Origin of the sequence: Synechococcus sp. CCY 0621 (assembly GCF_019038465.1) — a bacterium.
In the GTDB taxonomy this organism is placed as follows: domain Bacteria; phylum Cyanobacteriota; class Cyanobacteriia; order PCC-6307; family Cyanobiaceae; genus Cyanobium.
Genome location: NZ_JAFKRH010000016.1, coordinates 1 through 54,487 on the forward strand (window position 1 = coordinate 1; position 54,487 = coordinate 54,487).

Consider the following 54,487-nt stretch of genomic DNA (forward strand, 5'->3'; position numbering starts at 1 on the left):
AAGAGGAAGTCAAAGACCTGCTCTGCCGCGCCCGCCAGCCGGTGAGCCTCGAAACAAAGGTGGGCGATGGCGAAGACACCGAGCTGCTGGATCTGCTGGCCGGTGACGACCTGCTGCCGTCTGAGCTGGTGGACGGCGAGTGTCTCAAGGGCGACCTGCGGGCCCTGCTCGAGCAACTGCCGGACCTGCAGGGCCGCGTGTTGAAGATGCGCTTCGGCATCGACGGCGAGGAGCCGATGAGCCTCACCGGCATCGGCCGCATCCTCGGCATCAGCCGCGACCGGGTGCGCAACCTGGAGCGCGACGGCCTGGCCGGCCTGCGCCGCCTCAGCGACGCCGTCGAGGCCTACGTGGCGATCTGAATCCGCCGTTTGCGAGGCTTGAGGCCAGCACGCACCTTCACTTCCATGGTCGGCACGCCCCCGGAAGAGCCCACGATGGAGGTGGTCAGTCTCTTTCCCCGCTATCTGCTGCAGGGCCAGTTACCCCCGGCCCAGCTGGCCGATCTGCTGGCCATGGCCCGGGCGGTGCTGGCCCAGCCCGAACGCAGTCCGGATGCGTCGGTGAAGCTGGCCGGCCAGCTGTCCCAGCAGCGGGAGCTGGGGCCCGACCATCCCGCCGCCGCCGAGCTTTGCCGCTCGGTGATCCTGCCGGCCTGTGAGCGTTGGATCCGCCATGTGATCGACCAGCAGCCGCCCCAGGGCCGGGGTCCCTGGACGCCGGGCCGCTACGGCCTGCAGATGATCGACCTGTGGCTCAATGCCCAGCGCGCCGGCGATTACAACCCCACCCACACCCACGGCGGCAGCTTCTCCGGCGTGCTGTTCCTGCAGGTGCCCCCCCAGATCAATGCGGAGCGCTTCGACGGCCAGCTCTGCTTCCATGGCCCGGAGGAATGGCACATCCAGAGCTTCCGCACCGGCATGGCCCACTACGTGCTGCCGGTGCCGGGGGACTTCTATGTGTTTCCGGCCTGGCAACCCCACTCGGTGCCCCCGTTCCGCGGTGAAGGGGAGCGCTGGTCGATCGCCTTCAACGTGGTCGCCGTGCCCCAGCCGCCGCCCCGGCCTGCCGCTTCGCCCGTGGCGGTCCAGGGGGCCATCCAGGGCAATGTGTCCCTCTCCAGCACCCGGCCACGGCCGGGGGGATTTGTGTAAGCCGGAAGGTGGTGGAACCGGGCCCGGTCGAGCCCCTGCGGGACTCCCTGCTGGATTGGTGGGAGTCCAACGGCCGCCACCACATCCCCTGGAAGCTCCGCCCCGACGGATTTCGCCCCGGGCGCGGTGAGCCCCTCGATCCCTTCGGCGTCTGGGTCGCCGAGGTGATGCTGCAGCAGACCCAGCTGGCGGTGGTGCTGCCCTACTGGCACCTCTGGATGGCGGCGTTCCCCGACCTCAGAACCCTTGCCGCCGCCAGTGAGCACGACGTGCTGATGCTGTGGCAGGGCCTGGGTTACTACGCCCGCGCCCGCCGCCTGCACGCCGGGGCGCGGCAGCTCGTCGCCGCTGAGCACCTGGCCCCAGCCGCTGGCGGTGACCCCTGGCCGCGCACCCTGGAAGGCTGGATGGCCCTGCCGGGCATCGGCCGCAGCACCGCCGCCAGCATCCTCTCCTCCGCCTTTGATCTGGCCCACCCGATCCTTGATGGCAACGTCCAGCGGGTGCTGGCCAGGCTGGTCGCCCATCCGGGGCCACCGAAGCGGCAGCTGCCCCTCTTCTGGCGGCTGAGCGAAACCGTTCTCGACCCCCAACGCCCCCGCGCCTTCAACCAGGCCCTGATGGACCTGGGCGCCGGCGTCTGCACCCCCCGCCAGCCCTGCTGCGGCGCCTGTCCCTGGCACGGGCGCTGTGCTGCCTACGCTGCCGGCGATCCCGGCCGTTTCCCCGTGAAGGACACCACCACCCCCATCCCCTTCCAGGTGATCGGGGTGGGCGTGGTGCGGGACGGCCAGGGGAGGGTGCTGATCGACCAGCGGCTCCAGGAGGGCCTGTTGGGAGGTCTGTGGGAGTTTCCGGGTGGCAAGCAGGAGCCGGGTGAAGCGATCGAAGTGACGATCGAGCGGGAGCTGCGTGAGGAGCTGGCCATCGAGGTGACGGTGGAGGAGGAGCTGATCACCCTCGAGCACGCCTACAGCCACAAGCGGCTGCGCTTTGTGGTGCATCTCTGCCAATGGCTGGCGGGGGAGCCGCAGCCCCTGGCGTCCCAGCAGGTGCGCTGGGTGGCACCGGAGGAGCTCGCCAGCTACCCCTTTCCGGCCGCCAACGCCCGCATCATCGCGGCGCTGCAGGCAAGGATCGTGGCGGGGTGATGCGGGCCAATCGGCCCTCGCCATCGTCGTTGTGGCTCAAGTCCACTTCCCAGGCACCCTCCGGCCGGAAGCTGAGCCGCTCGGGCCACTCCACCGCCATCACGGCGCCGATGCGGCGGGCTTCCTCTTCCTCCTGGGCGAACAGTTCATCGGCCGCGGCGCTCTGCTCCAGCCGGTAGAGGTCCAGGTGCACGAGGGCAGAGGCGCCCGCGTCGGGTCCGGCGTCGGTGTCGTAGTGCTGGGCCAGGGCGAAGGTGGGGCTGCTGATCGGTTCGGCGATGCCCAGGGCGGCGGCCAGTCCCTGCACCAGCGACGTCTTGCCCGTGCCCAGTTCCCCCCGCAGCAGCAGCAGGGCGCCGTCACTGGCACCCGCGGTGATCAGCTGTGACGCCAGCCGCCGCCCCAGGGCGTCGGTGGCGGAGGGGTCGGCCAGATGGCACACCTCAATCGCGTCATTCGTTTCCACCCTTGTAGATTGCCTCCCAGCGAGCCCGAAGCCTCGGCGTCTCTGCAGATATTTCCATTGTTTCGTCCTCCCGTCCGGGAGCTTTTCCTTCATGGTGGCAACACCTTCCAGCCCTGAGGCTGCGTTTGCTGGCGTTCAGGCCACCAGTTCCTATGTGATCGCCGATCTCGGCCTGGCCGACTGGGGCCGCAAGGAACTGGCGATCGCCGAAACCGAGATGCCCGGCCTGATGGCCCTGCGCCAGACCTACGGCGCCGCGCAGCCCCTCAAGGGGGCCCGCATCGCCGGCAGTCTCCACATGACGATCCAGACCGCCGTTCTGATCGAGACCCTGGTGGCCCTCGGCGCCGAAGTGCGCTGGGCCTCCTGCAACATCTTCTCCACCCAGGACCACGCCGCCGCCGCCATCGCCGCCGCCGGCATCCCGGTGTTTGCCTACAAGGGCGAAACGCTTGATGAGTACTGGGCCTTCACCCACCGCATCCTCGAGTGGAGCGACGGTGGAACCCCCAACATGATCCTCGACGACGGCGGCGATGCCACCGGCCTGGTGGTGCTCGGCACCAAGGCCGAGAAGGATCTGTCGGTGCTCGACAACCCCTCCAGCGAGGAGGAAGTGGCCCTGTTCAACTCCATCCGCCAGCGGCTGGCGGTGCAGCCCGGCTTCTACTCCCGCATCTACGCCAACATCCAGGGCGTCACTGAAGAGACCACCACCGGCGTGGCCCGTCTGTACCAGATGCAGAAGAGCGGCGAACTGCCGTTCCCGGCCATCAACGTCAACGACTCGGTCACCAAGAGCAAGTTCGACAACCTCTACGGCTGCCGCGAATCTCTCGTCGACAGCGTCAAGCGCGCCACCGATGTGATGGTGGCTGGCAAGGTGGCCCTGGTGCTGGGCTACGGCGATGTGGGCAAGGGTTCGGCCCAGTCCCTGCGTGGGCTCGGCGCCACCGTGATGATCGCCGAGATCGATCCGATCTGCGCCCTGCAGGCCGCCATGGAGGGCTACCGCGTTGTGCGGCTTGAGGACGTGGTGGCCGATGTGGACATCTTCGTGACGGCGACTGGGAACTACCACGTGATCCGCCATGAGCACCTGCTCGCCATGAAGAATCAGGCGATCGTGTGCAACATCGGCCACTTCGACAACGAGATCGATGTGGCGTCCCTCAAGCAGTACACCTGGGACAACATCAAGCCCCAGGTGGATCACGTGATCCTGCCCAGCGGCAACCGGATCATCCTGCTGGCCGAAGGTCGGCTGGTGAATCTGGGCTGCGGCACCGGCCACCCCAGCTTCGTGATGAGCAACTCCTTCACCAACCAGGTGCTGGCCCAGATCGAGCTGTTCACCAAGGGCGACGCCTACGGCAAGGAGGTCTATGTGCTGCCCAAGCACCTCGATGAGATGGTGGCCCGCCTGCACCTCGAGCGGATCGGCGCCCGGCTCACCGAGCTCACCGCCGAGCAGGCGGCCTACATCGCCGTTCCCGTCGAAGGCCCCTACAAGCTCGACCACTACCGCTACTGAGCGGCAACGGCCCGGCGCTGCTGGCAGCGTCCGGGCCGTCGTGGAAGACTGGCGCCTCTGATCCGGCTGGCCCGATGGCGATCGAACTGGTCCAGAAGCTGCCCGAGATGATCGGGGCGGCCGTGGAGGCCAACCCGGCAGCGGGCTATGGCGCGATCTTCGCGGCCATGTTTCTGGAGAACCTGTTCCCCCCGATTCCCTCCGAGCTGATCATGCCGCTCGGGGGTTTTTTTGTGCATCAGGGCAAGCTCTCCCTGATTCCGGTGGTGCTGGCCGGACTGCTGGGCACGGTTCTCGGCGCCCTTCCCTGGTACGGCATCGGCCGGCTGGTGAACGAGGAGCGCATCGAGCACTGGCTGGAGCGCCACGGACGCTGGATCGGCATCAGCCCCCAGGAGCTGCGCCGTAGCCGCCGCTGGTTCAGCCGCCACGGCACGGCCCTGGTGTTCTGGGGCCGGCTGGTTCCTGGCATCCGCACTCTGATTTCCGTCCCCGCCGGCATCGAGATGATGCCGCTGACGCCCTTTCTGCTCTGGACCACCGCGGGCAGCCTGATCTGGACCCTGCTGCTGACCCTGGCGGGCCTGGCGCTGGGGGAGAGCTACACCAAGGTCGAGCTCTGGATCGAGCCCGCCGCCAGGGTGGTGAAGGTGCTGCTGGTGCTGGCCGTGCTGGCCGGGGCCGTGTGGCTGGGGCTGCGCATCTGGAGGCAGAGCCGCAACAGCCCCTGACAGTAAAAAAGGCGCCCCGAGGGGCGCCTTCTCTGGCTTCGGACGCTTGATAACCCGGCTGGGTCACTGGCACAAGCCCCCGCAGCGCCAGCTGGGTAGAAAGGCTCAGAAGGGCACTTCTTCCTCACTGGGCTCACCGCCACCGAAGCCGCCGGCGAAGCTGCCGCCGCCACCGCCGCCTTCGGCGTCCCGTTTGCTGCCGAGCAGCTCCAGCCGGTCGACCCGGATCACGGGCTTGCTGCGCTCTTCCCCACTGCCCCGGTCCGTCCAGCGGTCGAGCTTGAACGAGCCGATGATGCCGATCAGGGCCCCTTTGCGGACGTAGTCGGCGGCCACCTGGGCCTGCTTGCCCCAGATCTCCAGGTTGAACCAGTCCGGTTCGTCGTCGCGGCTGCGGCGGTTCACCGCAAGGGTGAGGTTGGCAACCATGCTGCCGGATTCGAAGTAACGGACCTCCGGGTCGCGGCCGGCCCGGCCGACGAGGGTGATGGAATTGACGCCCATGGCGTGCTCCTGGAACGAGTGGATCAATGATGGGGCACCCCGATCGGGGGCCTCTCCCTTTCCGTTCCACCCTTCGTCCCGGTTGTCACACCCACGGCGGGTTGGCCGGTCGACAGGGATCGCCCCACCTATGATTCACCGCTGCCAGAGGCCTTGCCCGTGTTTTTCCGCCGTTTCCAGTTCTCCCGCGATATCGGCATCGATCTGGGGACGGCCAACACACTGATGTACGTCTCGGGCAAGGGGATCGTGCTGCAGGAACCGTCCGTGGTGGCGATCGACCTGGAGCGGGGCACCCCCCTGGCGGTGGGGGAGGAGGCCAAGCTGATGCTGGGACGCACCCCCGGCAACATCCGGGCGATCCGGCCCCTGCGCGACGGGGTGATCGCCGACTTTGATGCCGCCGAGCAGATGATCAAGAGCTTCATCCAGAAGGGCAACGAGGGCCGGGGCGTGATCGCCCCCCGTCTGGTGATCGGCATCCCCAGCGGCGTCACCGGCGTCGAGCGCCGCGCCGTGCACCAGGCCGGCCTGGCCGGAGCCCGGCAGGTGCACCTGATCGATGAGCCGGTGGCGGCCGCCATCGGCGCCGGCCTGCCCGTGACCGATCCGGTGGGCACGATGATCGTCGACATCGGCGGCGGCACCACCGAGGTGGCCGTGCTGAGCCTGGGCGGCACGGTGCTGAGCGAGTCGGTGCGGGTGGCGGGCGATGAGCTCAGCGACGCCATCAGCGTTTACCTCAAGAAGGTGCACAACCTGGTGGTGGGCGAACGCACCGCCGAGGACATCAAGATCCGCATCGGCTCGGCGTTCCCCGACGACGCCCACGACGAGACCTCCATGGACGTGCGGGGTCTGCACCTGCTCTCCGGCCTGCCGCGCACGATCAACATCCGCGCCGGAGACATCCGTGAAGCCATGGCCGAGCCGCTCAACGTGATCGTCGAGGCGGTCAAGCGCACCCTGGAGCGCACTCCTCCCGAGCTCGCGGCCGACATCGTCGACCGGGGCATCATGCTGGCCGGCGGCGGCGCCCTGGTGCGTGGCATCTGCGACCTGATCAGCCACGAGACCGGCATCCTCACCCACGTGGCCGAAGACCCCCTGCTCTGCGTGGTCAACGGCTGCGGCATGGTGCTGGAGGATTACAGCCGGCTGGAGCGGGTGCTTGACACCCCCGAATTTCTCCGTCAGACGGCCTGATCCCCATGCCGGCATGGCGCTGGCTGCGTTTCGTCCAAGGCTCGTCCCTGCGACGGATCACCCCCTGGCTGCTGGTGCTGCTGGCCCTTGTGGCCGTGCGCCTGAGCAAGGGGGCGCTGGTCGCCGATACCTATGCCTTCCTGAGCCGACCCTTCTGGCCCGGCACGGCCCAGGCCGAATGGCTGCGGTCAGCCCGTCGGGTGGAGGACGGGGCCCGGCTGGCCCAGCTGGAGCAGGACAATCAACGCCTGCGGACCCTGCTGGAGCTGCAGAAGCAGAACCCCAACCGGGTGACGGCCCCGGTAATCTCCCGGGATGGCTCCGGTTGGTGGCGGCAACTGCTGCTCGGCCAGGGGGCCCTCAGCGGCATCCGCGCCGGCCAGGCGGTGCTCGGTCCGGGCGGCCTGGTCGGCCTGGTGGGCAGCGTCACCCCCAGCACCGCCAGCGTCACCCTGCTCACCGATCCCCGCAGCCGGGTGGGGGTGTGGGTGGGGCGCACCCAGCACCACGGCCTGCTGACCGGCATCGGCACCGGCCGTCCCCTGCTGCGCTTCCTGGAGAAAGACCCCCAGGCCCGACCCGGTGATGTGGTGGTGACATCGCCCGCCAGCACCCTGGTGCCGCCGAACCTGCCGGTGGGGGTGATCCAGACCATGGATGCCAATGCCGACCCGGCCCCGGAGGCGGTGGTGCAGCTGATCGCGCCGGTTTCGGCCCTCGACTGGGTGCAGGTGCAGGTGCGCTGATGGACCTGCTCACCCGGCAGCCCCTGCTTGCCGCCTCCGCCCTGCTGGTGCCGTTGCTCGTCCTGGCCTCGCCGGGTTGGCTCAGCCTCGACGGCGTCGGCCCCTGCTGGGCGGTGCTGTGGCTGCTGCCCTGGGCGCTGAGCGACGGTCCGTTCTCGGGGGCCTGCGCCGGCCTTGCCCTGGGGCTGCTGCTGGATGCGGTGTACCCCGGCGGCGTCACCCAGGCGCCTGCCCTGCTGCTGCTGGGCTGGTGGTGGGGGCGGATGGGACGGCGGGCTCCGCCGATCCAGCGCAGTTTCAGCCTCGGTCTGCTGGCCCTGCTGGGCACGGCCCTGCTTGGCCTCACGCTCATGCTGCAGTGGGGCGTCCACGACTGGGTGAGCACCCGGGAGGCGATCCGGCTGGCGGGACCGGAGCTGGGCCGCCGCCTGGAGGGTCAGGGGGTGAATCCTGCCCTGCTGGCCCTGCCGGGGTGGCGCTGGGATGATCTGGCAGGACCCGGCCTGCGGGTCCTGCTCTCCCAGACCCTGATCACGGCCCTGCTCGCCCCGATGCTCTGTTCCCTGCAGCTGCTGCTCTGGCGCCAGCTGGGCTCCGGCTGGCGGCGCTGAGTGATGCCCAGATCCCTGCCACGACGCCAGGCCCTGCGGCTGCTGGCCGCCCCCGTCGCCCTCGCCCTGGGCGCCGGCGCCTGCGCGCGGGGGCCCCGGCCTGAAGCGGGCAAGGTGCTGAACGTCTGGACCCTGGATCTGGCGCCCCGCTTCAACACCTACATGCGGCGGGTGATCGCGGCGTGGGAGCAGGGCCATCCCGGCGTGACGGTGCGCTGGACCGATGTGCCCTGGGGTTCGGTGGAACGCAAGCTGCTGGCGGCGGTGTTCGCCCGCACCGCCCCTGACCTGGTCAATCTCAACCCCAACTTCGCCGCCAACCTGGCCAGCAAGGGGGGATTGCGGGATCTCAACCCCCTGCTCCCCCCTGACGCCGCCGATCGCTACCTGGCCGGCATCTGGACCTCCGGCCAGCAGCAGGGCGAGCAGTTCGGCATCCCCTGGTACCTGACGGCCCGGGTGACGATCGCCAACCGCCGGCTGCTGCAGCGGGCCGGCCTCTCTGCCCCGCCCCGCCGCTGGGAGGAGGTGCCGGCCTACGCCGAAGCCGTCAGGCGCCGTACCGGCCGCTACGCCCTGTTCGTCACCGTCGTCCCCGACGACTCCGGTGAACTGATGGAGGCGCTGGTGCAGATGGGGGTGCAACTGCTCGATACCCGCCAGCGTGCGGCCTTCAACAGTCCGGCCGGTCGCCGGGCCTTCGCCTTCTGGAGCGATCTCTACCGCCGCGGGCTGCTGCCGCGGGAGGTGGTGAGCCAGGGCTACCGGCGGGCCATTGAGCTGTTCCAGGCCGGCGATCTGGCCCAGGTGGCCAGCGGCCCCGATTTCCTGCGCAACCTCCAGACCAACGCCCCCGGCATCGCCGCCACCTCCGCCCCCTTCCCGCCCCTGACCGGGGCCAGCGGTGAGGCCAATGTGGCGGTGATGAACCTGGTGGTGCCGCGCCAGAGCGCCATGGCCAAGGAGGCGGTGAGCTTCGCCCTGTTCCTGAGCGATGCGGCCAACCAGCTGGCCTTCGCCGAGGAGGCCCGGGTGCTGCCCTCCTCCCGGGGAGCGCTGGCGAGCCTGGAGCGCAGGTTGCGGGGGGCGGTCCCCAGCGATGGCCAGGAACGTCTGGTGCACAACGCCCGGCTGCTTTCGATCGAAACCCTGGCCCAGGCCCGGGTGCTGGTGCCGGCCACCCCCGGGGTGAAGCGGCTGCAGGCGATCCTCTACACCCAGCTGCAGCGGGCCATGTTGGGGCAGTTGGATAGCGACGCGGCCCTGGCCGAAGCCGCGTTGCAGTGGAACCGCTACGCCGAGGCCCGCTGGCCCTGAGGGGAGCGGCTGGTGGGTCAGGGATTCCGAAGAAATGTTGCCTTACGCCCAGAACCCCGCTGCTGGAGCCGTTTACGTGCTCACGGCTCCCAACGGCGTCGCGTTATGGTTGCGATTCTTCACCCGAGTGGACCGGAGCGATGCCCATGCCCACGGTTGCCTCCTCCTTCACCGATGGTGCTGATCTGGAGGCTTCCGCGGGAGGTGGTTCCCCCTCCCAGCCGATCGCCACCCTGCTGGTCGTCGACGACGAAGCGGCGGTGCGACGTGTCCTGCTGATGCGTCTTCAGTTGGCGGGCTACCGGGTGCTCTGTGCCGAGGACGGCGAGGAGGCCCTGGCCCTGTTCCACCAGGAGCAGCCCGACCTGGTCGTGCTCGACGTGATGCTGCCCAAGCTGGACGGCTTCGCTGTCTGCCGGCGCCTGCGGGCCGAATCCTGCGTGCCGATCATCTTCCTCTCCGCCCTGGATGCCATCGCCGAGCGGGTGGCCGGATTGGATCTCGGGGCCGACGATTACCTGCCCAAGCCCTTCAGCCCCAAGGAACTCGAAGCCCGCATCTCGACGATCCTGCGGCGCATGGGCCGCGGGGCGGCCACCAGCGAACCGCGCGAGCTGCCCACCGGCTCCGGTGTGCTGCGGGTGGGGGATCTGGTGGTCGACACCAACCGCCGTCAGGTGACCCGCGAGGGCCAGCGCATCGCCCTCACCTACACCGAATTCAGTCTGCTGGAGCTGCTGTTTCGGGAGCCGGGCCGGGTGGTGCCGCGGGCCGAGATCCTTGAGCAGCTCTGGGGCTATCCCCCCCGCCGCGCCGCCGACCTGCGCGTGGTGGACGTGTATGTGGCCCGGTTGCGCGGCAAGCTCGAACCCGATCCCCGCAACCCCGAGCTGATCCTCACGGTGCGGGGTACGGGCTACGCCTCCCAGCGGATGGGTGAAGCCACCCTGGCCGCCGCCGGCTGAGCCCACCACCTGAAGCCGACGTCGGCCGGTCCTGCAGGATGGGCTGCGACCCTTCTCCATCGCCCTGCCTGCCTTGTCGGATCTGCGTGAGACCCGTCTGGAGAAAGCCCGCACCCTGGAGTCCCTCGGTAGGGCTCCCTATGCAATCGGCTTCGCCCCCAGCCACCGCACCGCCGAGCTGCAGCAGGCCCATGCCGACCTGCCCAACGGCGAAGAGCGGGCGGTGGTGGTGGCCGTTGCCGGCCGGGTGATGACCCGCCGGGTGATGGGCAAGCTGGCCTTCTTCACCATCGCCGACGAATCCGGTCCGATCCAGCTGTTCATTGAGAAGGCCAGCCTGCTGGCGGCCCACCCGGAGGAGCCCGAAGGCTTCGCCCAGATCACTTCCCTGGTGGATGGCGGCGACTGGATCGGCGTGCACGGCAGCCTGCGCCGCACCGACCGGGGCGAGCTTTCGGTCAAGGTGACCGAGTGGGTGATGCTCACCAAGGCGCTCCAGCCGCTGCCCGACAAGTGGCACGGCCTGGCGGACGTGGAGAAGCGCTACCGCCAGCGCTACCTCGATCTGATCGTCTCGCCCCACACCCGGGAGACCTTCCGGCGCCGGGCGCGGCTGGTGAGCGCCATGCGCCGCTGGCTCGACGAGCGCGGCTTCCTCGAGATCGAGACGCCCGTCCTGCAGACCGAAGCCGGCGGTGCCGACGCCCGCCCCTTCGCCACCCACCACAACGCCCTCGACCTGCCCCTCACCCTGCGCATCGCCACCGAACTGCACCTCAAGCGGCTGGTGGTGGGGGGCTTCGAGCGGGTCTATGAGCTCGGCCGCATCTTCCGCAACGAGGGGATCAGCACCCGGCATAACCCCGAATTCACCTCGGTGGAGATCTACCAGGCCTTCGCCGATTACCACACGATGATGGACCTCACTGAGCAGCTGCTGGCCGCGGCCTGTCTGGAGGTCTGTGGGGACACCCGGATCACCTACCAGGGGGCAGAGATCGATCTCACCCCGCCCTGGCGGCGGGTCACCATGCATGAGCTGGTGGAGCAGGCGACCGGCCTGGATTTCAACACCTTCGGCGATCGTGCCCAGGCGGCAGCGGCGATGGAGGCCGCCGGCCTGGTGGCGCCCGAGGCGGCCGACAGCGTGGGCCGGCTGCTGGTGGAGGCCTTCGAGCAGGCGGTGGAGACCACGCTCGAGCAGCCCACCTTCGTGATGGATTACCCGGTGGAGAATTCGCCCCTGGCCCGGGCCCATCGCGGCAAGCCGGGGCTGGTGGAGCGCTTCGAGCTGTTCATCGTCGGTCGGGAGACGGCCAACGCCTTCAGTGAGCTGATCGACCCCCTCGATCAGCGGGCCAGGCTCGAGCAGCAGCAGTTGCGCCGCCAGGCGGGTGACCCCGAAGCCCAGACGGTGGATGAGGACTTCCTGCACGCCCTGGAGGTGGGCATGCCCCCCACCGGCGGCCTCGGCATCGGCATCGACCGCCTCGCCATGCTGCTTACCGACAGCCCCTCGATCCGTGACGTGATCGCCTTCCCCCTGCTGCGCCCGGAGGCCCGGGAAAGGGCCGGAACCGACGCAGTGGGATAATGGTCTCCAGTAGGCCTTCTCCCCCTCGGGGCTCTGGTATGAGTGGTGAGCGCGTCGGTTTTCGCTTTCAACACGCCGATGCGGTGGTGAAGCGCAATCCCCAGGGACGGTCTCGCCGTGGCTGGGTCATGGAACCGGTGGAACAGACCACCAGCCGTGGCACCAAGATGCCCGCGTATCGCATCCGCTGGCGGGACAGTGAACGCCCGGAGATCGTGCTGCAGCACATGCTGATCGCCGATCCCGATCCCACCCCACCGCCTGAAGGGGTGAGCCTGGTGCCCCCGGTCCCCAAGAAGTAGAGCGCCAACGGGCCGCCAGGGGCGACTCAGATCCAGCCCCGCCAGCGGTAGGCCAGCAGGCCCAGATGCTCCCGCATGGCGGTGGTGGTCAGCACCAGGGCCTCGGCGCTGGGCAGCAGCCCCATCACGGTGCCGGCCACGGTGGGCGTGCCGAACGATCGCCGCTCGGGCAACTGGAAGTCGCAGGCCACCGGGATGATGCGGACGTCCGGCGCCGCCCGGCGCAGGGTGGCGAGCGAGCGGGGCAGATGGGTGGCGCTGGTGACCAGCAGCAGGGAGGTCCAGCCCCGCTGCCGCGCCAGCCGCACCAGGGCGGCGCTCTCCTCTGCCGTGTTGCGCCCCTCTTCGCTGGTGACGATCCGATCGGCCGCCACCCCCAGGCTCGTGGCCAGGGCCTTGGCCAGCCGGGCTTCACCGGCGGCCGGATCGTTGGCCATGAAGGTGACCCTGCCGCCGGTCACCAGCAGCCAGGGGGCCTTGCCCTCCCGCATCAGGGCCACGGCGCGCAGCAGCCGGTCGCCGGCCTCGTTCACTTCCACCCCCTGGCGGGGCGGCAGGGCCGGCCGCAACCCTCCCCCCAGCACCAGCACCGCATCGGCCCGGGGGATCGGGGCGGGCGTCAGCCGGGCGGCCCGCTCCTCCAGCCCCCATACCAGCTGGCGGCTGAGCAGGGGCGTGGCAGCCAGCCAGAGCAGCACAATCCCCACACTGGAGAGGACAGGACCGAAGCGGCGCTGGCGGTTGAGCAGGCCCGCGATCTGGAGCAGCAGGGCCAGGCCAAGGGGGTAGAGGCCGAGCGGCAGCAGTTTCGAGAGCAGAAAACCCATGGCGTGGGGCAGCTCAGCGCTGCTGGCGCCGCTTCAGCTCCTGCAGCTCCTGCTGGGCCTCGAACCGGGCCCAGTCGGCCTCCAGATCGGGGGTGGCGGCTGGGCCGGTGCTGCGTTGGCTGGTGAGTTCGGCCAGCTCCTGCTCGACACTGGCGAAGCGCTGGCCCAGGTCGCTGAGGGCCTGCCAGCGTTGGCGCCCCTGGTCCATCAGGCCCACCACATGGGCTTCGGCGCGGCCGGCCAGCTCCCCGGCCCCGGCGGTTCGGGCCCGGCCGATCCGCCCCTGCCACTGGCGAATCTCCTCGGCCAGCTTCAGCAGCTGCTTTCGCTGCTCCTCAGCCTGCTGCCGCAGGCGCAGCCGTTCAGCCAGCAACTGTCGCTGCCGGTCGCGGGCGGCCTGGCCCCGCAGCAGCTCCTCCTGCTGGGGATTGGTGCGCAGGAAGCCTTCCAGCTGCTGATCCAGCCGCGCCTCCAGTTCCTCCAGCCAGCTGCTCATGGCAGGGGTTCGCCGGGGGCGCGGGTGATCAGGGGGGCTTCGATCTCCTCCTGCAGGGGGGTGATGGCGGCCTCGCGGGAGCGCAGCAGCAACTGGGTGAGTCGGGCGATGGCCCCTTCGCCCAGGTCCTGCTCGCCGATGCGGTCGAAGGCCTTGCGGTACAGGTCCTCAAGTTCCTCGATCAGCCCTTCGCGCACCTCGCGCATGGACTGGCGCTGCTCCTCCCTGCTCATCGATCGCTCCGCTGCTGTTCCGAGTCTGCCTGCACCAGCAGATGCAGGGCGAAATCGCCGTCAGGGTCACTCCAGCGGCCTGCCCCCCGCCAGCCAGCGCTGGCGGCCAGGGCGAGGAAGGCCTCGGGGCCGTACTTGTAGCTGTACTCCGTGATCAGCGGCTCTTCGGCCGCGAACGGCCAGCAGCGGCCCGCCAGGCGCACCTCCAGCGCCCGCTGGCTCACCAGGGCCATGGCGATGCGGCCCTGATCGGCGTCCCACCAGGCCCGGTACGCGAAGTCCGTCGCCTGGAAGTCACCGTCCAGATCGCGGTTGAGGCGGGTGAGCAGGTTGCGGGCGAAGGCCTCCGACCAGCCGGCCGCGTCGTTGTAGGCCGCCTCGAGCCGCTGCACCGCCTTGGGCTGGTCGATGCCGATCAGCAGTCGGCTTTCGGCCCCCAGCAGCCGGCGGAACTGGCGCAGCAGTGCCTGGGCGCCGGCGGGATCGAAGTTGCCGATCGAACTGCCTGGGTAGAAGCCCAGCAGCCCGTGACCCTCCAGGGCGGGGTGATCCGGCAGCTGCTCCAGGAGGCTGTAGTCGCAGCAGATGCCCAGCACCGGCAGGTCGGGGTGGCGTTGCTGCAGCGCCTGGCAGGCGGGGGCCAGGTGGTCGGCGCTGATGTCGAGGGCCACGTAGGCCGCCGGCTGCAGGGCGCTGAGCAGGGGGCTCACCTTGCGGGCGCTGCCGGCCCCGAACTCCACCACCACCCCGGGCCCGAGGGCGGCGGCCAGCTCGGCCGCCCGCGCCTCCAGCAGGGCCGTCTCGGTGCGGGTGAGGCCGTATTCCGGTTGCTCGCAGATGGCCTCGAACAGCCGCGACCCCTCGGCGTCGTACAGCAACCAGGCCGGCAGCTGCTTCGGCTGGCGGCCCATGCCCTCGATCACCAGCCGGGCCATGTCGGCCGGCTCGGGATGGAGGTCGATCAGCATGGCTCGGCAGCACCGTCACGGGCCAGGCGCAGGCCGGCGGCCATCCAGCGGCAGTGGGGCGCAAAGAAGTTGCGGTAGGTGGGGCGGGCATGGCCAGCTGGGGTGAGGAAGCTGCTGCCCCGGAGCACGAACTGGGAGGTCATGAACTTGCCGTTGTATTCCCCCACCGCACCGGTGGCGGGTTGGAAGCCGGGGTAGGGCCGGTAGGGGGTGGCGGTCCACTGCCAGAGGGCCCCGAAGGCCTGGGGCAGGGGACGGCCGCCCGGTTGGGCGGCTTCCGTCACCAGCAGCTCCCATTCGGCTTCGCTGGGCAGCCGGCCGCCGCTCCAGCGGGCGAAGGCATCGGCCTCGAACCAGCTCAGGTTCCGCACCGGCGCCTGGGGGTGGCGTGGCCGGCGGCCCGCCAGGCTGAATTCCCAGTCGCCGCGCCAGTAACGCGGGGCGCACCAGCCACGCTCCTGCACCACCGCCCAGCCCTCGCTCATCCACAGCTCCGGCCGCCGGTAGCCGTCATCGGCGATGAAGGCGGCGTAGGCCTCGTTGGTCACGAGGGTTTCGGCGAGGCTGAAGGGCTCCAGCCACTGGCGGTGGCGGGGGGCTTCGTTGTCGAAGTGGAAGCCGCCGCCTTCATGGCCGATCGCCACCAGCCCGCCGGGGTGGGAGCGCCAGCCGCCGTCGAGTCCCGGCGCCCCGGCGCCGGGGGGTTCGACGCCATAGGCGGGCTCCAGGGGGTTGCGGCTGAAGCCGTCGAGCAGATCCATCAGCAACAGCTCCTGGTGCTGCTGCTCGTGCTGCAGCCCCAGTTCCACCAGCTCCAGCAGGGGGCCGGCCGTCTCGGCGGGCTGGCGATCCAGCTCCAGCAGCAGCGTCTCCAGGCCGGCATCGACGCGCCGGCGCCAGGCGAGCACCTCGCCGATGGCCGGGCGGGTGAGCAGCCCCCGCTGGGGGCGGGGGTGGCGGCTGCCGATCGCCTCGTAATAGGAGTTGAACAGATGGCCCCAGCGGCGATCGGGCGTTTCATGGCCGCTCAGGTGGGGCTCCAGCAGGAAGGTCTCGAAGAACCAGGTGGTGTGGCCCAGGTGCCACTTGGCCGGACTGGCGTCGTCCATGCCCTGCAGGCAGAGGTCCTCCGGTTCGAGGCCGTCGATCAGGCGCTCGCTGTGCTGCCTTACCGCCTGGAGCCGTTGCAGGAGCCTGGTGCTGTCCGCCGGGGAGTGTGCCCTGGAGCCCATGGACCTGCCCTTCTCTGGGGCCGACCTTAGGGATGTTCCCTACGATCCGGCCACGCAGCCATGGAGAAGGCCAGCCGCATGGGAGCCCACAGCGATGGCATGAGCACAGGGATCACCGAAGGTTTCAGTGGCGCGGTGGGCCGGACACCGCTGATCCGGCTCCATGCCCTCAGCGCCCTCACCGGCTGCGAGATCCTCGGCAAGGCGGAGTTCATGAACCCCGGCGGGTCGGTCAAGGACCGGGCCGCCCTGGGCATCCTGCAGGAGGCGGAGGCCAGCGGCCAGCTGCAGCCGGGGGGCACGGTGGTGGAAGGCACCGCCGGCAACACCGGCATCGGCCTCACCCACCTCTGCAATGCCCGCGGCTACCGCTGCCTGATCGTCATCCCCGAGACCCAGTCGGCGGAGAAGATCGGCCTGCTGCGCAGCCTTGGCGCCGAGGTGCGCACGGTGCCGGCGGTGCCCTACAGCGACCCGGCCAACTACGTGCGCCTCTCCGGCCGCATTGCTGAGCAGACGCCCGGGGCCCTCTGGGCCAACCAGTTCGACAATCTCGCCAACCGGCGCGCCCATTACGGCAGCACCGGACCGGAGATCTGGCAGCAGACCGGCGGGCGGCTGGATGCCTGGGTGGCCGCCACCGGCACCGGCGGCACCTATGCGGGGGTGGCCCTGTATCTCAAGGAGCAGGATCCGTCGATCCGCTGCGTTCTGGCCGATCCCTGCGGCAGCGCCCTCTACAGCTGGGCCACCGACGGCACTCTCAGGAGCGAGGGGAACTCGATCACCGAAGGCATCGGCAACAGCCGCGTCACCGCCAACCTGGAGGGGGCGCCGATCGACGATGCGGTGCGCATCGACGACCCCATGGCCCTGCGCACGATCTATGGCCTCCTGTGGCAGGAGGGCCTGTTTATGGGGGGCTCGGTGGGGATCAACGTGGCGGCGGCGGTGGAGACGGCCCGGCGGCTGGGGCCCGGCCATCGCATCGTCACCGTGCTGTGCGACAGCGGTGATCGCTACCGCTCCCGGCTCTACGACCACGACTGGCTGGCGGGCCGCGGCCTGGAGCAACCCCAGCGCAGCGGCGCAGCCCTGATCCCATGACATCGGCAGCCCCGGGCCAGGTGATCGGCGGCCGCTACAGGCTGGAGCGCTGTCTCGGTGCGGAGACGGGCGGGGCCCAGGGGGCGTTGTGGCTGGCCAGCGACCAGCTGGCCGCCGACGCGCCCGTGGCCCTGCGCCGCGTCGGACCGGAGCAGGACCAGGCCAGGGCCAGGGACCTCTGGTCGCGGCTGCAGGGCGTGCTCCACCCCCAGGTGCCCCGCATCGGCGCCGTGATCGAGGCCGAGGGCCAGCTCTGGCTGGTGCGGGAGTGGCAGGCGGGCCGCACTTACCAGCAGTTGCTGGAGCTGCGTGCCGAGCGCCAGCTGGTGTTCGGGGCGGGGGAAGTGCTGCTGCTGCTGCGCCAGCTGCTGCCGGTGCTCGCTGCCCTGCACAGCCAGGACCTGCTGCATGGGGATCTGAGTCCCGCCAACCTGCTGCGCCGCGACAGCGACGGCCTGCCTGTGCCGCTTGATTTCGGACTGGTGCGGGGCAGCGCCAATGGCACCGCCGGCGAGCGGCTGCTGGGTGCCACGCCGGGCTATGCCCCGCCGGAACTGGCGAGGGGGGAGCCCGCCCAGCCCTGGATGGATCTGCACGCCCTCGGAGTGGTGGCCCTGGTGCTGCTGAGCGGTGATGCCCCGGGGGGCCTGCTCGACCCCACCACGATGCAATGGCGCTGGCCGGCGGCCCTGGAGGCTGAGCCCGACCTGCGGCAGCAGCTGCAGCGCCTGCTGAGCCGCCACCCCGACGAGCGTTTCGCCTCGGCCGGCCAGGCCCTGGTGGCGTTCCAGTCCCTGGCGATGCCCGACAGCACGGGTCCCGTGCCCCGGGCCGACCGCACCGTGATCCTGGTGCCCGCGGCGGCGCCGGCCCCGCCACCACCACCGCCACCGGAGAGGGAGCCGGCGGAGGCCATCGCCCGGGACGTGGTGGCTGCTGAGGCCCCCCGCCCGCCTGAATCGCCCCGGGTGGAGCCCCAGCTGCCGCTCCGCATGGCGGCTCCCCCGCCGCCACCTCCGGCCCAGGCCGGCCCCGACAGCCTGCGTCGCCGCTACGAGGAACGGGAAGAGGCGGCCGAAGGGGGCTTCTGGCCGGTGCTGATCGCCCTTGTGCTGTCGGCCGTGGTCGGCACGGCGGTGGGCTGGTGGTGGCTGAGCCGCGGCAAGGTGGCCACACCGCCCCCCGGCGGGGTGCCCGAGCTGCCCAGCAGCCTGCCCCCCTCGGAGGTGGATCAGCGCCAGCAGCTGCTCAACCGTCTGCGGGCGATGCAGGTGGACCGGGCCTGGTTCCTCAGCCTGGTGGACGCGGCCCTGCTGGCCCAGTACCCCGAACGCAACGGCCGGCTCCCCTCCGACACGCTTGAGGACGCCCCGCTGCGCCGGGTCTGGAACGAACTGGCCGAGGAATGGCTGGCCCGGGTGGAGCAGCTGCCCCTGCCCCTGCGGCGGCGGTTGGGCAACTTCAGTGCCACCGACTGGGAGTCCCGCCAGGCCGGTTTCGTGCGCCAGGGGCTGAGCCCGGCGGTGCTGCGCGAGCTGGTGTCGGCGAGTGTGCAGAACCTGCTGCCGAGCCGCGCCTCCCAGGCGATGCCGCCGGAGCCCTTCCGCCAGATCTGGTACGCCGCCGCTGAGCTGACGCTCGAGAACCTCAGGATCGAGCCGATCGAGGCCCCCTCCGGCGCCACCCAGGTCCTCACCGCCGAGGTGCCCGCCAGCGGCGCCCGGTTGTTCCCGATCCGGCTTCCCGCCGGCCATGGCCTGGCCCTCGGGGTCAACGGCTCCCCCCTGCTGCAGATGAGCGTCTTCTCCGCTGAGGGCACCCCGTTGGAGGCCAGGGGACCACTGCGGGTGCTGACCCTGGGCTCCCAGAAGAGCTCGCCGGTGCAGCTGCTGCTCACCAACGACGGTGTCGCACCGGCCCTGATCCGGCTGTCGCTGCGGGCCGATCCTCCGGCGCCCACGCCCCCACCGGCCCCGGACGCCCCACCGGCTCCCGAGGAGACACCGGAAACGCCGCCCGTGCCGGCACCGGCCACACCTGGCGCCGGCCAGACGCCCGCCAGCCCAGCGGCCCCCACACCGCCGCCGCCGGTGGAACCCGCCAACCCCTGAGGGCGCCGCTCAGAGCCGGGCGACGGCGGCCCGGGTTTCCTTGGCGATCTGCTTGTTCTTTTCGTCCTGGCGCTTGTCGTGCAGCTTGCGGCCCTTGCCCAGGCCGATGGTGATCTTGATCCAGGAGCCCTTGAGGTGCAGGTTGAGCGGAATCAGGGTGAGGCCCTTCTGGTCGAGGGAGACGCGCAGCTTGTCGATCTCGCGCCGATGGGCCAGCAGCTTGCGCACCCGCAGCGGCTCGTGGTTGAAAAACTTGCCGGCGTGGCTGTGGGGGGAGATGTGGACGTTGTGGAGCTGCATCTCGCCATTGCGGATCAGGCAGAAGCCGTCGCGGAGGTTCACCTGGCCGGCCCGGATCGACTTCACCTCGGTGCCGAGCAGTTCGATGCCGGTCTCGAGGGTTTCGAGGATCTCGTACTGGTGTCTGGCCAGGCGGTTGTCGGCCAGCAGCCGGTTGGCCGGGTCGGCGCTTTTGGCGCCACCGCCCTTCCTGCCAGGCCCCTTCGCCATCGTTTCGTCCCGGATCACCTGGGTGCTCCCCGACCCTAGGCAGCAGCCGGTACCCTCCAGCTATGGCGATCATCTCTTCGGGGGGACCGGCCGGGCGTGCCCCGGGAGCGGGCGGGGGCAAAGCCAGCCCAGCCGCCTCGGAGCGCCTCGTTGACCCCACCGCCCGGCCCGAGGAGGAGCCGGTGGTCCGGGAGGACGGGCTGCGGCCCCGGCGCCTGGCGGACTACATCGGCCAGAGCGAGCTCAAGCAGGTGCTGCGCATCGCCGTGGAGGCCACCCGCAGCCGCCAGGAGGCCCTCGACCATGTGCTGCTCTATGGCCCCCCCGGCCTCGGCAAGACCACCATGGCCCTGGTGCTGGCGGAGGAGCTGGGGGTGCGCTGCCGCATCACCAGTGCGCCGGCCCTGGAACGCCCGCGCGACATCGTCGGCCTGCTGGTGAACCTGCAGCCCCGCGAGGTGCTGTTCATCGATGAGATCCACCGGCTGAACCGGGTGGCTGAGGAGATCCTCTATCCCGCCATGGAAGACTTCCGCCTCGATCTCACCGTGGGCAAGGGCACCACGGCCCGCACCCGCAGCCTGGAGGTGGCCCCCTTCACCCTGGTGGGGGCCACCACCCGCGCCGGTTCGCTCAGCTCGCCGCTGCGGGATCGCTTCGGCCTGATCCAGCGGCTGGAGTTCTATGGCCTCGACGACCTCGAAGCGATCGTGGTGCGGGCCGCCGGCCTGCTGCAGCTGCCCCTGCGGCCCTGCGCCGCCCAGGAGGTGGCCCGCCGTTGCCGGGGCACGCCTCGCATCGCCAACCGCTTGTTGCGGCGGGTGCGGGACGTGGCGGCGGTGGGGGGGCACGGCCAGATCGATGCGGCGCTGGTGGATGCGGCCCTCTCCCTGCACCGGGTGGATGGCCGCGGCCTGGATGCCAGCGACCGCCGCCTGCTGCAGCTGATGCTCGAGGCCTACGGCGGCGGCCCGGTGGGACTCGAGACCCTGGCCGCTGGCCTGGGGGAGGATCCCGCCACCCTGGAAGCGGTGGTGGAGCCCTACCTGTTGCAACTCGGGTTCCTGCAGCGCACACCCCGGGGACGGATCGTCACGGCCGCCGGCCGCGCCCACCTCGATGGTCCCGCTGCGGTGGCGGCGTGAGGCACCGAAAGGGGGCGGTTCTGTCGGTGCTGGCCCTGCTGCTGGCGGGGCTCCTGGCCTGGGCGCCGGCGGGGTGGGCCGAGGCGGTCCCCAGGCCACCATCGTTGCCGGCGCTGTTCGATCGGGCCCTGGCCGCCAGCCGTGAGGGGCGTTTCGGCGAGGCCCTGCCCCTGTGGGACCAGGTGGTGGAACTGGCGCCGCAGGACGCCTCGGCCTGGAGCAACCGGGGCAACGTGCAGCTGGCCCTGGGGGACGCCCGGGCGGCGATCACCGACCAGGACCGGGCCATCGAGCTGGAGCCCGGCAGTGCCGACCCCCACCTCAACCGCGGCACCGCCGAGGAGGCCCTGGGCCAATGGCCGGCCGCCGCGGCCGACTACCGCTGGATCCTGGAGCGGGATCCGAAGGATGCCTCCGCCCTTTACAACCTGGGCAACGTGGAGGGCTCCCAGGACGACTGGCCGGCGGCCCGCCAATGCTTCGAGGCGGCCGCCGCCGCCCGGCCGGGGTTCGCCATGGCCCGCTCCAGCGCCGCCCTCGCCGCCTTCCAGCTGGGCGACACCACGGCGGCGGAGAAGCAGCTGCGCGACCTGATCCGCCGCTACCCCCTGTTCGCCGATGCCCGCGCTGGCCTCACGGCGCTGCTCTGGCAAAAGGGCGCCCGGGGGGAGGCGGAGAGCCACTGGGCCGCGGCTTCCGGCCTCGATCCCCGCTACCGGCAGGAAGAATGGCTGCTGCAGATACGGCGCTGGCCGCCCGTTCCCGTGCAGGCTCTGGCCCAGTTCCTGGCCCTGGCCCCCTGAAACGGCTTCGCACCCTCCGCCCATGACCCCGTTGTCCTTTCCCCCCATGGCCCCGGCTGATGCCACCTGGGAGGCGCTCGGGATGGACGCGACCCTGCAGGCGGCGTTGCCGGAGCTGATCCAGCTGCGGCGCCACATCCACCGCCACCCCGAGCTGAGCGGTCACGAGCAGCAGACCGCCGCCCTGGTGGCCGGTGAGCTGCGGCGCTTGGGCTGGGAAGTGCGCGAAGCGGTGGGGCGCACCGGCGTGGTGGCCGAACTGGGGCCGTTGGGGGCTCCCCTGGTGGCCCTGCGGGCCGACATGGACGCGCTGCCGATCGAGGAGCGCACCCAGCTCGCCTACGCCTCCAGCCGCCAGGGCCTGATGCACGCCTGCGGCCACGACATCCACACCACCGTGGGCCTGGGGGTGGCGCGGCTGCTGGCCAGCGTGGCCGACCAGCTCACGGCCCGGGTGCGGCTGCTGTTCCAGCCGGCGGAGGAAACGGCGGAGGGGGCGGCCTGGATGCGCGCCGATGGTGCGATGGACGGAGTGCAGGCCCTGTTCGGGGTGCACGTGTTCCCCAGCCTGGCGGTGGGCACGGTGGGGGTGCGCAGCGGCAGTCTCACGGCCGCGGCGGGGGAACTGGAGGTGGAGGTGCTGGGCGAAGGGGGCCATGGCGCCCGGCCGCACCAGAGCACCGATGCGATCTGGATCGCCGCCCGGGTGGTGAGCGGCCTGCAGGAGGCGATCAGCCGCCGGCTCGATCCCCTCCATCCGGTGGTCGTGAGCTTCGGGCTCATCGAAGGCGGCAAAGCCTTCAACGTCATCGCCGACCACGTGCGGCTGCTGGGCACGGTCCGCTGCCTGGATCTGGAGGTCCACGCCCAGCTGCCGGGCTGGATCGAAGACACGGTGCATGCCCTTTGCCGCGGCCACGGCGGCGAAGCGCGGGTGCATTACCGCTGCATCTCGCCGCCGGTGCACAACGATCCAGAGCTCACCCAGCTGGTGGCCGATGCGGCCGTGGCCCTGCTGGGCCGCTCGAGGGTGCAGTGGCTGGAGCAGCCGTCGCTGGGGGCCGAGGACTTCGCCGAACTGCTGGCCAACACCCGCGGCACGATGTTCCGCCTGGGGGTGGCCGGACCCGACGGCTGCTCGCCCCTGCACAGCAACAGCTTCGATCCCGACGAGGGCTGCCTGGAGGTGGGCATCAAGGTGCTGGCCCTCAGCCTGCTGCGTTGGATGGAGCGGCCGGTTTGAGCGTCCGTCGGGCCCCTCGCTTCCTGGCCGCCCTGCTGGCGCTTTCTGCACCGCTGCTGATCCTGCTGGCCCTGCTGGTGCTGCTCACCCGCCAGGGGGCCGACAGGCTGCCGGCCCTGCCCGCCCTGGTGATCGGCTGCGGACTGCTGGGCACCAGCGTGCTGCGTCGCCGCCGCCGCCGGGCCGAGTTGCTGCGGGCGCTGCGCCAGGGGCCACAGGCCTGAAGTGCGCTGCGCCAAGGTGAAGGATCCCCGCCATGATCCACGTGAGTGCAGCCACCCCCGATCTGGAAGCGGCGCGGCAGGCGATCGCCTCGGGCGACCCCAGCCGGGCGATGCCGGCCCTGGCGGGCCTGCGGGCGGTGGAGGCAGAGGCGGCCATCCCGCTGCTGCTGCTGGGTCTGGAGCAGACCACCTTCGTGATCCGCTCGCTGGCCTGCGCCGGCCTGGGGGTGAAGCGCAGCGAGCTGGGCTGGGAGGCGCTGGCTGTGGCCCTGCGGCAGGACGAGGACGCCAATGTGCGCGCCGAGGCCGCCAACGCCCTGGCCAGCTACGGGGTGGAGCGGGCCTGGCCCCTGCTGCGGGACGCCTTCGTGGCCGACGACCAGTGGCTGGTGCGCTGCAGCATCCTCTCGGCCCTGGCTGAGCAGGAGGCGATGCCGGCGGCGTGGCTGCTGGAGCTGGCGCGGCTGGCGATCGCCGATGGCGACGGCACGGTGCGGGCCGGCGGGGCCGAGATCCTGGGGCGCCTGGTGCGCGATGGCCGGGGGCCAGAGGCGGCCGAGGCCCGCGAGGCCCTGGCGTCGCTGCAGGCTGATGGCGACCACCGGGTGACGGCCGTGGCCCTCGATGGTCTGCAGGCCTGACGGGTCATCAGCCCGGAGAGGTGGTGGCGCGCCGTTTCCCGGTTCTGTACAGCCTGTACAGAACCGGGATTCCTTGGTGTGGAGCCCTACCCCCGTTCAGCCTTGCTAGGTTTCAAAAGTCACTAGGGGTGCCCGGCGCAGGATCCACCGATCGCTTCGCCCAGGGCTGAGATCACACCCTCCGAACCTGATCCGGGTCATGCCGGCGCAGGGAAGTGGAACAGGAATGTGAAACCAGTCTCAGGCCGCGCCCCCGTCCTTTGCCGTAGCCCGTCATGCGCAGCGCCTGGATCCAGAAGCGTCGTGGTCAAGCCAACGTCACCCAGCTGCATTACGCCCGCCAGGGGGTGATCACCGAGGAGATGGCCTTCGTGGCCAGCAGGGAAAACCTGCCCGAGTCGCTGGTGATGGAGGAGGTGGCCCGGGGCCGCATGATCATCCCGGCCAACATCGAGCACCCTGGCCTGGAGCCGATGGCGATCGGCATTGCCAGCAGGTGCAAGGTGAATGCCAACATCGGCGCCTCGCCCAATGCCTCCGATCTCAACGAGGAGGTGGAGAAGCTGAAGCTGGCGGTGAAGTACGGCGCCGACACGGTGATGGATCTCTCCACCGGCGGCGTGAACCTCGATGAAGTGCGCACGGCGATCATCAACGCCTCCACGGTGCCCATCGGCACGGTGCCCGTGTATCAGGCGCTGGAGAGCGTGCACGGCTCGATCGAGAAGCTCGACGCCGACGATTTCCTGCACATCATCGAGAAGCACTGCCAGCAAGGCGTCGACTACCAGACCATCCATGCGGGCCTGCTGATCGAGCACCTGCCGCTGGTGAAGGGCCGCCTCACCGGCATCGTCAGCCGCGGCGGCGGCATCCTGGCCCAGTGGATGCTCTACCACCACAAACAGAACCCGCTGTTCACCCGCTTCGACGACATCTGCGAGATCTTCAAGCGCTACGACTGCAGCTTCTCCCTGGGGGATTCGCTGCGGCCCGGCTGCCAGCACGATGCCTCCGATGCGGCCCAGCTGGCGGAACTGAAGACCCTGGGTGAACTCACCCGCCGCGCCTGGAAGCATGACGTGCAGGTGATGGTGGAGGGTCCGGGCCATGTGCCGATGGATCAGATCGAGTTCAACGTCAAGAAGCAGATGGAGGAATGCAGCGAGGCGCCCTTCTACGTGCTCGGCCCCCTCGTGACGGATATCGCCCCCGGCTACGACCACATCACCAGCGCCATCGGCGCGGCCCTGGCCGGCTGGCACGGCACGGCGATGCTCTGCTATGTGACGCCGAAGGAGCACCTGGGCCTGCCCAACGCCGAAGATGTGCGCGAGGGCCTGATCGCCTACAAGATCGCCGCCCACGCCGCCGACATCGCCCGCCACCGTCCCGGCGCCCGCGACCGCGACGATGAGCTGAGCCGGGCCCGCTATGCCTTCGACTGGAACAAGCAGTTCGACCTGAGCCTGGATCCGGAGCGGGCGCGCGAGTACCACGACGAAACCCTGCCGGCCGACATCTACAAGCAGGCCGAGTTCTGCTCGATGTGCGGCCCCAAGCACTGCCCGATGCAGACCAAGATCACCGACGAAGACATCGAGGGTCTGGAGCAGGTGCTGGCCGAACAGAAGAAGGCCCAGGGGGAACCGCTGGGGGTGTGAGTTGCCCGCTGTCTTCGATGTATTTATGGTCTAACTGTCGTTGTTGACCGCATCGATTGGGCTTCCCCTTCCCCAATGGCGTCACGTCCTATCTGTACGGGGGGCTGTTCCTCGGACTGGGACTGATGGTCATGTACCTCACCCTCGGCGTCAAAGCCGGGGCGAGTTCCGTCCTGAGCTCCACGCTCACCTACGTCACGCCGCTCAAGGCTGAGCGCAGCTCGCGCGACTGGCGCCTGCTGTTCGCCCTGGCCATGGTGCTCGGCGCCTGGCTGTATGCCGCGACCCACCAGTCCTTCTTTGTCACGGCGGTGGGCTGGTGGCGGCTGGCGCTGGGGGGGCTGCTGGTGGGCTTCGGCACCCGGCTCTCCTCGGGCTGCACCTCCGGCCACGGCATCTGCGGCGTCGCCTCGTTCTCGAGGGCCTCCCTGCTGGCGGTGGCGGTGTTCATGGCGGTGGCCATCGTCACCGCCCGGGTCGTGCTGCTGCTGGGGGTGACCCCATGAAGCGTCTGATCTCGATCCTGCTGGGTGGTGGTCTGTTCGGCTATGGGCTGGCCTGGAGCGGCATGGCCCGGCCGGAGGTGGTGCTGAGCTTCCTGCAGCTGCGCGACCTCGGCCTGCTGCTGGTGATGGCGGCGGCATTGGCGGTCACCACGATCGGCTTCCGGCTGGCCCCGCGGTTGCGTCAGACCACGCTGCTGGGGCTGCCTTTCTCCCATGAGGTGAAGCCGATGCTGGCCGGCACCGTGCCGGGTGCCGTGATCTTCGGTATGGGCTGGGGCCTGAGCGGCCTGTGCCCCGGGGCGGCGGTGGCCAGCATCGGCATCGGCAACGGGCCGGTGCTGATCGGCCTGGCCGGGATGCTCGTGGGCGCCTACCTGCAGGGGGTGCTGGCGGAAGGCCGCCCCAAGCTGCAGGGCTGACGCCCCGACGCGATGGCTTGCAACGCTCCCTTCGCCCTGGCGGCCGCCGCCGGCGGTGCTCCGCTGCTGCTGCGGCAGCTGTTCGATGCCGAGACCAGCACCTTCACCTACCTGCTGGCGGATGTGGCCTCCCGGCAGGGGGTGCTGATCGATTCGGTGTACGAGCAGCATCCGCGTCCACGCCGACCACGTGACCGGCAGCTGGCGACTGCACCGGGCCACCGGCTGCGCCATCGCCCAGGCCGCCGTCGCCGGGGCCGAGAACGTGACCCTGCCCCTGCGCCACGGTGATCGGGTGAGCTTCGGCGGCCGCTATCTGGAGGTGCGTGCCACCCCCGGCCACACCGACGGTTGCCTCAGCGTCGTGCTTGATGACCACAGCGTGGCCTTCACCGACGATGCCCTGCTGGTGCGGGGCTGCGGCCGCTGCGACTTTCAGCAGGGGGATGCCTCCACCCTCTACCACTCGATCACGGAGCAGCTCCTCTCCCTGCCCGACCATTGCCTGCTCTACCCGGCCGACGATTACAGCGGCCGGCTTGGGGGCGAGGCCGACGAGCGTGACTTCGTGGGCTACATGGAGAACCTGCACCTCCCCCACCCCAACCGGATCTCCGTGGCCCTGCCGGCCAACCTGCGCTCCGGCCGGCCCGCTGACGGCTGCCTGGAGGAGGCGGACGACTGGGCACCGATCGAGCGCAGTTACGCCGGCCTGCCGGAACTGACGGCCGACTGGGTGGCCGACCACCGCGAGGCCCTGACGCTGGTGGACGTGCGCTCCGAAGCGGAGGTGCAGGGCCCGGACGGTCGCATCCCGGGCAGCCTGCTGATTCCCCTGCCCGAACTGCCGGCGCGTCCGGCGAGATCCCCACGGATCGGCCCACGGTGGTGCTTTGCCACTCCGGCAGCCGCTCCGCCCTGGCCACCCAACAGCTGCAGAAGAAAGGGCTCACACAGGTGGCCAACCTGCGCGGCGGCCTGCGGGCCTGGAAGGCGCAGGGGCTGCCGCTGGAGCATCCTGCTTGAATTACAGCATGGCGCTCTGTTGTAGCCGTGAACACAAATGGTTCTCGGACCCGATAACAACGGCTGGGATTGGAGTTCCTGATTAGAGTGCCGTTGCGGGCCAACGGATGAAGAGACTGTCTGCTGTGAGCTCAGTTGTCTTATCTGGAATGGACCTGCCGGCTGGGGGTGGTTCGTGGAACCGTCCAATAAAGAGCCAGACCTTCTAGCCACCCATGACAAAAGCATCAGAAGCCTTCAATCGTTCCATCAGCGACGCAGAAGAGCTCTTAATGCGCTTTGAGGCTGAGAGGGCAACTACAAATCATCCGCAGAACGGTGAGGTTCTCAAGCGTGCCGGACTCGTCATGGCTTTGGCGGCTTGGGAGACGTACGTCAAAGACCGTGTAAGAGACGAAATCTCAGTATGGTTGCAATCGGTGGAAGGCAGTCCGATTGGCAAGTTTGTCCGAAGGCGCCTCGAAGAAGATCTAAAGCGCTTCTTTAATCCGAATTCTGAAAGGACTCGGCGACTATTCTTGGACTATTTTGAGGTAGACATTACAAAGGAGTGGTCTTGGGACAATTACGATACGGCTACGGCAAAGAAGACGCTCGATGTCCTTATAGCTAAAAGAGGAGATGCGGCCCATCAAGCAAATACTTCCGAACACCCTAGTGCCCAACCACACAAGGTTAAAAGAGAAGAATTGGAAAAGGGCATCCGGTTTCTAAAAGGCCTAGTTAATGCCTCCGAAAGAGCGAGAGTAGCAAAATGAGATCAAACAAGCCCCTCGAGTGGACAGTCCACCACCAGCGCCCTGTCTTCGTTCCACACTCACTGCCTGCCACTCAGGGGCAGTGTTCGGCGGCTTTTATCGGCTTTAACTCAGACTATTGCTGCTCAACCAAGAATGAACAACATCGTCGATCGTGATTTTTCCTTGAATCCTGTTTGTCCCATTTTCCTCAAAGACTAGCGTTCCAGCGTTGAAAGTACAGATCATCTCACTATACGAACGGACAGTGGCAGGACTGCTCCCCATTTGCGCCAGCACCGAAGACCATTCACGCTCAGGCAGGATGATCGCTTGAACGTCCCGCTCCAAGGCTTTGCTAAAGCTGGCGGCAACATCATTTGGGCTTAAAGGGTGTAAGCCGTGAAGTTCCCTGACCTGCGTGTTTTGCCACGTTTGTATCAGCATATCCGCGCGCGTCTGCCCGATGTCGATCGCTGAAATCATCGGCACGGCCCGATCTAGCGGAGCATAGAAAGATGGCAACCTTCCCGTTTGTTTTTTAATCGGCAAAAGCGATCGCCAGTTTTCCATAAACCCCGCCGCCCGAACAAAACCAATCGCGACCTTAGACGGCAAGCTTTTGAGCTTCTCTTCCATCCTGTAGGCGGTCAGAATGTTGCCAGTTCCTCGCGGGAGATGGCCTCCAATGGAAGACAGGACAACAATTCTCGGCAAGCGTGTTCGTCGTGCTGCTTCAACGATCGCTGAAATCACCTGCTCAGTCCATGCGAATAAATCATCTGAGGCGTAGTCAGGCGGATTCAGAACATACGCCCCTAACACCCCTTCAAAAGCACGACCCAAGGCATCCACATCGGCAAAATCTTCGACAATTGCAACCTCAGCCCTTTGTGCTTTCCAAGCGGCACCTTTGCTTTCATTCCGCACCGCTACCCGCACTGTTGCCTGTCCCATCAGGGCATTTACCGTCACTGCACCGGTCTGTCCTGTCGCTCCTAACACAACATAGCTCGCCATTATTTTGATTTTCCTTTTGTCTGTAAGCTGAACTGTGCCTTTCAATGAGGATGAATGGGCAATGCTTTAGAATGCGCTGGCGGTCGGGCGAACAATAATTTCATTGACATCCACATCCGCTGGTTGAGCAATCGCATATAAGACAGCTATGCCGATCGCATCTGATGTGAGTGCCGTCTTGCGAAGTTCTTGTAAAAACCCCTTGCTGGCATTGTCCGTGATATCAGAGCCAAGTTCAGTTTCGACTACGCCAGGGGAGATAAGCGTGACACGGATATTTTTTGACTCCTGACGCAGTCCATCGGAGATTGCCCAAACTGCGTATTTTGTGGCGCAATAAACCGCAGCAGTAGGTCCGACCCAATGAGCGGCGATCGACGCAGTATTGATAAACTGTCCACCACCTTGCGCTTCCATGATCGGCAGTCCCGCTGCAATGCCATTTAATACGCCGTGAATGTTGACATTGATCATGGTGTCCCATTCCTCAACTTTCAGCGCATCTAGCCGTGATAGCGGCATCACGCCTGCGTTGTTAAAAATCACATCAACACGGCCAAACCTATCTTTGGCAAAGTGAATGAACTCTTTCATATCCTCACGACTGGTGACATCCACCGCTCTAAATCCTGCTGTGTTGCCCTGATCACGAATTTCCTTGACAATCTTACCGAGCTTCTCTGCCCGTCGCGCTCCTAGAACAACGTTTGCGCCATTTTGAGCCAGCAATCGAGCAGTTGCTTCACCAATTCCACTACTGGCTCCGGTAATGACGACAACTTTCTTTTCAACGTTCAACATAGTCACTTTTCCTGAATGATGAGTTTGTATAGATTAACAGTAAAGGCAAAGGCAAGAAAGCTAAATACATAGACCTCCCGGATTCTTGCCTAATCCTCCAAGCTGGGATTTTGTTGGTCGTCTATAATGCTGAGTGGAAGGTGATTTAATGAGTCGGTAAAATCCCATGACACCTCAACTCATTCGCTCAGTTAGCCATCAAGCTGAGATTACAAAGCAGTGCCAGGAATTGGCAGACCTGATCACTTGTCATACCGATGGCAAGGGGAATGGGTTTCATCAAACCGCGATCGATCAATTGGAATTTCAGCGAGAATCTTCAGTTTCCACTGCACTACGCGGTGTTTGTGACCCGATCTTTGCAATTCTGGTTCAAGGTAAAAAAGAACTGTTTCTGAATGAGGAAATCTATCGGTATGGTGCGGCGCAATACCTGGTTGTATCAGTTGATCTGCCGCTAACCGCATTTGTTGTAGAAGCGTCTGCTGACAAGCCTTATCTGGGATTTAAGCTGACGTTAAATCCCTATCAACTCTGTGATCTGATAATTCAAGCCAGTCCGATTCAGCGTCAGCAAGAAAATGCTGTGAGAGGCTTATTTGTCAGCACTATTGATATGCCGTTGCTCGATTGTGCTCTCAGGCTGACGAAACTTTTGGATGCACCACAGGATATTCCCGTCCTGGCACCGCTAATCATTCGCGAACTCTATTACCGCCTTTTAATGAGTGACCAAGGCGCAGCAGTTCGCCAGATTGCCACATCGGGTAGCAATATGCAGCGGATTGCTGAGGTGATAAAACAGCTCAAGGCTGATTTCACGCAGCCATTGCGGATCGAGGATTTAGCAGGACAAGTCGGGATGTCTGCTTCCTCGTTTCATCATCACTTTAAAGCCGTGACATCCATGAGTCCGCTACAATATCAAAAACAATTGAGACTCCTCGAGGCGCGCCGTCTGATGCTTGCTGAAAACTCTAATGCGTCCAATGCTGCCTATCAGGTAGGGTATGAGAGTCCGTCGCAATTCAGTCGCGAGTATGCTCGGATGTTCGGTGCGCCGCCGATTCAAGATATTGAACATCTACGAACAGCCTGAACATAACCTGTATCCTTATGGGCTTTGCTGAATGTAGATATTATTCGCGGATGAGCATTCTTGCAGTAGGGGCGGCTCGCGAACCGCCCCTACGAAATTCATATGTCAGATCAGCAACGCCTGCTTGGGCTTTAGATTGAAGTTGGAGGAACGCGATCGCCGCCGAACAATTCAAATGTAGCGGACGGTTAAAAGGTACAAGTTTTAGGTTGAAGTTCGTCTGTCGCCGCTGATTTGAGGCGTTGGTCCTCTCAACGCCCATGCCAAGCTTCTATGACCATATCGCACCTGTTTATCACCATGTCAATCCACGCTGGGCTGAAAGCATCCGCCGCCAAGGCGAGCAACTCTCTGCTCTCATCGCAGCGGATTGGGTCGTACGAGCAACGCCTTTTCAGCCTGCGGCGCTGAGAACACACAACACGAGCCACCCTCTCGACACCACTTCTTCCCACCATGAAACTCGGCTACACCATCGTCTACGTCCCCCGCGTTGCGGACTCGCTTCAGTTCTACGAGCGGGCCTTCGACCTCGAGCGGAGGTTCTTTCACGACTCAGGTGACTACGGCGAGCTCAAGACAGGAGAAACCACCCTCGCCTTCGCCTCTCATGCACTGGGTGCAATGAACTTTCCAGTCGGTCACGTGCATGCAAGCGAGTCCCAGCAACCCCTGGGCATGGAGATCGCTCTCGTTACCGAAGACGTGCAGGAGGCCCACCGATCCGCCATCAAGCATGGAGCCAAGGAGCTGGCTGCACCCGTGGCCAAGCCGTGGGGCCAGACAGTCTCCTATGTCCGTGCGCCAGACGGTACGCTCATTGAACTATGCACTCCTGTTGCCGGGTGAACGGTGCGGCCTAATCCCTCGGTCAAGCTGAGCACCAACGGCAGGCTGCCTGCTTACCTCGAACGTTAGCCATTCGCGAAGGACATCATGTTCACGCTTGAAAAGGTTGTCCCTTGGGGTCGTTCATTCGAGGAATACACTGGCATGTTCTTACTGGCCGAGGCCGATATGGCAGGCCGAATCCTTGGCTGTGGGGATGGACCTGCAGGCTTCAATGCAGAAGCAACAAGAAGAGGAGCCAAGGTTGTTTCATGCGATCCACTCTATGAGTTCAGCAATGCCGATATTGAAGCTCGTATTGCCGCTACCTATGAGCAAGTGATTGATCAGACGAGGCAAAACCAGGAGGAGTTCGTTTGGAAGCCATCACATCGGACGATGAGCTTGGCAAGGTGCGCATGGCCGCCATGAATGCGTTCTTGGCTGACTATCCTGCCGGCCTCATGGAGGGTAGGTACATGAATGCGGCTTTACCTTTTCTGCCCTTCCCTACCGGCGATTTCGACCTGGCCCTCTGCTCGCATCTTCTCTTCTTGTATAGCCAACAGCTGGACGAAGAGTTTCATCATGCCTCACTGCTGGAGCTATGCCGAGTTGCCAAAGAAGTCAGGGTGTTTCCACCTCTTGCCTTGGGCGGTGCGCGTTCGCCCTATCTGGAAGGGAGTGTCGAGATGCTGCGTACAGCTGGGCATAATGTATCGATTCAGCGGGTGAACTACGAATTCCAGAGAGGCGCATGTGAAATGCTGCGGATTCAACGCGCTGATAGCTAGCATCAAGATTCAACGCAAGGCTTCAACGGTGCTTGATCCTTGGCTAAGGCCACTGTCAGCCGATGATCTTGAGCGTTAGTCGCCTTTATCTTTTCAGATCTGAGTATGTTCGGAATCAATTCAACGCACTTCACTTTATGCCCCTCAGTTCTCGTCATTCCGTAGGTTTCATCGCTGGCTGCTGGCTCTGCCTTGATTCCTGATGATGGAGGCTCAATGACAAACCCCTCAACGCCTGCCGGAGTTCACCTGATTACATCCACAGGCACTCTCCATGGCACACAGATCATTCCAACCTCTCATCTGCCAACACCAGTCGTGCTGATCATCGCGGGTTCAGGTCCGACTGATCGCAATGGGAACGGGCCTCTAGCTGGCGAGAATAACAGCCTCAAGCAACTAGCTGAAGGATTAGCCGATCACGGCATTGCCTCGATACGCTATGACAAGCGTGGTATTGGAGAAAGCTCATCCGCAGGGCCTGAAGAAGTTGATTTGCGTTTTGATACCTATGCTGAAGATGCAGCACTCTGGATTCAACAACTCCAGGTAGATCCTCGTTTCTCAGGCGTCACCGTAATTGGTCACAGTGAAGGTTCTCTGATTGGAATGCTGGCGACCTACAAAGCGGAAGCAGATGCGTTTGTCTCCATCGCCGGCCCCGCCCAATCGGCATCAGCAATTCTACGAAAACAACTACAATCGAGATTGCCAGAGTCATTATGGCAACAGAGCGAGCAGATTCTTGTTTCCCTAGAGCAAGGTAACCCTGTGATCTCCGCTCCACCGGAATTACACATGCTCTTCAGAGCGAGCGTCCAGCCTTATCTCATGTCTTGGTTCCGTTACACCCCTGCCCAGGAGATTATGCACCTCACGATTCCTGCTCTCATTGTTCAAGGAACCACAGATATCCAAGTGCCTGTCAGTGAGGCAAAAGCCCTGAAAACGGCCAAGCCTGATGCGGAGCTTAGAATGATTGAAGGGATGAATCACGTCTTAAAGGCTGTTTCATTAGACCCTAAACAGCAAAATGCTTCCTACTCCGACCCGACGCTGCCAGTTGTGCCTGAACTCGTTGAAGGGATCAGTCAATTCATTCATGCCCGAGAGAGGCTTAGGGCGTCTCATCAGTTGCTGCACCGAAACGAGCCACATTGACTTCTTGAGTAGAAAAGTCTATTTGCGTTCGGTGAGCTTGATCGTGGTCCCACCTGACTTAGATTTTTGATGCGAATCTCTTACGAACAAGCCATTGAGAGGCTTGGCCTGCTTGCCAACCTGTGTTCATTCGACCCAATAGTGATCGGAACGCTGCCGCTTGGAATTGATGTTTCCAGCAGCGATATCGACATTGCCTGCTCTTGTGATGATCTTGACCTGTTTGCAGACTTCACAACGCGTCAATACGAATCGCAAGATGGCTTTCAAGTTCGACATGGCATCTTTCAAGACCACGCATCTATTGTTGTTCAGTTCAAAGCGCTCGGATGGGATGTTGATATCTTCTGCCAACCCATTCCGACAGCCAAACAGTGGGGCGTACGGCATTTTCGAATTGAACAGCGGTTACTCGCTTTGTCTCCTAGCCTAAAGTCAACTGTGACGGAATTGAAACGTTCGGGCTTGAAAACCGAACCTGCGTTTGCCAAAGCTCTTGGATTGTCCGGTGAGCCTTATGGGGCAATTCTAGGACTTGAACAATTCGACGACCGTGAGTTGTTGGCACTATCTGGGATTCAATAAAACCGAAGCCTAACGATGCGATGGGGATGGTGCGACGGAGTCACGTCGTTTCGACGTCTTGGAAGCCTCGAGTTGCCGCCTGCCCATCGCCAATGTTAGGCGCATGCAACAGGAGGCACCATGAGCTCAGAAAAAATTGAATGGGGCAAGGAGATCGCCCAAGCCGGAAGTGATATTGCCGAGCTAACCAAAGAGGCTGGTCTTCCTGGGGTCGAGTTAATTGCTAGGTTCGCTGAGCTCTTTTATGACAAGCACCTCCAGCGTCGCTTCGTAAGGTTTGTGTCCGAGGCAGAAATAGATCAGGAACTCATCGACAAGATCATAAGCGATGAGACTTACTCAAACTGCCTTTATGCTGTACTTGAGACAGTGCGCCAGACCCACTCGAGAATCGGATTAGGCGCGCTCGCTCTCATCTGTCGTGACCGCTGGGATGACGAGAGTTATCTAATTGGTGCCATGTACTCCTTTTCTCAAATTAGCGACAAGACCATTGAGGCATTTCTTGTGCTGTACGAGAGTATTCCCAAAGGGCAGGACTATTTAAATCTTGAAGTACATAAAAACAGTGATTGCCACTTTCGCGATCTCTGCAATGTGGCTGTCGAGCTAGTGCGACGTAACTTCTTTGTCATGACCTCTGGAATCAAGGTCTACGCTAATTATCCTGTTCAAGGCATGAAGTGTGACCACTCGGAGTCCTACTGTCAGTACTGTCAAAGGGCGAAGGCTCGTGTCTACCATCAAGACACAGGTGACGGGAGCGGAGGCTACCGCTAGTGGTAAAGCCTCTGCCTGCTTCTGATCTGGAGTGTTAGCTCCGGTGATACCTCACCTTCTGCCCCTCCCGCTCACTCTGGAACCGCTGCAGCCGGTGGGCCAGCGCCCGTAGCCGTTTCATGTCACGGGAGTTCACCGGATCGAACAGATCCCCCCGCGCGGTTTCGATGAACACCAGCACATCCTTGGGGCTGCAGGCGCCGCTCTTCCAGCCGTGGAACTCCCGATGTAGATCGGGCACCAACACCAGGATGTTTTCCGGCAGGTCGGCCAGGTCAGGGCGGCTTCGGCGGTCGAACAGATGGTGGCCGTCAAGGTCGATCTTCTTGTGCACCGCTGCCTTCTTGCCGGTGATCTCGCAGCGGTGGCCGGCGGCCGACTTGGCGCGCTTGATGGCCCGGTCCACCCCTTCGGTGAGGTAGCGGATTTCGGAGTTGAAGCAGGCTTCCACGACATCGCCCACGGCTTCGATCCAGGCCTGGCGCGTCTTGGTGATCCGGCTGTTCACCCGCATATCGCGGGCCACGCGGGCGATGCCCCGCTGGCTGATCAGCAGCTGCCGCTCCTCGCTCTCCAGGAAGTCCTTGTTGAGCTCCAGGGCTTCCTCCCCCTCCTCCGTGCCGGCGGTGCGCAGCCGGTTCCAGGAGTTGTTCAGCCCCAGGTAGTTGGTCTGCAGGATCCCCACGGTGGTTTTGCGGCTCACGAAGGCCAGATCGCCACGGATCTCCAGGGTGCCGCCGGCTTCGATGAACTCCTGGGTGATCCGGCGTGACACCAGCAGCTGCTTGCGCTTCTGCTTCACGTTGAACAGTCGCTCGCGGATCTTGCCAAGCAAGCCCGTTTTCTCGGTGGCTTCGATGTAGCGGGCTAGGGCCTCCACGCCCTCCTCGCTGAAGCGCCGGGGGCGCCGCCCACTGGCGCCGGCCACCGCTGGGCCGGCGTACTCGAAATGCTCGCCCTCCACCAGCTCCCATTCGTCGTCGGCCTTGGCATCGAACGCGTCAACGATGTTGTAGAGGCTGTCGATCCGTTTTCCGAGAATCCGGGCCGTCTCTTTGGCCGTCAAAAGGTCGCGCATCGTTTCAGGGCATCAGGGCAAGGATCGAGTCCTTCATGGTCTGCAGGCGTTCCGCCACGCGGGGATCGCCGCCGTGGTCGGGGTGGTGCACCTGGATCAGGCGCCGGAACGCTTCGCGCACCTCATCGGCGGTGGCGGTCTTCGGGTCGAGGCCGAACACCACCCAGGGCCGGAAGTGCTGCAGCACGTCGATGCCGTTGATCACGGTGGGTCCGTCCTCCAGGTTCCGTTCGTTGGCCGGAATGCCGATGAAGCGCCGGTAGAGCACCAGCCAGTCGTCCTTGGTCTTCAGCGCCACCTCTTCGCCCGTCATTGAGAGCTGGAAGTTCTTGTCCTTGCGCAGCTGGGTGACGGTCTTGCAGTGGAAGTGGGCCAGCACCTTGTTCTTGATTTCGGTGGCGGTGGGGGGCTTGGGTTTCGGTGGTGGCGGATCCTTGAACGCTGCCCCGTTGATCGTCTGCGCGAAGGCCAGCAGGTCGGCCTCGCCCAGGTCCGGCTTTGCCAGGAGCGCCTGGATCAACACCCTGACCTCCGTCAGCGTCAGCTTCTTGCTTCGGGCGGCCACAGGCCAGTGGTGGAAAGGGGTTTCATGCTGCCCAGTGGCCTGTGGCGTTGCCTGGGGGCTTAGGAAACTGTCGTCTTTCGCCTGCCTGCCTGCGCCGGTGGTCAGCGGCACCTTTGCTAGGTTGCCGCCGCCTGCCTGGCCCGTTGCTGCCTGATGAAAGCCGTCATCCTGGCCGGTGGACTGGGTACACGACTCGCCGAGGAGACCCACCTGCGGCCCAAGCCGATGGTGGAGATCGGCGGCAAGCCGATCCTTTGGCACATCCTCAAGATCTACAGCCACCACGGCATCAACGATTTCATCATCTGTTGTGGCTATAAGGGTTATGTGATCAAGGAATACTTCGCCAACTATTTCCTGCACACCAGTGATGTCACCTTCCATATGGATCTCAACCATATGGAAGTGCACCGCCAGAAGGCCGAACCCTGGAAGGTCACCCTGGTCGACACCGGCGATGCCACCCTCACCGGCGGCCGGCTGGCCCGGGTGCGCAGCTACCTCCCGGAAGACGAGTCCTTCTGCTTCACCTACGGCGACGGCGTCGCCGATGTGGACATCACCGCCCTGATCGCCCACCACCAGCGCCAGGGGCTGCAGGCCACCCTCACCGCCGTCCAGCCCCCCGGCCGCTACGGCGCCCTGCACCTCGACGGCGATGTGGTCACCGACTTCGAGGAGAAACCCGACGGCGACAATGCCTGGATCAACGGCGGCTTCTTCGTGCTCGAGCCCCCCGTGATCGACCTGATTGACGGCGACCAGTGCGTCTGGGAGCAGGCCCCCCTCAAGGCCCTGGCCACCCAGGGCCAGCTCAACTCCTTCAAGCACCGCGGCTTCTGGCAGCCCATGGACACCCTGCGCGACCGCCAGCGCCTCGAAGACCTCTGGCAGCAGGGCCGCGCCCCCTGGAAGATCTGGAGCTGACCATGGCCAGCACCTCCCCCCGGCGGGCCTGGCAGCAGCCCGATCCCGCCTTCTGGCAGGGCAAACGCGTGCTGCTCACCGGCCACACCGGCTTCAAGGGCAGCTGGCTGGCCCTCTGGCTCTGCGAGCTGGGGGCCCGCGTCACCGGCTTCGCCCTGGCGCCGGACACCGAACCCTCCCTGTTCGACCAGCTCGACTTGGCCGGCCGCCTCGATCACCACGTGGGGGATCTGCGCGATCCGGCCGCCCTCCGCGAGCTGGTGGCGGCCGTCCAGCCGGAGGTGGTGCTGCACCTGGCGGCCCAGCCCCTGGTGCGGCGCAGCTACGCCGAACCGGTGCTCACCTGGGAAACCAACGTGCTGGGCACCATCCACCTGATCGAGGCCCTGCGGCCCCTGGCCCAGCCCTGCGCCGCGGTGCTGATCACCACCGACAAGGTGTACCGCAACAACGAATGGCTCTACGGCTACCGGGAGAACGATCCCCTTGGCGGCCACGACCCCTACAGCAGCAGCAAGGCCGCCGCCGAGCTGGCCATCAGCTCCTGGCGCGCCAGCTACTGCGGCACCCTGCCCCACCAGTCGCCCCACCTGCGCCTGGCCAGCGCCCGGGCCGGCAACGTCATCGGCGGTGGCGACTGGGCCGCCGACCGCATCATTCCCGACACCGTCCGCTGCCTGCGCGCCGGTGAGCCCATCACCCTGCGCAACCCCGGCGCCACCCGCCCCTGGCAGCACGTGCTTGAACCCCTCGGCGGCTACCTGGCCCTGGCCGAGGCCCTCGCCGAGCCGTCCGATGGGCTGGCCATGGCCGAAGCCTTCAACTTCGGGCCCCAGCTGGAGGCCAACCGGCCCGTGCAGGAGCTGGTGGAGCAGGCCCTGCTCCACTGGCCCGGCACCTGGATCGATGCCTCTGACCCCACCGCCCCCCACGAGGCCGGTCTGTTGAATCTGGTGGTCGACAAGGCCCATCACCGCCTCGGCTGGTCGCCCCGCTGGGATTTCGCGACCACCACCGCCCGCACGCTTCAGTGGTATCGCCGCGTGATCGAAGCCGGCGACGACCCCGTGTCCTGCTGCCTCGACGACCTCACCGCCTATCTCGCCTGCTGCCCGCCGGGCCGATCCACCCCATGACCGCCGACCTCGACCAGCTCAAGCAGGAGATCCTCCGGCTCACCCGCGACTACGCCCGCCGCGCCCACGCCGGCTTCCGCCCCGGCGATGACCCGGATCGCACCCCCCACGCCGACGGCCAGACGATCCCCTACGCCGGCCGGGTCTTCACCGAAGACGAAGTCGAAGCGGCCGTGGGCACCACCCTCGACTTCTGGCTCACCCTCGGCACGGAAGGCGCCGCGATGGAGAGCGAGCTGGCCGCCTTCCTCGGGGTGCGCCACAGCCTGCTGGTGAACTCCGGCTCCTCGGCGAATCTCGTGGCCATTTCGGCCCTCACCTCCCACCGCCTGCCCGCCGAGCGGCGCCTGCGCCCCGGGGATGAGGTGATCACCGTGGCCGCCGGCTTCCCCACCACCGTGGCGCCGATCCTGCAGGTGGGCGCCGTGCCGGTGTTCATCGACGCCGATCCGATCACCGGCAACGCCCGCTGCGACCAGCTGGAAGCCGCCTTCACCCCCGGCGTCACCAAGGCCGTGATGATGGCCCACGCCCTGGGCAACCCCTTCGACCTGGCGGCCGTGCTGCGCTTCTGCCGCGCCCACGACCTCTACCTGGTGGAGGACAACTGCGACGCCCTCGGCTGCTCCTATTCCATGCCCCGGGAGCTGGCCGAATCCCTCGGCTTCAGCGACAACAGCCCCGGCCTCGATGAGGGCCCCGACCGCGTCATCCGCTGGACCGGCACCTGGGGCGACATCAGCACCCAGAGCTTCTACCCGCCCCACCACCTCACCATGGGCGAGGGCGGCGCCGTCAACATCGTCCGCGACCAGAAGCTCAAGGTGGTGGCCGAGAGCTTCCGCGACTGGGGCCGCGACTGCTGGTGCCCCTCCGGCAAGGACGACACCTGCGGCAAGCGCTTTGACTGGCAGCTGGGCGAACTGCCCGCCGGCTACGACCACAAGTACATCTACAGCCACCTCGGCTTCAACCTCAAACCCCTCGATCCCCAGGCCGCCATCGGCCGGGTGCAGCTGCGCCGCCTGCCGGAGTTCATCGAGGCCCGCAAGCGCAACTGGCAGACCCTGCGCGAAGGGCTGGTGGCCACCGAGCACGTGCTGGAGTTCTCCCTGCCCACCCACGCCACCGGCTGGGATCCGCAGACCGGCTTCTCCTGGGACGCCAGCGGCTGCCGCACCGACTGCTCCTGGTTCGGCTTCAAGATCGCCGTCAAGCCCGACGCCCCCTTCCGCCGCACCGACCTGGCCCGGGAGCTCGATGCCCACCGCATCGGCAACCGCATGCTGTTCGGCGGCAACCTGGTGCGCCAGCCGGCCTTCGTGCAGCTGCGCGCCGATCGCCCCGACGCCCTGCGGGTGGTGGGCGATCTGGCCGGCGCCGACGCGATCATGGTCGACACCCTCTTCCTTGGCACCTACCCGGGCCTCACGGCGCCGATGCTGGCCAAGGAGATCGACGTGATCCGGGCCTTCTGCCAGGCCTGATGCGGCTGTTCCTCACCGGCGGCACCGGCTTCATCGGCTCCCACGTGCTGGCGGCGGCCCTGGCGGCGGGGCATGAGGTGCGGGCCCTGCGCCGCAGCCCCGCCTCCGCCCCGGTGATTCCCCTGCCGTGCCAGCCCCAGTGGTGCGAGGGCGATCTGCTCACCCTCCCGGCCTCCGATCTGGAGGGGGTGGAGGCGGTGCTGCACCTGGCCTCGGCGGGCGTCAGCCCGAAGCAGGTGCCGTGGGCCGAGCTGGTGCAGGCCAACGTGGCCGGCAGCCTGCGGCTGCTGGAGCTGGCGGCGGCGGCGGGGGTGCGTCGCTGCGTCGTCACCGGCACCAGCCACGAGTACGGCAACGCCGCCCGCCGCTTTGCGGCCATTCCCCCCGATGCCCCCCTGGAGCCCTTGAGCGCCTATGGGGCCAGCAAGGCTGCGGCCTTCCAGCTGCTGCGCACCTTCGCCATCGAGCGGCGCCTGGAGCTCTTCTACGGGCGCATCTTCACCGCCTACGGCGAGGGCCAGTTCGCGGGCAACTTCTGGCCCTCCCTGCGGCGCGCCGCCCTGGCCGGGGAGGATTTCCCCATGACCTCCGGCCGCCAGGTCAGTGATTTCGTGCCCGTCACCGCCGTGGCGGCCCACCTGCTGGCGGCCTGCAGCCGGCTCGATGTGGACCCGGGCCGCCCCCTGGTGACCAACATCGGCTCGGGCGTCGCCACCAGCCTGCTGGCCTTCGCTGAGGCGGAGTGGAGCCGCCTGGGGGCGACCGGTAGATTGCGCCCCGGTGTGCTTCCCGACCGCCCCGATCAGATCGAGCGATACGTTCCGGACCTGGCTGGTTTGAGGCTTCCCGCGTCCCCTCTGCCCTGAATCCGATGAAGGTCCTGATCACCGGCGGTTGCGGCTTCCTCGGCTCCAACCTGGCCTCCTCCTACCTGCAGGAAGGCGCCGAGGTGATCGTGCTCGATGCCCTGTTCCGGCGCGGTTCGGCGGCCAACCTGGCTTGGCTGGAGTCCCAGGCCGCCCCCGGGCGCTTCCACTTCATCCAGGGCGACCTGGCCGAGGCCGAGGCCGTGATGGCCGTCTTCCGCCGCCACGCCCCCTTCGACTACATCGCCCATGTGGGCGGCCAGGTGGCGATGACCACCTCCCTGACCGATCCCGCCCGCGACCTGCAGACCAACGTGCTGGGCACGTTCCATGTGCTTGAGGCGGCCCGGGCCCTCTCCCCGCAGGCACTGATCGCCTACAGCAGCACCAACAAGGTCTACGGCGATCTGGAGGGCCTCCGCTACGAGGAGACCCCCACCCGCTACCGCCTCCCCGATCACCCCGAAGGCCTCGACGAAGCCCTCGGCCTCGATTTCTCCACCCCCTACGGCTGCTCCAAGGGGGCGGCGGATCAGTACGTGCGCGACTGGGCCCGCGTCTATGGACTGAAAACGGTGGTGTTCCGCCACTCCTCGATCTTCGGCGGTCGCCAGTTCGCCTCCTTCGACCAGGGCTGGGTGGGCTGGTTCTGCCAGAAGGCGATCGAACAGAAGCGCGCCCACCAGGCCGGTGTGGCCCCCGAGCCCTTCACCATCGCCGGCACCGGCAAGCAGGTGCGCGATGTGCTCCACGCCGACGACCTGATCCGTCTCTATCGGGCCGCCTACGAGCACCGGGAGCGGATGACCGGCGAGATCTTCAACATCGGCGGCGGCGCCGCCAACTCCCTCAGCCTGCTGGAGCTGTTCGCCCTGCTCGCCGAGCTGCAGGCCATTCCGCCGCTGGTGTACACGCCCACCCCCCGCCGCGCCAGCGACCAGGACTGCTTCATCGCCGACATCGGCAAGGCCCAGCGCCTCCTGGGCTGGTCGCCGGCCATCTCCTGCCGTGACGGCGTCAGCCGCATGCTCGCCTGGACCGAAACCAACCTCATGCCGGCCTGAGCGGAGCCGTTGCGCGCACCCATGGCCACCCTCATGCAGCAGATCCAGCAGTTCCGCCAGTCAGCCGAGCGGCGCCTGCCCCCCCGGCTCCACGGCCTGCTCGTCTCCGCCGCCCTGATCGGCCTCTGCGCCCTCGCCTACCACCTGCGTCGCCCCTCCGTCTCCCTGGCGCCCACCCTCTATGCGGAGGATGGCTCGGTCTTCCTGCAGCAGGCCATCGACCAGGGCGCCGGATCGCTTCTGCAGCTCTATGCGGGCTACAGCCATCTGCTCCAGCGGATCAGCGCCCTGACGGCGGTGAACCTGCTCTCGCCGCTGGCCTATCCCGGCTTCTTCCTGCTGGTGGCCTGGGGGTCCTGGCTGCTGCCCCTGGTCAGCGTGGAGGCCCTGATCGCCTCCAACGTGTTCAGCCGGCTGATGCGGCTGGCCTACATCCCCTACGTCTTCTACCCCTACGCCGGCGAAACCTATCTCAACCTGCCCAATGCCTACATCTTCTTCCCGCTTGGGTTCATCCTGATCGCCTACGGCGCGGTGGCCCAGCAGGGGAGCGGGCGCCCGGAGGCCTTCCGATCACCCCTCCTCAAGGGACTGCTGCTGTCCTATGGGCTGGTGGCGGCCCTCACCGGCCCGTTCATGGCCATCTACACGATCCCGCTGCTGATCTTCGCTGGCCTGCGCCCTCGCCGGCTGCCGATCAGGCCCCTGTGGCTCAGCCTGCCGGTGCTGCTCTCTTCCCTGCAGCTCTACTTCTCCCAGCTGCAGACCACCTACCCCCTGTCGACGACCCAGGCGCTGGCCAGGCTGCTGACGCGGCCCGCCGTGCTGCTCGACTGGTTCACGGTGCACCTGATCGCCCCGCTGCTGGGGGGCTACAAGCCCTGGTGGTACCTGCGGGATCTACCCGATCCCCTGCAGCTGCTGGCCGTGCTTGGGGTGCTGGCCTTGGTGGTGCTGGCCGTGCGGGTGGTGACGGGGCGCATGGGCCAGCCGGCCCTGCTCTACCTGGCCATCTTCTCCACCCTGGTGCTCTCCTTCTCCAGCCTGCTGGTGGCCACCCGTCGCGGGGTGGACCTGAAGATGTTGAGCGTCGAAGATGCGGGCGGGCGCTTCTTCTACTGGAACACCGTCCTGTTCCTGTCAGTGCTGCTGATCGCGTTCGTGCTGCTGGCCCGGGAGCACCGCACCCGCCAGAGCACCGCCTGCCGTGCCCTGGCGATCTGGCTGGTGCTGACGCTGGTCTTTTATCACAACAACGTCGTCCCCAGGCCCATCGTATTCATAACGCCCACCGGAGAGATGCGGACGCTGGAGTATGCCGACCAGCTCCGTGATTTGTGTGGGAGCCCCCAGCCGACGCTGATCCAGATCTATGGCGGGCCGACCTGGAATTTCCGACTGGGTGAGCGGCAGAGGGCCAGGCTCTGCGCCGCGCGTTCCTAACGCCCGAACATCCCCACGGCGACGATTGCGTAGCCCAGGGTGATCGCCACCACGCTGGCCGGCTGCAGCGCGGCCGAATCCTTGATCGCGAAGAGCACATACAGCAGCGGATACTGCAGGCTCAGCATCAGCACCGCCAGTTTTCGGTCGGCGGCAGGCAGCACCAGGGCCGTGATTCCAAAGGAGGCGCCGTAGCAAAGCAGCGAGGCCACCAGGTAGAGGATCGTGGTGCGGATGCCCTCGGCCGGAGGACGGATCCGCAAGATGAATTGGCCCAGGCAGGCGGCGAGAACGGCAGCCAAAAGATACACTGCCTGCAGCATGCTTTTTGTCAACATTGGGCCATCATATCGCCATTTGCATTCCATGTTACAACGAGTCCTCTAATGTCGAAGCTCTCTATGTGAGGCTTGCCAAGGTCCTTGAGCAGTTTCCGGACGATGTCTTCTCGATTGTTTTCGCTGATAATTGCTCCACTGACCACACGGTCGCTCTGATCGAGGGTTTGGCGGCAAGGGATTCACGGATCGGCCTGATTCGCAATGTCTCAAACTTTGGCTTTGTTCGCTCCTCCGCCAATGCCCTGCTGGTCCCTGATGCCGATGCCAATGTCTTTCTGATGGCGGATCTGCAGGATCCACCCGAGTTGGTGGCCGATCTGATCACGGCCTGGAAGCAGGGGGACAATCAGGTGGTCTTCGCCGTCCGGCGCTCCAGCCATGAGAGCCCGATCCTGTTCCTCTGCAAGAAGATCTACTACGCCACCCTCTCCTGGCTCTCCGATTATCCGATGGTGCGGGACACCACCGGTTTCGGCATCTATGACCGCTCCGTGATTCTGGCCCTGCGGCAATCGATCGATTCCTACCCCTTCATCAAGGGGCTGGTCTGCGCCATCGGCTTCAAGTGGTCGACGATTCCCTACGTGAGCGCCGATCGCAAGGGAGGCAGCAGTTCTGCCTCACTCTCGTTCCTGGTGGATTTCGGTGTGCTCGGCATCGTCACCTCCTCCCGCAAGCCGATGCGGCTGATCACCACCGCCGGCCTGTCACTCGGGGCCCTCTCGATTCTGCTGTCGTTCGTGGTGATGGTCAGCAAGCTGGTCTTCTGGGAGAGCTTCCAGTTCGGTGTGGCCATGCTGTCGGTCTCGGCGCTGTTCTTCGCCGGCACCATGATGTTCGCCCTCGGCATCCTGGGCGAATACATCGGCTTCATCAACCAGCGCACCCTGCGCCTCCCCCTGGTGGTGGAGCGCAGCCGCCACAACGTGCCGTCCCGCCAGGGCTGAGCCGACTCCTGTTAGGGGTTCCCCCGTTGTCCCACCAGCCGCCCAGGCCCTGAAAAAACCGAGCAGTCCCCTTACCATTGGTTTCTGCAACGCTTCCTGCTGCTGGCCAACATGCGCCACTCATCGAGGCTGTGCCAAGACGCCTTGCGCCAAGGGGCCGGATTCCAGCCGCTGCTGCCTGATGGCGACGCAGTGGTCACGGTTCCATGAGCCCCGTTCCTCCACAAGAGCAGACCCGCAATGTGCTGGTATTCGGCGCCGGTGGTGCCCTGGGTTCTGCCATTGCCGCAGCACTGACGGCCAGGGGTGACGACCTCCACACGGCTGGCTCGGCAGCCGTTTCCTCCTCAGAGAGTGCGCGTTCCCACGTTGCCCTCTCCTATGCAGAACCACCGAGTGCCGACCTGTTTTCGGCCTTGCCACCGCTAGATGCGGTTGTGTGGGCCCACGGTCTCAATGCCAGTGACTCGATCGCTGATTTTGATCCGACCACCTTCGAGAGGCTCTGGCAATGCAATGTTGTGTTCATTGCCGCCAGCCTTTCGGCTTTGCTGTTGGCTGGGCGACTGCAGCGCGGCAGTCGCCTCTGCGTCATCAGTTCAATCTGGCAGCTGGAGAGTCGGCTTGGAAAACTCTCTTACACCGTATCCAAGGCTGCACTCCAGGGCCTCGTGAAGTCATGCGCTATGGATCTTGGTGCGAAAGGCATTCTGATCAATGCAATTCTTCCAGGTGTGGTGGACTCACCGATGACACGACGTCACCTGTCCCCAGAACAGATTGATGCGATCACGTCCCAGACGGCACTGAACCGCCTCGCGCAACCCCAGGACATCGCCGAAGCCACGGCCTTCCTCGTCGGTCCCTCAAATCGATTCATGACGGGCCAGTTCCTGACTGTGGATGGCGGTTTCATCGGCTTCAAACACACATAAACAATCGCCTATCAAGCTTCATGACTTCCCTTCCCATGGCTTCGGTTCCATCCATCGTCATCCGAAGCTCACTTTCCAACTACACCATCGACTTCCATGGGCTGACCGATCTCGGGTCATGGCATCCCGAGGCGGACCTCATCCTGATGGATGCGTTCTTCCGGGACAGGATAAGATTTCCGGAAGGCCAGCCAGTCATCTTCGTTGAGGCCACCGAAGCAGCCAAGTCCCTGCCGCAGATCATCGAGCTGTTCGTCGCGCTCAAACAGGCCGGTCTCGGTCGTGGGTCCCGCCTGCTCGCCGTGGGGGGTGGCGTCATTCAGGACATCGCCACGTTCGTAACCTCGCTGTATATGCGAGGCATCGCCTGGGACTATGTGCCGACCACATTCCTGGGCATGGCAGATTCCTGTATGGGAGGCAAGAGCTCGATCAATGTCGGCGCTTTCAAGAATCTGATTGGCAACTTCCACCCTCCTCGGTGCATAAAAATTCTCCCTGTCTTCGCACGCACACTGCCTCCCGTGGAGATGGCAGGAGGAGCTGCAGAGGCTGCCAAGATTGCGTTCTGCCGTGGACCTGAGACCTTTTCCAGGTATCTGGAGCTGGTGCAGCCTGTTCTGTCCGGGGCCTGGAGCGAGCATGATCTGACCGCGTTGCTGCATGCCACCTTGCTGGTCAAGCAGTGGTTTGTTGAGAAGGACGAATTCGACCGAGCCGAGAGGCGATGCCTCAACTTTGGCCACACCTGGGGGCACGCCCTGGAATCGGCCACCCAATTCGCCATTCCCCACGGGTTGGCGGTGGCCCTGGGGATGATGGCAGCGGTCCGCTTCCTTGGATCACCGTCCTGTTGTATTCCGCTCTGGGATCATTGCCTCCAGCTCCTGCACCCGACCCTGGATCCGACGGCTGTTGAATTGTTTGAGCCAGAACGCTTCCGTCGTGCTTTTCTTGCTGACAAGAAGCATTCCTCCGGTTACTATCACCTGATCGTACCGACTTCCAGCGGTGTGGAGCTTGGGGTAGAGGAAATCACGACCCCAGCCGGCGCCCCTCAATTGGCAGACATTCAGCTCGCCATGGAGGAGGCCTTGCAGGCTGTTTCTTACGTTCCCCTGGAGATTGTTTGATGAAATACTCCGATGTGATGCTTCAGTGGCTCCAATCTGCGGGGTTCACCCACTGCTATTTTGTTGCAGGGGGAAATATTATGCATCTGCTGAATTCAGCCCGTCATCAGATGGTGTGCGTACCAACAGTTCACGAGGTCGCGTCTGTCATTGGGGCTGAACATCATAATGCCACGCTGAATTCGGGAACAGCTGCGCAAGGAATCGGTCGGGCCTTTGTCCTTGTCACGGCAGGCCCGGGTCTGACCAATGCCCTCACGGGCTTGGCTGGTGCCTGGCTGGAAAGTCGTGAGCTGCTGCTGCTCGGAGGTCAGGTCAAAGTGAGTGATCTTGCCCCTCCCGGCCTGCGTCAGCTGGGTATCCAGGAGGTGGACGGTGTGGCGCTGGCGACGCCACTGTGCAAGCAAAGTCTCTGTCTGCGGGAGCCCCTTGATCGCCAGTCCTTTCTGGCCAGCGTGTCCCTGAGCTGGCAGGGACGGCCCGGACCCGTGTTTCTGGAGCTGCCCCTGGATGTTCAGGCCCACCCGGTCCCCGAAGAATGGGACGCTGCAGCGGAGGCTCCGCCATCCCCTGCCACCCCTGCCGCGATTCCCGACATCGCCACCATTGTGCCCCGGGTCACGGCACGCATCGCCGCATCCCAACGGCCGGTCCTGCTCCTCGGTGGCGGTGTCTCGCGGCCCTGTGCCCAGAAGCTGGAGTCGCTCCTGCAATCCCTGGGGCTGCCGGTGATGACCACCTGGAATGGGGCCGATCGCTATGGATCTGAGCATTCCAATTACTTCGGTCGGCCCAACACCTGGGGGCAGCGTTACAGCAACATCCTGCTGCAGCAGTCCGACCTGCTGGTTGCCATCGGCACCCGGCTCGGGCTGCAGCAGACAGGCTTCAACTGGCAGGAGTTCCTGCCGGTGGGGGATGTGATTCAGGTCGACATCGACCCAGCCGAGCTTGCCAAGCCGAATCCGACGCTGGCGGATGCCATTGAGGCCGATGCCGATGCCTTTCTGAGCCAGCTGCTCCGTCATGATCTTGGCCAGCACACGGAATGGCTGGCCTTCTGCCATGACGTCAAATCCCTGTTGCCCCTCTCTGAGGCCTGCAATGCCACGGCGGAGGGCTATCTGAACCCCTACGACATGGTGATGGATCTCTCGAGGATCTGTGGGGATTCCGACCACATCGTTCCCTGCAGCAGTGGCGGTGCCTTCACCGTGATGATGCAGGCCTTTCACCTGCGTCAAGGCCAGACGATGCTCACGAACAAGGGGCTGGCGAGCATGGGCTATGGCCTTTCGGCGGCGATCGGTGTGGCCCTCGCCGACCGCCTCCATCGCACCGTTCTGGTTGAGGGGGATGGTGGGTTCAGTCAGAACCTTCAGGAGCTGGCCACGGTCGCCGTCAACGACCTGAATCTCAAGATCTTTCTGTTCTGCAATGAGGGGTATGCATCGATCCGCATGACCCAGAAAAACTACTTTCAAGGTTCCTATGTTGGCTGTGACGTCCGTTCCGGTCTGGGGTTTCCCGATTGGAGGCTCCTTGGCAAGGCCTATGACGTGCCCGTCCACACCCTCTCCGCTGGGTGGTGTTCTGACGATCCTGTGTTCCTTGAGTTATGGGAGCGTCCATCTCCAGCGTTGTTCCTTGTACCCATCGATCCGGAGCAAAGCTATTTCCCAAAAATCTCCAGCCGTATCAGTGCCCAAGGTGGCATGGAATCCAATCCGCTTCACAGGATGACTCCCGACCTCCCTGACGAGATTGCATCTTGTGTTTACCGATACCTACACTCATCCGAGTAATAAAAAGCGTCCATTTCTGGTAAGATTCGACCAATCGTCACGAGATCTATGAACGCTCATGAACGGAAGATGTTGGATATTCTTAAGCGCGGAAGAGAATGTTTCGGTGTGGTCGCAACAAAGGCTGAGTTTGAGGCTGAAGGTACCCGGACGGACGAGCTCCTGAGGCTGCTCGAAATTGCCCATAAGGCGGATGTGGGTATGGCTCTGAAGGTGGGTGGCTGCGAGGCTATCCGTGACATGCTTGAGGCAAGGCAATTTGGTGTCAATTACATCATTGCCCCCATGGTGGAATCACCTTATGCATTGGGGAAATTCATTGCCGCGAAGAACAAGGTCTTTTCTCCCGAGGACCAGGAGGATGTCAAGTTCTTGTTCAACGTGGAAACGATTGCAGCCTATCGCTGCATCGATGATCTGATTGCTGCAGCATCTGCGGCGGTTGGCTGCAATGGCGTCGTGTTTGGCCGTGTTGACTTCAGCTGCTCGCTCGGCGTTGGCAGGGAGGGACTGGAAGGACACGAAGTCACTGAGGCTGGCGAGGATATCGCCAAGAAGTGCCTCAATGCCGGCCTTGAGTTCGTTGTTGGTGGGGCTGTCTCCATTGATGCGTTCCCTAATCTGAAGAGATTCCAGTCTGTTCACCTTAATCGCTTTGAAACTCGCAAGGTTGTCTTCGAGGGATCAGCTCTTGACTCTCCTGATCTCGCGGAAGCCTTGCTGCAAGCTGTTCATTTTGAATTGCTCTGGCTACTTAATAAACGTGAGTATTATGGCTTGATGCATCAAGAAGATCAAATGCGTATCGAGATGCTTGAGAGTCGTTGGAAGGTCCTTGAGCGCGACGCTTGATCCTGACCTGACGGTAAGCCTGTTTCACCCCCACTCCATCTGCTGATGTCCGATTTTCAATCCAAGCTTATTGCGGTCACGGGTGCTACCGGATGGGTGGGAAAAACTGCCCTGCATGAACTCCAGCGCATCCTTGAGCCAGACGTCTTTCGTCAGCAGGTCCGAGCTTATGCAAGCAAGCCAGGCTTGCTGAGCACCACAGCCTATGGACAAGACCAGCAGTTCGATTATTCCGTCCACCCATTGGCCGAGCTGCCGGAGCATGCGAAGAAGGAGCCCTATGGCTATCTCTTCCATGCGGCCTTCTTCCCCCGCTCCGGGTTGGATGCTGTCGGTGTCGACGCCTATATCGCGATCAACCGTGAGATCACGAGGCTGGTCTGCGAGGCCGTTGTGCATTCACCAGGCGTGAGGGCTGTGAACATCTCCTCCGGAGCCGCGGCAGCCTTTGACCCCACCGTTCCCGCCTCTGAAGAGAAGATCGCAGAAAACCCCTATGGTGCCCTCAAGTATGAGGAGGAGGTCCGGATCAGAGAGCTCACCGCCAGCCTCATCCTGAGGATCTATACGCTCTCGGGCAGATTCATGACGAACCCCGAGATCTATGCCCTGGGTGACTTTCTTCTGAAAGCCCGGGACGGTAGCCAGATCATCCTGAAGTCCAAGAACCGTGTCGTTCGAGGCTTTGGCCATGCCGGCAACATTGTGGCGTCGGGCTGGGCGTGGCTGGCAAGCAACCATCCACCCCTGGATGCTCCATTGGCCACGGTCAGCGAGGAAACCGACCTGACATCCCTGGCACAGAGAGTCAGCAGGTTATTCAGCCTTCCTGAGACCGTCTCGTCTGTTGACCCGGGTCTCACTCCTCATGTCTACTCCTCTGATCCCGCACCTTTCCTCGGCTTCCTCTCAACGTATGGGCTTTCCGCATTGACGCTGGACGAGCAGATCACCGATACCGCTGCTGGCCTCAATGGCTGACCGGCTGATGTAGAACCTCAATCCCGTCCTGCCTGAGTGCAGAAACATGCGTATCCGATGGATAGGTCGACAGGATAACGCCGAGGATTTCTTTGGTGTACGCCGGTGCGGCGATGATGATGGCATTGGCTGCCCGAGATAGGGCTTCAGCTGGAGAAATGATTTCAATGTGCGTAGCGGGCGAGTACTTGCCCTGTTTGAAACCTGCCGAATCAATAATGTATTCAATCTTCTCTCCAATGCCCGCACAGGCGATGATCGTAAAGCCTTGATGGCTGGCTCCCCATAGGGCCACGCGCCTGCCCTGGGCCTTGAGATCATCAATCAACGCATTCAGCTCGTTGCGCAGCTTCATGTAGTTGGTGGCCAGCCCACTCAAGGCAACAGCAGGCCGCTTCCTGACGTAGGCATAAATCGTATCTTCATTGAATAGGCCCATCTCCATGATGTCAAACCCATTCGTTTCGAGCATGCGCCGCAACGTGGTTTCTGTGAAGTAGAGCAGGTGATCCCTGACAAACTCGTAATAGGCGTCATAGCGCAGAATGTGATCGAAGCTTGGCACCGTAATCAGGCCAACACCATTGGCCATAAGGCTTCTGTGAATTCCAGCCAGCATCCCGCATGGATCGGGTTGGTGCTCAAGGAAGTTGATCGAGAGAAAGCCGTCATAGGGGGCATTCGGTACTCGGCTTTCAGCGCAGTCGACAAATCCTTCAATGACGTTCAGTCCCTTGCCTTGTGCGGCGAGGACGGAGGCATTCGCATGCTCAATTCCAGAGATCCTTACCGATTCGCCGGAAAAGAGCTGGATGAAGTCGCCCTTGCCGCAGCCGACTTCGATCAGATGCTTGCCCTCCAAAGAAAACTTCTTTGCAAAGTCCTTGAACAGCTCAAGCTTCAGACTGGCAAAGACTCCTTTGACAGGCATCGCCCTGATCACATCGCGATAATACGCAACTGGTTCGCAGTCAAGCTGCAGTGTCTCGCAAGAGAGGCATTGCCTCACGTTGAAGTCGATTCCTTTGTCTGAAGTCAATTCTTCCTTCGTTGGCATCTGTTGAGCGCCTGAAGGGAGATCGCTGTAGTGAAGGATAGGCTCCGATAATTTACGACCGCAAACGAGGCAAGTCTGTCTCATGATGGATTCTGCAGAAATGGCCTTGGTTGAGAGTTCGAAGACTGGTGTCCCTGATCAGCGAACCGCAGTGTGATGGTGTTTGTATCTTGGTCATGCTAGTACGGACCCATTAAGAATGCTTCTAATCTCGACACTGCCAATGGCGCCGATGGCATCATTTGTTCTCGCCTTTCCAAGAATGGTGGTTCAGTGCTGAGATGCATCTTCCTCAGTGCGCTTGGTCGATATCTTTTGTTTATAGACAAGCGTGCTCCATGCATAACCAACGATTAAAGAAATCAAGGCTCCAAGTGCCGTCAGCTCTGTTCTGCCGATCACTCCTTTGAAGATGGCTACGGTTATGACTCCAGCCGTAATCGTTGGCACGATCGAAATGATATAGCGCGGTATGGAAACCCGATATCCCTGGCTCTTGGGGAAAACAAGAAACCGAAAGCTGAAGTACCTTAGGATGTGACAGGTTGCTTCTGTAATTCCTAGGGCGAGAAAGGCGCCCATCGGATAGGCAAGCCAAAAAATAGCCGGGCCTAGAATGGTAAATGCGATACCGTTGAGTCCATAACGGGTGAATGAATGGCTAATCATTCGAGCTCTGGTTCTGTCGCATCAGTGAATATCTGAGCTTCGGCCTGAAGCCGGAAAGGCGTAGTCCTTCAATCTGCCTAGAGACAACTGCCATGGTCAGCATTTGCAGGCCAAAGCTGACCAGAACCAAGGCCATGACCGTCGGGATCCCGCCTTCGTAGCGACTGTTCCCAGACAAATAGTTGGCGAGTAGGAACACGGCCATCATGAAAGCAAACAGAATCCCAAATCCCCCGATGGTCAGCGCCAATCGACTGGCGGCTGCGTCTGCGGACAGCAGAGCTCGTATGGCTTCCAATGCATAGCCTGCGCCCCGATACGAAGATGTACCACGTGTTCGATCTGCCTGCCTGTAGTGAATCAGCACGGGCGAATGGCAACTGTTGGCGATGCACATGCGCAGGTTCATCCCTGACTCATCCCAGTAGCGCAGGATCTCCTCCACGACTTCTTTGCGGTAGCAGCCGAAGCCGTGGAACCCGCTGGGAACCTGTTGGAGCCTGGAGGAATAGCCCAAGGCTTTGTAGTACGTCCTGCGTGCCATCTGCAGCATTGGCCCCCCCGCCGACCGACTCTTCACAGCCAGCACAGCATCCTTGGAATTGTCATGAAGCAGTCGCACCACCATCTCCACACTTTGCTCGGGAGGATCCTGAAGATCAGAGCAGAGGCAAATCATCAAGCTGCAATTGCCCGCATGCCTGAAGGCGTTCACTGCTGAGGCCTCTGGTCCATAGTTGCTGCTGTTAGCGATACCGATGACATGTGGATCCTTCGAGACAATGCGCTCGATCACTCCCAAACTCTCATCGCTGCTGTGATTGTCGGCGATCACCATTCCGAACTCAAGCCCGTCCGGATCTGGAAGGGCCTTTCTGATCTGCTCATAGGCTTGACGACAGCGAGTATGCAACTCCTCCAGATTCAGCGACTCATTGTAGGCCGTCGTTACGTATACGAGTCGATCGGATGTCATGCTACGGACGAGTGCTGTTTTCCTTACGTTAGCCGAATATTCTCGATTGCCATCCGATTCCCTGTGCCCTTTCGCCCTGGTGCATGACATTCCCCTTGCAACGCGCCAGATTCAGGAGCGGGGTCACGTCCCCATGGCCCCCAGATGGAATTCCGGCTGCTGCCATTCTGTCCACCAATTGTTCAGGCCAGGGTTAAATCCCTGGCCCCTTTGCTCTCTTCCAAGCAGCCGTGGGGACCTTGATCCCCGTACATGTCGTGTATCTTGGTGAACAATCGAGTCCGTTTCATGGGCCTGGCCGCACCACGGCTTCATCCATCTGAGCCAAAGTCATCTGTGCTCAGCTCAACGGACCAGAGCATCAGCCTGCTGCTTTTTGTCGTTTCATCGACTGCCGTTCTTGTTCGTATCTTGCATCATGGTGTCATTTTAAGCGGATTCCAGGATGACGTACACGTGGCCGCATCTCTGGCCCGTCGCTACCTGCAGATGCCTCCCGGTACTGAGGTGGTGGACATGTACACGCAGGGTTTTCTCCATCCGCTGCTTTACGTGCCCCTTCTGGCCTTGCTCCGGGCCATTGGCACCCCCCCTCCATTGCAGGATGGACTAGCGATTGCCTTTGTTCAGTCGGTTGCAGTCGGCCTCATTGCTCTGCTGGCTTTCGTCGGTAGCCGGGCCCTGCTGAATCGTGGGGCATCCGTTGCCGTTTGCTTCCTCTGCATCGGTCCGCCGCTTCTTTTGCGCCCTTTGGACACGGCTACGACGCAAGTGACTCCCAACGGTGAGATCCTTGGCAGTGTGTTGCTCCTGGGCATCTGGACCTTGCTCGTCCACCGACCTCCGGGGCTCAAGGCCCTTTCTGGGGTTGTCATGCTTTCGGTCGGCGCGTTTCATCTCAAATACCAGCTTGTGCCCCAGGTCTGGGCTCTCATCATGGGTGGCGGTCTTGGCCGGCAACGAGCCTTCCGGCTCCTGTGC

At 64.7% G+C, this 54,487-nt stretch carries 61 protein-coding genes and 1 riboswitch (1 of these 62 cut by a window edge); of the genes, 45 read left to right on the forward strand and 16 right to left on the reverse strand.

Going from position 1 to position 54,487, the window contains the following annotated elements:
* The 3 genes from KUG43_RS06465 to mutT all read left to right on the forward strand — a co-directional run.
* The coding region (locus KUG43_RS06465; RefSeq protein WP_286194485.1) for a sigma factor-like helix-turn-helix DNA-binding protein at positions 1-362 on the forward strand (362 nt) is incomplete at its 5' end.
* Positions 363-407: 45 nt separating this feature from the next.
* Positions 408-1,157: a putative 2OG-Fe(II) oxygenase gene (locus KUG43_RS06470; protein ID WP_286194486.1), complete on the forward strand. Its 750-nt coding sequence runs from the start codon at positions 408-410 to the stop codon at positions 1,155-1,157.
* A gap of 11 nt (positions 1,158-1,168) precedes the next feature.
* On the forward strand, positions 1,169-2,308 hold the full coding sequence (gene mutT, locus KUG43_RS06475; RefSeq protein ID WP_353617956.1) for an 8-oxo-dGTP diphosphatase MutT: 1,140 nt from the start codon (positions 1,169-1,171) through the stop codon (positions 2,306-2,308).
* Here mutT and tsaE read toward each other — a convergent pair.
* A complete protein-coding gene (tsaE, locus tag KUG43_RS06480; protein WP_216907328.1) occupies positions 2,271-2,774 on the reverse strand; it encodes a tRNA (adenosine(37)-N6)-threonylcarbamoyltransferase complex ATPase subunit type 1 TsaE in 504 nt (167 codons plus the stop codon). The two genes, mutT and tsaE, sit on opposite strands and share 38 nt — an antisense overlap.
* A gap of 91 nt (positions 2,775-2,865) precedes the next feature.
* Between tsaE and ahcY the strand changes: the two genes are divergently transcribed.
* Both ahcY and KUG43_RS06490 read left to right on the forward strand, forming a co-directional pair.
* Positions 2,866-4,308 carry an adenosylhomocysteinase gene (ahcY, locus tag KUG43_RS06485; protein ID WP_216907330.1) on the forward strand — a complete coding sequence of 481 codons (1,443 nt, stop codon included), beginning with the start codon at positions 2,866-2,868 and terminating at the stop codon, positions 4,306-4,308.
* A gap of 74 nt (positions 4,309-4,382) precedes the next feature.
* Positions 4,383-5,039 carry a DedA family protein gene (locus KUG43_RS06490; RefSeq protein ID WP_216907332.1) on the forward strand — a complete coding sequence of 219 codons (657 nt, stop codon included), beginning with the start codon at positions 4,383-4,385 and terminating at the stop codon, positions 5,037-5,039.
* Between the two features lie 105 nt (positions 5,040-5,144).
* Here KUG43_RS06490 and KUG43_RS06495 read toward each other — a convergent pair whose 3' ends face one another.
* Positions 5,145-5,543 carry a single-stranded DNA-binding protein gene (locus tag KUG43_RS06495; protein ID WP_216907334.1) on the reverse strand — a complete coding sequence of 133 codons (399 nt, stop codon included), beginning with the start codon at positions 5,541-5,543 and terminating at the stop codon, positions 5,145-5,147.
* 159 nt (positions 5,544-5,702) lie between these two features.
* Between KUG43_RS06495 and KUG43_RS06500 the strand changes: the two genes are divergently transcribed.
* The 7 genes from KUG43_RS06500 (at position 5,703) to KUG43_RS06530 (ending at position 12,284) form a co-directional block, all read left to right on the forward strand.
* Positions 5,703-6,749, forward strand: coding sequence for a rod shape-determining protein (locus KUG43_RS06500; protein WP_216907425.1), 1,047 nt, complete (start codon positions 5,703-5,705; stop codon positions 6,747-6,749).
* 5 nt (positions 6,750-6,754) lie between these two features.
* On the forward strand, positions 6,755-7,495 hold the full coding sequence (gene mreC / locus KUG43_RS06505) for a rod shape-determining protein MreC (RefSeq protein ID WP_216907336.1): 741 nt from the start codon (positions 6,755-6,757) through the stop codon (positions 7,493-7,495).
* Entirely contained in the window at positions 7,495-8,106 is a 612-nt protein-coding gene (locus tag KUG43_RS06510) for a rod shape-determining protein MreD (RefSeq protein ID WP_216907338.1), read from the forward strand. The genes mreC and KUG43_RS06510 overlap by 1 nt, the downstream gene beginning before the upstream one ends.
* A 3-nt stretch (positions 8,107-8,109) precedes the next feature.
* Positions 8,110-9,423: an ABC transporter substrate-binding protein gene (locus KUG43_RS06515; protein ID WP_216907340.1), complete on the forward strand. Its 1,314-nt coding sequence runs from the start codon at positions 8,110-8,112 to the stop codon at positions 9,421-9,423.
* Between the two features lie 140 nt (positions 9,424-9,563).
* Positions 9,564-10,388, forward strand: a complete 825-nt coding sequence (gene rpaB, locus KUG43_RS06520; RefSeq protein WP_254944460.1) for a response regulator transcription factor RpaB — start codon at positions 9,564-9,566, stop codon at positions 10,386-10,388.
* A 73-nt stretch (positions 10,389-10,461) separates the two neighbouring features.
* Positions 10,462-11,982 (forward strand): lysine--tRNA ligase, encoded by a 1,521-nt coding sequence (lysS, locus tag KUG43_RS06525; RefSeq protein WP_216907342.1) that lies wholly within the window; start codon positions 10,462-10,464, stop codon positions 11,980-11,982.
* Positions 11,983-12,020: 38 nt separating this feature from the next.
* Positions 12,021-12,284: a DUF8660 family protein gene (locus KUG43_RS06530; protein ID WP_015109772.1), complete on the forward strand. Its 264-nt coding sequence runs from the start codon at positions 12,021-12,023 to the stop codon at positions 12,282-12,284.
* Positions 12,285-12,310: 26 nt separating this feature from the next.
* Here KUG43_RS06530 and KUG43_RS06535 read toward each other — a convergent pair whose 3' ends face one another.
* The 5 genes from KUG43_RS06535 to egtB are packed head-to-tail and all read right to left on the reverse strand — an operon-like array spanning position 12,311 to position 16,040.
* Entirely contained in the window at positions 12,311-13,111 is an 801-nt protein-coding gene (locus tag KUG43_RS06535; RefSeq protein WP_216907344.1) for a YdcF family protein, read from the reverse strand.
* Between the two features lie 13 nt (positions 13,112-13,124).
* Positions 13,125-13,607, reverse strand: coding sequence for a hercynine metabolism protein (locus KUG43_RS06540; RefSeq protein WP_216907352.1), 483 nt, complete (start codon positions 13,605-13,607; stop codon positions 13,125-13,127).
* The gene (locus KUG43_RS06545; RefSeq protein WP_216907353.1) at positions 13,604-13,840 is read right to left on the reverse strand and encodes a hercynine metabolism small protein; all 237 of its coding nucleotides are present in this window, start codon (positions 13,838-13,840) and stop codon (positions 13,604-13,606) included. The genes KUG43_RS06540 and KUG43_RS06545 overlap by 4 nt, the downstream gene beginning before the upstream one ends.
* Positions 13,837-14,808: an L-histidine N(alpha)-methyltransferase gene (gene egtD, locus KUG43_RS06550; protein WP_216907355.1), complete on the reverse strand. Its 972-nt coding sequence runs from the start codon at positions 14,806-14,808 to the stop codon at positions 13,837-13,839. The genes KUG43_RS06545 and egtD overlap by 4 nt, the downstream gene beginning before the upstream one ends.
* The gene (gene egtB, locus KUG43_RS06555) at positions 14,802-16,040 is read right to left on the reverse strand and encodes an ergothioneine biosynthesis protein EgtB (RefSeq protein ID WP_216907357.1); all 1,239 of its coding nucleotides are present in this window, start codon (positions 16,038-16,040) and stop codon (positions 14,802-14,804) included. The genes egtD and egtB overlap by 7 nt, the downstream gene beginning before the upstream one ends.
* Positions 16,041-16,100: 60 nt before the next feature.
* Here egtB and KUG43_RS06560 point away from each other — a divergent pair, with 60 nt between their 5' ends.
* Entirely contained in the window at positions 16,101-17,147 is a 1,047-nt protein-coding gene (locus KUG43_RS06560; RefSeq protein ID WP_502988584.1) for a cysteine synthase A, read from the forward strand.
* The gene (locus tag KUG43_RS06565; protein WP_216907359.1) at positions 17,144-19,258 is read left to right on the forward strand and encodes a serine/threonine protein kinase; all 2,115 of its coding nucleotides are present in this window, start codon (positions 17,144-17,146) and stop codon (positions 19,256-19,258) included. Before KUG43_RS06560 ends, KUG43_RS06565 begins: the two co-directional genes overlap by 4 nt.
* A 9-nt stretch (positions 19,259-19,267) precedes the next feature.
* Here the strand turns inward: KUG43_RS06565 and smpB are convergent, their stop codons facing one another.
* The gene (gene smpB / locus KUG43_RS06570; RefSeq protein WP_216907361.1) at positions 19,268-19,768 is read right to left on the reverse strand and encodes an SsrA-binding protein SmpB; all 501 of its coding nucleotides are present in this window, start codon (positions 19,766-19,768) and stop codon (positions 19,268-19,270) included.
* Between the two features lie 62 nt (positions 19,769-19,830).
* Between smpB and ruvB the strand changes: the two genes are divergently transcribed.
* From ruvB to KUG43_RS06620, 11 genes are all read left to right on the forward strand, one after another.
* Positions 19,831-20,913, forward strand: a complete 1,083-nt coding sequence (gene ruvB, locus KUG43_RS06575; protein ID WP_216907363.1) for a Holliday junction branch migration DNA helicase RuvB — start codon at positions 19,831-19,833, stop codon at positions 20,911-20,913.
* A complete protein-coding gene (locus tag KUG43_RS06580; RefSeq protein ID WP_502988585.1) occupies positions 20,910-21,716 on the forward strand; it encodes a tetratricopeptide repeat protein in 807 nt (268 codons plus the stop codon). Before ruvB ends, KUG43_RS06580 begins: the two co-directional genes overlap by 4 nt.
* A 46-nt stretch (positions 21,717-21,762) precedes the next feature.
* On the forward strand, positions 21,763-22,959 hold the full coding sequence (locus tag KUG43_RS06585) for an amidohydrolase (RefSeq protein WP_286194487.1): 1,197 nt from the start codon (positions 21,763-21,765) through the stop codon (positions 22,957-22,959).
* Entirely contained in the window at positions 22,956-23,183 is a 228-nt protein-coding gene (locus KUG43_RS06590) for a DUF3188 domain-containing protein (RefSeq protein ID WP_216907365.1), read from the forward strand. Before KUG43_RS06585 ends, KUG43_RS06590 begins: the two co-directional genes overlap by 4 nt.
* A gap of 32 nt (positions 23,184-23,215) precedes the next feature.
* Positions 23,216-23,824, forward strand: a complete 609-nt coding sequence (locus KUG43_RS06595; protein ID WP_216907367.1) for a HEAT repeat domain-containing protein — start codon at positions 23,216-23,218, stop codon at positions 23,822-23,824.
* Positions 23,825-23,938: 114 nt separating this feature from the next.
* A riboswitch (TPP riboswitch) is annotated at positions 23,939-24,055 on the forward strand.
* Positions 24,056-24,099: 44 nt separating this feature from the next.
* Positions 24,100-25,488 (forward strand): phosphomethylpyrimidine synthase ThiC, encoded by a 1,389-nt coding sequence (gene thiC, locus KUG43_RS06600; protein WP_216907369.1) that lies wholly within the window; start codon positions 24,100-24,102, stop codon positions 25,486-25,488.
* 56 nt (positions 25,489-25,544) lie between these two features.
* On the forward strand, positions 25,545-25,994 hold the full coding sequence (locus KUG43_RS06605) for a YeeE/YedE family protein (RefSeq protein ID WP_216907371.1): 450 nt from the start codon (positions 25,545-25,547) through the stop codon (positions 25,992-25,994).
* Entirely contained in the window at positions 25,991-26,413 is a 423-nt protein-coding gene (locus tag KUG43_RS06610) for a DUF6691 family protein (protein ID WP_216907373.1), read from the forward strand. The genes KUG43_RS06605 and KUG43_RS06610 overlap by 4 nt, the downstream gene beginning before the upstream one ends.
* Before the next feature lie 12 nt (positions 26,414-26,425).
* Entirely contained in the window at positions 26,426-26,704 is a 279-nt protein-coding gene (locus KUG43_RS16955; RefSeq protein WP_286194488.1) for a hypothetical protein, read from the forward strand.
* Entirely contained in the window at positions 26,604-27,464 is an 861-nt protein-coding gene (locus KUG43_RS17450) for an MBL fold metallo-hydrolase (protein WP_502988586.1), read from the forward strand. The genes KUG43_RS16955 and KUG43_RS17450 overlap by 101 nt, the downstream gene beginning before the upstream one ends.
* 190 nt (positions 27,465-27,654) lie before the next feature.
* On the forward strand, positions 27,655-28,197 hold the full coding sequence (locus KUG43_RS06620; protein ID WP_216907375.1) for a HEPN domain-containing protein: 543 nt from the start codon (positions 27,655-27,657) through the stop codon (positions 28,195-28,197).
* Positions 28,198-28,302: 105 nt separating this feature from the next.
* Here KUG43_RS06620 and KUG43_RS06625 read toward each other — a convergent pair whose 3' ends face one another.
* On the reverse strand, positions 28,303-29,241 hold the full coding sequence (locus KUG43_RS06625) for an NmrA family NAD(P)-binding protein (RefSeq protein WP_216907376.1): 939 nt from the start codon (positions 29,239-29,241) through the stop codon (positions 28,303-28,305).
* Between the two features lie 21 nt (positions 29,242-29,262).
* Positions 29,263-29,997: an SDR family oxidoreductase gene (locus tag KUG43_RS06630; protein ID WP_216907378.1), complete on the reverse strand. Its 735-nt coding sequence runs from the start codon at positions 29,995-29,997 to the stop codon at positions 29,263-29,265.
* Positions 29,998-30,163: 166 nt separating this feature from the next.
* Here KUG43_RS06630 and KUG43_RS06635 point away from each other — a divergent pair, with 166 nt between their 5' ends.
* The 7 genes from KUG43_RS06635 to KUG43_RS06660 all read left to right on the forward strand — a co-directional run bounded on the left by KUG43_RS06635 (position 30,164) and on the right by KUG43_RS06660 (position 35,244).
* Entirely contained in the window at positions 30,164-31,096 is a 933-nt protein-coding gene (locus tag KUG43_RS06635; protein ID WP_216907380.1) for an AraC family transcriptional regulator, read from the forward strand.
* A 456-nt stretch (positions 31,097-31,552) separates the two neighbouring features.
* The gene (locus tag KUG43_RS06640; protein ID WP_216907382.1) at positions 31,553-31,945 is read left to right on the forward strand and encodes a VOC family protein; all 393 of its coding nucleotides are present in this window, start codon (positions 31,553-31,555) and stop codon (positions 31,943-31,945) included.
* An 87-nt stretch (positions 31,946-32,032) separates the two neighbouring features.
* A complete protein-coding gene (locus KUG43_RS16970) occupies positions 32,033-32,356 on the forward strand; it encodes a hypothetical protein (RefSeq protein WP_286194489.1) in 324 nt (107 codons plus the stop codon).
* Entirely contained in the window at positions 32,302-32,718 is a 417-nt protein-coding gene (locus tag KUG43_RS16975; protein ID WP_286194490.1) for a hypothetical protein, read from the forward strand. The genes KUG43_RS16970 and KUG43_RS16975 overlap by 55 nt, the downstream gene beginning before the upstream one ends.
* A 192-nt stretch (positions 32,719-32,910) precedes the next feature.
* A complete protein-coding gene (locus KUG43_RS06650; RefSeq protein WP_286194491.1) occupies positions 32,911-33,879 on the forward strand; it encodes an alpha/beta hydrolase in 969 nt (322 codons plus the stop codon).
* 69 nt (positions 33,880-33,948) lie between these two features.
* Positions 33,949-34,464 carry a DUF4269 domain-containing protein gene (locus KUG43_RS06655; RefSeq protein ID WP_216907384.1) on the forward strand — a complete coding sequence of 172 codons (516 nt, stop codon included), beginning with the start codon at positions 33,949-33,951 and terminating at the stop codon, positions 34,462-34,464.
* 120 nt (positions 34,465-34,584) lie between these two features.
* Positions 34,585-35,244 (forward strand): hypothetical protein, encoded by a 660-nt coding sequence (locus KUG43_RS06660; protein ID WP_216907386.1) that lies wholly within the window; start codon positions 34,585-34,587, stop codon positions 35,242-35,244.
* 34 nt (positions 35,245-35,278) lie between these two features.
* On the opposite strand, the gene KUG43_RS06665 is transcribed toward KUG43_RS06660, so the two are convergent.
* Both KUG43_RS06665 and KUG43_RS06670 read right to left on the reverse strand, forming a co-directional pair.
* Positions 35,279-36,322 carry a hypothetical protein gene (locus KUG43_RS06665; protein WP_216907388.1) on the reverse strand — a complete coding sequence of 348 codons (1,044 nt, stop codon included), beginning with the start codon at positions 36,320-36,322 and terminating at the stop codon, positions 35,279-35,281.
* 4 nt (positions 36,323-36,326) lie between these two features.
* The gene (locus KUG43_RS06670; protein WP_216907390.1) at positions 36,327-36,887 is read right to left on the reverse strand and encodes a J domain-containing protein; all 561 of its coding nucleotides are present in this window, start codon (positions 36,885-36,887) and stop codon (positions 36,327-36,329) included.
* A 153-nt stretch (positions 36,888-37,040) separates the two neighbouring features.
* Here KUG43_RS06670 and rfbF point away from each other — a divergent pair, with 153 nt between their 5' ends.
* From rfbF to KUG43_RS06700, 6 genes are read left to right on the forward strand one after another with little or no spacing between them, the layout of a single operon-like run.
* Positions 37,041-37,814, forward strand: a complete 774-nt coding sequence (gene rfbF / locus KUG43_RS06675) for a glucose-1-phosphate cytidylyltransferase (RefSeq protein ID WP_216907392.1) — start codon at positions 37,041-37,043, stop codon at positions 37,812-37,814.
* 2 nt (positions 37,815-37,816) lie between these two features.
* A complete protein-coding gene (gene rfbG / locus KUG43_RS06680) occupies positions 37,817-38,950 on the forward strand; it encodes a CDP-glucose 4,6-dehydratase (protein WP_216907394.1) in 1,134 nt (377 codons plus the stop codon).
* A complete protein-coding gene (rfbH, locus tag KUG43_RS06685; protein ID WP_216907396.1) occupies positions 38,947-40,437 on the forward strand; it encodes a lipopolysaccharide biosynthesis protein RfbH in 1,491 nt (496 codons plus the stop codon). The genes rfbG and rfbH overlap by 4 nt, the downstream gene beginning before the upstream one ends.
* Positions 40,437-41,303 (forward strand): NAD-dependent epimerase/dehydratase family protein, encoded by an 867-nt coding sequence (locus KUG43_RS06690; protein WP_216907398.1) that lies wholly within the window; start codon positions 40,437-40,439, stop codon positions 41,301-41,303. The genes rfbH and KUG43_RS06690 overlap by 1 nt, the downstream gene beginning before the upstream one ends.
* A gap of 5 nt (positions 41,304-41,308) precedes the next feature.
* Positions 41,309-42,367, forward strand: a complete 1,059-nt coding sequence (locus tag KUG43_RS06695; protein WP_216907400.1) for an SDR family NAD(P)-dependent oxidoreductase — start codon at positions 41,309-41,311, stop codon at positions 42,365-42,367.
* Positions 42,368-42,388: 21 nt separating this feature from the next.
* Entirely contained in the window at positions 42,389-43,810 is a 1,422-nt protein-coding gene (locus KUG43_RS06700) for a hypothetical protein (protein WP_216907402.1), read from the forward strand.
* On the opposite strand, the gene KUG43_RS06705 is transcribed toward KUG43_RS06700, so the two are convergent.
* Positions 43,807-44,073 carry a hypothetical protein gene (locus KUG43_RS06705; protein ID WP_216907404.1) on the reverse strand — a complete coding sequence of 89 codons (267 nt, stop codon included), beginning with the start codon at positions 44,071-44,073 and terminating at the stop codon, positions 43,807-43,809. The two genes, KUG43_RS06700 and KUG43_RS06705, sit on opposite strands and share 4 nt — an antisense overlap.
* A gap of 74 nt (positions 44,074-44,147) precedes the next feature.
* Between KUG43_RS06705 and KUG43_RS06710 the strand changes: the two genes are divergently transcribed.
* The 6 genes from KUG43_RS06710 to KUG43_RS06735 all read left to right on the forward strand — a co-directional run bounded on the left by KUG43_RS06710 (position 44,148) and on the right by KUG43_RS06735 (position 50,804).
* On the forward strand, positions 44,148-45,098 hold the full coding sequence (locus tag KUG43_RS06710; RefSeq protein ID WP_286194492.1) for a glycosyltransferase family 2 protein: 951 nt from the start codon (positions 44,148-44,150) through the stop codon (positions 45,096-45,098).
* 206 nt (positions 45,099-45,304) lie between these two features.
* On the forward strand, positions 45,305-46,033 hold the full coding sequence (locus tag KUG43_RS06715; protein WP_216907408.1) for an SDR family NAD(P)-dependent oxidoreductase: 729 nt from the start codon (positions 45,305-45,307) through the stop codon (positions 46,031-46,033).
* A gap of 35 nt (positions 46,034-46,068) precedes the next feature.
* A complete protein-coding gene (locus KUG43_RS06720) occupies positions 46,069-47,166 on the forward strand; it encodes a 3-dehydroquinate synthase (protein WP_216907410.1) in 1,098 nt (365 codons plus the stop codon).
* A complete protein-coding gene (locus KUG43_RS06725) occupies positions 47,166-48,971 on the forward strand; it encodes a thiamine pyrophosphate-binding protein (protein ID WP_216907412.1) in 1,806 nt (601 codons plus the stop codon). The genes KUG43_RS06720 and KUG43_RS06725 overlap by 1 nt, the downstream gene beginning before the upstream one ends.
* Positions 48,972-49,019: 48 nt before the next feature.
* On the forward strand, positions 49,020-49,823 hold the full coding sequence (locus KUG43_RS06730; RefSeq protein ID WP_216907414.1) for an aldolase/citrate lyase family protein: 804 nt from the start codon (positions 49,020-49,022) through the stop codon (positions 49,821-49,823).
* A gap of 45 nt (positions 49,824-49,868) precedes the next feature.
* The gene (locus KUG43_RS06735; protein ID WP_216907415.1) at positions 49,869-50,804 is read left to right on the forward strand and encodes an NAD-dependent epimerase/dehydratase family protein; all 936 of its coding nucleotides are present in this window, start codon (positions 49,869-49,871) and stop codon (positions 50,802-50,804) included.
* On the opposite strand, the gene KUG43_RS06740 is transcribed toward KUG43_RS06735, so the two are convergent.
* The 3 genes from KUG43_RS06740 to KUG43_RS06750 all read right to left on the reverse strand — a co-directional run bounded on the left by KUG43_RS06740 (position 50,794) and on the right by KUG43_RS06750 (position 53,506).
* The gene (locus KUG43_RS06740; protein ID WP_216907416.1) at positions 50,794-51,861 is read right to left on the reverse strand and encodes a class I SAM-dependent methyltransferase; all 1,068 of its coding nucleotides are present in this window, start codon (positions 51,859-51,861) and stop codon (positions 50,794-50,796) included. The genes KUG43_RS06735 and KUG43_RS06740 overlap by 11 nt on opposite strands.
* Positions 51,862-52,131: 270 nt before the next feature.
* Positions 52,132-52,443 (reverse strand): hypothetical protein, encoded by a 312-nt coding sequence (locus tag KUG43_RS06745; RefSeq protein WP_216907417.1) that lies wholly within the window; start codon positions 52,441-52,443, stop codon positions 52,132-52,134.
* Between the two features lie 79 nt (positions 52,444-52,522).
* Positions 52,523-53,506 carry a glycosyltransferase gene (locus tag KUG43_RS06750; RefSeq protein WP_216907418.1) on the reverse strand — a complete coding sequence of 328 codons (984 nt, stop codon included), beginning with the start codon at positions 53,504-53,506 and terminating at the stop codon, positions 52,523-52,525.
* A gap of 288 nt (positions 53,507-53,794) precedes the next feature.
* Here KUG43_RS06750 and KUG43_RS06755 point away from each other — a divergent pair, with 288 nt between their 5' ends.
* Positions 53,795-54,487, forward strand: partial view of a hypothetical protein gene (locus KUG43_RS06755; RefSeq protein WP_216907419.1) — the start only. The gene runs 1,020 nt beyond the window's last position; the window shows 693 of its 1,713 coding nt (coding positions 1-693); the start codon lies at positions 53,795-53,797; its stop codon lies beyond the right edge, outside the window.

What these genes read in the sequence shown, in the direction of transcription:
- KUG43_RS06470 (WP_286194486.1), top strand. Translation starts at nt 408, where the DNA reads ATGGTCGGCACGCCCCCGGAAGAGCCCACGATGGAGGTGGTCAGTCTC.
- ahcY (WP_216907330.1), top strand. Translation starts at nt 2,866, where the DNA reads ATGGTGGCAACACCTTCCAGCCCTGAGGCTGCGTTTGCTGGCGTTCAG.
- KUG43_RS06490 (WP_216907332.1), top strand. Translation starts at nt 4,383, where the DNA reads ATGGCGATCGAACTGGTCCAGAAGCTGCCCGAGATGATCGGGGCGGCC.
- KUG43_RS06495 (WP_216907334.1), bottom strand. Translation starts at nt 5,543, where the DNA reads ATGGGCGTCAATTCCATCACCCTCGTCGGCCGGGCCGGCCGCGACCCG.
- mreC (WP_216907336.1), top strand. Translation starts at nt 6,755, where the DNA reads ATGCCGGCATGGCGCTGGCTGCGTTTCGTCCAAGGCTCGTCCCTGCGA.
- KUG43_RS06510 (WP_216907338.1), top strand. Translation starts at nt 7,495, where the DNA reads ATGGACCTGCTCACCCGGCAGCCCCTGCTTGCCGCCTCCGCCCTGCTG.
- KUG43_RS06515 (WP_216907340.1), top strand. Translation starts at nt 8,110, where the DNA reads ATGCCCAGATCCCTGCCACGACGCCAGGCCCTGCGGCTGCTGGCCGCC.
- rpaB (WP_254944460.1), top strand. Translation starts at nt 9,564, where the DNA reads ATGCCCATGCCCACGGTTGCCTCCTCCTTCACCGATGGTGCTGATCTG.
- KUG43_RS06530 (WP_015109772.1), top strand. Translation starts at nt 12,021, where the DNA reads ATGAGTGGTGAGCGCGTCGGTTTTCGCTTTCAACACGCCGATGCGGTG.
- KUG43_RS06535 (WP_216907344.1), bottom strand. Translation starts at nt 13,111, where the DNA reads ATGGGTTTTCTGCTCTCGAAACTGCTGCCGCTCGGCCTCTACCCCCTT.
- KUG43_RS06540 (WP_216907352.1), bottom strand. Translation starts at nt 13,607, where the DNA reads ATGAGCAGCTGGCTGGAGGAACTGGAGGCGCGGCTGGATCAGCAGCTG.
- KUG43_RS06545 (WP_216907353.1), bottom strand. Translation starts at nt 13,840, where the DNA reads ATGAGCAGGGAGGAGCAGCGCCAGTCCATGCGCGAGGTGCGCGAAGGG.
- egtD (WP_216907355.1), bottom strand. Translation starts at nt 14,808, where the DNA reads ATGCTGATCGACCTCCATCCCGAGCCGGCCGACATGGCCCGGCTGGTG.
- egtB (WP_216907357.1), bottom strand. Translation starts at nt 16,040, where the DNA reads ATGGGCTCCAGGGCACACTCCCCGGCGGACAGCACCAGGCTCCTGCAA.
- KUG43_RS06560 (WP_502988584.1), top strand. Translation starts at nt 16,101, where the DNA reads ATGGAGAAGGCCAGCCGCATGGGAGCCCACAGCGATGGCATGAGCACA.
- KUG43_RS06565 (WP_216907359.1), top strand. Translation starts at nt 17,144, where the DNA reads ATGACATCGGCAGCCCCGGGCCAGGTGATCGGCGGCCGCTACAGGCTG.
- smpB (WP_216907361.1), bottom strand. Translation starts at nt 19,768, where the DNA reads ATGGCGAAGGGGCCTGGCAGGAAGGGCGGTGGCGCCAAAAGCGCCGAC.
- ruvB (WP_216907363.1), top strand. Translation starts at nt 19,831, where the DNA reads ATGGCGATCATCTCTTCGGGGGGACCGGCCGGGCGTGCCCCGGGAGCG.
- KUG43_RS06585 (WP_286194487.1), top strand. Translation starts at nt 21,763, where the DNA reads ATGGCCCCGGCTGATGCCACCTGGGAGGCGCTCGGGATGGACGCGACC.
- KUG43_RS06595 (WP_216907367.1), top strand. Translation starts at nt 23,216, where the DNA reads ATGATCCACGTGAGTGCAGCCACCCCCGATCTGGAAGCGGCGCGGCAG.
- thiC (WP_216907369.1), top strand. Translation starts at nt 24,100, where the DNA reads ATGCGCAGCGCCTGGATCCAGAAGCGTCGTGGTCAAGCCAACGTCACC.
- KUG43_RS06610 (WP_216907373.1), top strand. Translation starts at nt 25,991, where the DNA reads ATGAAGCGTCTGATCTCGATCCTGCTGGGTGGTGGTCTGTTCGGCTAT.
- KUG43_RS16955 (WP_286194488.1), top strand. Translation starts at nt 26,426, where the DNA reads ATGGCTTGCAACGCTCCCTTCGCCCTGGCGGCCGCCGCCGGCGGTGCT.
- KUG43_RS06620 (WP_216907375.1), top strand. Translation starts at nt 27,655, where the DNA reads ATGACAAAAGCATCAGAAGCCTTCAATCGTTCCATCAGCGACGCAGAA.
- KUG43_RS06630 (WP_216907378.1), bottom strand. Translation starts at nt 29,997, where the DNA reads ATGTTGAACGTTGAAAAGAAAGTTGTCGTCATTACCGGAGCCAGTAGT.
- KUG43_RS06635 (WP_216907380.1), top strand. Translation starts at nt 30,164, where the DNA reads ATGACACCTCAACTCATTCGCTCAGTTAGCCATCAAGCTGAGATTACA.
- KUG43_RS06640 (WP_216907382.1), top strand. Translation starts at nt 31,553, where the DNA reads ATGAAACTCGGCTACACCATCGTCTACGTCCCCCGCGTTGCGGACTCG.
- KUG43_RS16970 (WP_286194489.1), top strand. Translation starts at nt 32,033, where the DNA reads ATGTTCACGCTTGAAAAGGTTGTCCCTTGGGGTCGTTCATTCGAGGAA.
- KUG43_RS06655 (WP_216907384.1), top strand. Translation starts at nt 33,949, where the DNA reads ATGCGAATCTCTTACGAACAAGCCATTGAGAGGCTTGGCCTGCTTGCC.
- KUG43_RS06660 (WP_216907386.1), top strand. Translation starts at nt 34,585, where the DNA reads ATGAGCTCAGAAAAAATTGAATGGGGCAAGGAGATCGCCCAAGCCGGA.
- KUG43_RS06665 (WP_216907388.1), bottom strand. Translation starts at nt 36,322, where the DNA reads ATGCGCGACCTTTTGACGGCCAAAGAGACGGCCCGGATTCTCGGAAAA.
- rfbF (WP_216907392.1), top strand. Translation starts at nt 37,041, where the DNA reads ATGAAAGCCGTCATCCTGGCCGGTGGACTGGGTACACGACTCGCCGAG.
- rfbG (WP_216907394.1), top strand. Translation starts at nt 37,817, where the DNA reads ATGGCCAGCACCTCCCCCCGGCGGGCCTGGCAGCAGCCCGATCCCGCC.
- rfbH (WP_216907396.1), top strand. Translation starts at nt 38,947, where the DNA reads ATGACCGCCGACCTCGACCAGCTCAAGCAGGAGATCCTCCGGCTCACC.
- KUG43_RS06690 (WP_216907398.1), top strand. Translation starts at nt 40,437, where the DNA reads ATGCGGCTGTTCCTCACCGGCGGCACCGGCTTCATCGGCTCCCACGTG.
- KUG43_RS06695 (WP_216907400.1), top strand. Translation starts at nt 41,309, where the DNA reads ATGAAGGTCCTGATCACCGGCGGTTGCGGCTTCCTCGGCTCCAACCTG.
- KUG43_RS06700 (WP_216907402.1), top strand. Translation starts at nt 42,389, where the DNA reads ATGGCCACCCTCATGCAGCAGATCCAGCAGTTCCGCCAGTCAGCCGAG.
- KUG43_RS06715 (WP_216907408.1), top strand. Translation starts at nt 45,305, where the DNA reads ATGAGCCCCGTTCCTCCACAAGAGCAGACCCGCAATGTGCTGGTATTC.
- KUG43_RS06720 (WP_216907410.1), top strand. Translation starts at nt 46,069, where the DNA reads ATGGCTTCGGTTCCATCCATCGTCATCCGAAGCTCACTTTCCAACTAC.
- KUG43_RS06725 (WP_216907412.1), top strand. Translation starts at nt 47,166, where the DNA reads ATGAAATACTCCGATGTGATGCTTCAGTGGCTCCAATCTGCGGGGTTC.
- KUG43_RS06730 (WP_216907414.1), top strand. Translation starts at nt 49,020, where the DNA reads ATGAACGCTCATGAACGGAAGATGTTGGATATTCTTAAGCGCGGAAGA.
- KUG43_RS06735 (WP_216907415.1), top strand. Translation starts at nt 49,869, where the DNA reads ATGTCCGATTTTCAATCCAAGCTTATTGCGGTCACGGGTGCTACCGGA.
- KUG43_RS06740 (WP_216907416.1), bottom strand. Translation starts at nt 51,861, where the DNA reads ATGCCAACGAAGGAAGAATTGACTTCAGACAAAGGAATCGACTTCAAC.
- KUG43_RS06745 (WP_216907417.1), bottom strand. Translation starts at nt 52,443, where the DNA reads ATGGGCGCCTTTCTCGCCCTAGGAATTACAGAAGCAACCTGTCACATC.
- KUG43_RS06750 (WP_216907418.1), bottom strand. Translation starts at nt 53,506, where the DNA reads ATGACATCCGATCGACTCGTATACGTAACGACGGCCTACAATGAGTCG.